At 38.7% G+C, this 57,671-nt stretch carries 48 protein-coding genes and 1 pseudogene (2 of these 49 running past the window's edge); 47 read left to right on the plus strand and 2 right to left on the minus strand.

Annotated features, from left to right (window positions below):
* From BO18_RS09950 to BO18_RS10020, 15 genes and pseudogenes are all read left to right on the plus strand, one after another.
* A protein-coding gene (locus BO18_RS09950) for a Fic family protein (RefSeq protein WP_034445816.1) crosses the window boundary here: on the plus strand, positions 1 to 43 show its 3' portion. The gene continues 1,118 nt to the left of window position 1, outside the view; the window shows 43 of its 1,161 coding nt (coding positions 1,119–1,161); the start codon falls outside the window, past its left edge; it ends in the stop codon at positions 41 to 43.
* A gap of 74 nt (positions 44 to 117) precedes the next feature.
* Positions 118 to 1,380: a GHMP family kinase ATP-binding protein gene (locus BO18_RS09955; protein WP_242856547.1), complete on the plus strand. Its 1,263-nt coding sequence runs from the start codon at positions 118 to 120 to the stop codon at positions 1,378 to 1,380.
* Between the two features lie 2 nt (positions 1,381 to 1,382).
* Positions 1,383 to 2,114: a nucleotidyltransferase family protein gene (locus tag BO18_RS09960; protein ID WP_034445819.1), complete on the plus strand. Its 732-nt coding sequence runs from the start codon at positions 1,383 to 1,385 to the stop codon at positions 2,112 to 2,114.
* Between the two features lie 494 nt (positions 2,115 to 2,608).
* Complete coding sequence (locus tag BO18_RS09965; RefSeq protein ID WP_034445820.1) at positions 2,609 to 3,601, plus strand: type II toxin-antitoxin system antitoxin SocA domain-containing protein; 993 nt, start codon at positions 2,609 to 2,611, stop codon at positions 3,599 to 3,601.
* 42 nt (positions 3,602 to 3,643) lie between these two features.
* Positions 3,644 to 4,054 carry a hypothetical protein gene (locus tag BO18_RS09970; protein WP_034445821.1) on the plus strand — a complete coding sequence of 137 codons (411 nt, stop codon included), beginning with the start codon at positions 3,644 to 3,646 and terminating at the stop codon, positions 4,052 to 4,054.
* 3 nt (positions 4,055 to 4,057) lie between these two features.
* Positions 4,058 to 4,936 carry an FkbM family methyltransferase gene (locus BO18_RS09975; RefSeq protein ID WP_034445830.1) on the plus strand — a complete coding sequence of 293 codons (879 nt, stop codon included), beginning with the start codon at positions 4,058 to 4,060 and terminating at the stop codon, positions 4,934 to 4,936.
* A 31-nt stretch (positions 4,937 to 4,967) separates the two neighbouring features.
* Complete coding sequence (locus BO18_RS09980) at positions 4,968 to 8,021, plus strand: glycosyltransferase (RefSeq protein WP_034445833.1); 3,054 nt, start codon at positions 4,968 to 4,970, stop codon at positions 8,019 to 8,021.
* Between the two features lie 1,004 nt (positions 8,022 to 9,025).
* Positions 9,026 to 9,376, plus strand: coding sequence for a helix-turn-helix domain-containing protein (locus tag BO18_RS09990; RefSeq protein WP_034445835.1), 351 nt, complete (start codon positions 9,026 to 9,028; stop codon positions 9,374 to 9,376).
* A gap of 127 nt (positions 9,377 to 9,503) precedes the next feature.
* Positions 9,504 to 9,812: pseudogene (locus BO18_RS35985) on the plus strand (AlbA family DNA-binding domain-containing protein); the annotation flags it as partial.
* Between the two features lie 414 nt (positions 9,813 to 10,226).
* Positions 10,227 to 10,775 carry an ATP-binding protein gene (locus tag BO18_RS35990; protein WP_255350952.1) on the plus strand — a complete coding sequence of 183 codons (549 nt, stop codon included), beginning with the start codon at positions 10,227 to 10,229 and terminating at the stop codon, positions 10,773 to 10,775.
* Positions 10,776 to 11,184: 409 nt separating this feature from the next.
* Positions 11,185 to 12,414, plus strand: a complete 1,230-nt coding sequence (pseC, locus tag BO18_RS10000; RefSeq protein WP_034445839.1) for a UDP-4-amino-4,6-dideoxy-N-acetyl-beta-L-altrosamine transaminase — start codon at positions 11,185 to 11,187, stop codon at positions 12,412 to 12,414.
* Positions 12,415 to 12,437: 23 nt separating this feature from the next.
* A complete protein-coding gene (locus BO18_RS10005) occupies positions 12,438 to 13,769 on the plus strand; it encodes a sugar phosphate nucleotidyltransferase (protein WP_034445842.1) in 1,332 nt (443 codons plus the stop codon).
* Positions 13,770 to 13,789: 20 nt separating this feature from the next.
* The gene (locus tag BO18_RS10010; protein ID WP_034445844.1) at positions 13,790 to 14,788 is read left to right on the plus strand and encodes a type I phosphomannose isomerase catalytic subunit; all 999 of its coding nucleotides are present in this window, start codon (positions 13,790 to 13,792) and stop codon (positions 14,786 to 14,788) included.
* Between the two features lie 27 nt (positions 14,789 to 14,815).
* The gene (locus BO18_RS10015) at positions 14,816 to 16,825 is read left to right on the plus strand and encodes a glycosyltransferase (RefSeq protein WP_034445846.1); all 2,010 of its coding nucleotides are present in this window, start codon (positions 14,816 to 14,818) and stop codon (positions 16,823 to 16,825) included.
* Positions 16,826 to 16,933: 108 nt separating this feature from the next.
* The gene (locus tag BO18_RS10020; RefSeq protein WP_034445849.1) at positions 16,934 to 18,628 is read left to right on the plus strand and encodes a hypothetical protein; all 1,695 of its coding nucleotides are present in this window, start codon (positions 16,934 to 16,936) and stop codon (positions 18,626 to 18,628) included.
* Positions 18,629 to 18,684: 56 nt separating this feature from the next.
* Here the strand turns inward: BO18_RS10020 and BO18_RS10025 are convergent, their stop codons facing one another.
* Together BO18_RS10025 and BO18_RS10030 are read right to left on the minus strand one after the other, a co-directional pair.
* Positions 18,685 to 19,482: a hypothetical protein gene (locus tag BO18_RS10025; RefSeq protein ID WP_034445851.1), complete on the minus strand. Its 798-nt coding sequence runs from the start codon at positions 19,480 to 19,482 to the stop codon at positions 18,685 to 18,687.
* The gene (locus BO18_RS10030; protein WP_066738222.1) at positions 19,469 to 20,278 is read right to left on the minus strand and encodes a hypothetical protein; all 810 of its coding nucleotides are present in this window, start codon (positions 20,276 to 20,278) and stop codon (positions 19,469 to 19,471) included. The genes BO18_RS10025 and BO18_RS10030 overlap by 14 nt, the downstream gene beginning before the upstream one ends.
* Positions 20,279 to 20,489: 211 nt before the next feature.
* Between BO18_RS10030 and BO18_RS10035 the strand changes: the two genes are divergently transcribed.
* From BO18_RS10035 to BO18_RS10190, 32 genes are all read left to right on the plus strand, one after another.
* Positions 20,490 to 21,122: a flavin reductase gene (locus tag BO18_RS10035; RefSeq protein WP_034447251.1), complete on the plus strand. Its 633-nt coding sequence runs from the start codon at positions 20,490 to 20,492 to the stop codon at positions 21,120 to 21,122.
* Between the two features lie 140 nt (positions 21,123 to 21,262).
* A complete protein-coding gene (locus tag BO18_RS36490) occupies positions 21,263 to 22,420 on the plus strand; it encodes an ATP-binding protein (protein WP_207643569.1) in 1,158 nt (385 codons plus the stop codon).
* Positions 22,421 to 22,519: 99 nt separating this feature from the next.
* On the plus strand, positions 22,520 to 23,695 hold the full coding sequence (locus tag BO18_RS10045) for a hypothetical protein (protein ID WP_034445856.1): 1,176 nt from the start codon (positions 22,520 to 22,522) through the stop codon (positions 23,693 to 23,695).
* Positions 23,696 to 24,093: 398 nt separating this feature from the next.
* Entirely contained in the window at positions 24,094 to 25,323 is a 1,230-nt protein-coding gene (locus BO18_RS10050; RefSeq protein WP_034447252.1) for a nucleotide sugar dehydrogenase, read from the plus strand.
* A 95-nt stretch (positions 25,324 to 25,418) separates the two neighbouring features.
* The gene (locus BO18_RS10055; RefSeq protein ID WP_034445858.1) at positions 25,419 to 26,564 is read left to right on the plus strand and encodes a glycosyltransferase family 4 protein; all 1,146 of its coding nucleotides are present in this window, start codon (positions 25,419 to 25,421) and stop codon (positions 26,562 to 26,564) included.
* A gap of 7 nt (positions 26,565 to 26,571) precedes the next feature.
* Positions 26,572 to 27,522: a glycosyltransferase family 2 protein gene (locus BO18_RS10060; protein ID WP_034445860.1), complete on the plus strand. Its 951-nt coding sequence runs from the start codon at positions 26,572 to 26,574 to the stop codon at positions 27,520 to 27,522.
* Between the two features lie 3 nt (positions 27,523 to 27,525).
* Entirely contained in the window at positions 27,526 to 29,421 is a 1,896-nt protein-coding gene (gene asnB, locus BO18_RS10065) for an asparagine synthase (glutamine-hydrolyzing) (protein WP_034445862.1), read from the plus strand.
* 70 nt (positions 29,422 to 29,491) lie between these two features.
* A complete protein-coding gene (locus BO18_RS10070; RefSeq protein WP_034445865.1) occupies positions 29,492 to 30,586 on the plus strand; it encodes a DegT/DnrJ/EryC1/StrS family aminotransferase in 1,095 nt (364 codons plus the stop codon).
* 48 nt (positions 30,587 to 30,634) lie between these two features.
* Positions 30,635 to 31,846: a glycosyltransferase gene (locus BO18_RS10075; protein ID WP_034445867.1), complete on the plus strand. Its 1,212-nt coding sequence runs from the start codon at positions 30,635 to 30,637 to the stop codon at positions 31,844 to 31,846.
* Between the two features lie 336 nt (positions 31,847 to 32,182).
* Complete coding sequence (locus BO18_RS10080) at positions 32,183 to 32,932, plus strand: ATP-grasp fold amidoligase family protein (RefSeq protein ID WP_255350953.1); 750 nt, start codon at positions 32,183 to 32,185, stop codon at positions 32,930 to 32,932.
* Positions 32,933 to 32,965: 33 nt separating this feature from the next.
* Positions 32,966 to 34,051 (plus strand): glycosyltransferase family 1 protein, encoded by a 1,086-nt coding sequence (locus BO18_RS10085; protein WP_034445869.1) that lies wholly within the window; start codon positions 32,966 to 32,968, stop codon positions 34,049 to 34,051.
* A 19-nt stretch (positions 34,052 to 34,070) separates the two neighbouring features.
* Positions 34,071 to 35,186, plus strand: a complete 1,116-nt coding sequence (locus tag BO18_RS10090) for a glycosyltransferase (RefSeq protein WP_034445872.1) — start codon at positions 34,071 to 34,073, stop codon at positions 35,184 to 35,186.
* Positions 35,187 to 35,208: 22 nt separating this feature from the next.
* Positions 35,209 to 36,276, plus strand: coding sequence for a non-hydrolyzing UDP-N-acetylglucosamine 2-epimerase (gene wecB, locus BO18_RS10095; protein ID WP_034445875.1), 1,068 nt, complete (start codon positions 35,209 to 35,211; stop codon positions 36,274 to 36,276).
* A gap of 16 nt (positions 36,277 to 36,292) precedes the next feature.
* Complete coding sequence (locus BO18_RS10100) at positions 36,293 to 37,375, plus strand: Gfo/Idh/MocA family protein (protein WP_034445878.1); 1,083 nt, start codon at positions 36,293 to 36,295, stop codon at positions 37,373 to 37,375.
* Complete coding sequence (locus tag BO18_RS10105; protein ID WP_034445881.1) at positions 37,368 to 37,874, plus strand: acyltransferase; 507 nt, start codon at positions 37,368 to 37,370, stop codon at positions 37,872 to 37,874. The genes BO18_RS10100 and BO18_RS10105 overlap by 8 nt, the downstream gene beginning before the upstream one ends.
* 29 nt (positions 37,875 to 37,903) lie before the next feature.
* Positions 37,904 to 39,028 carry a DegT/DnrJ/EryC1/StrS family aminotransferase gene (locus tag BO18_RS10110; RefSeq protein ID WP_034445883.1) on the plus strand — a complete coding sequence of 375 codons (1,125 nt, stop codon included), beginning with the start codon at positions 37,904 to 37,906 and terminating at the stop codon, positions 39,026 to 39,028.
* A gap of 33 nt (positions 39,029 to 39,061) precedes the next feature.
* Entirely contained in the window at positions 39,062 to 40,948 is a 1,887-nt protein-coding gene (gene asnB, locus BO18_RS10115) for an asparagine synthase (glutamine-hydrolyzing) (RefSeq protein WP_051688637.1), read from the plus strand.
* Between the two features lie 10 nt (positions 40,949 to 40,958).
* Complete coding sequence (locus BO18_RS10120) at positions 40,959 to 42,293, plus strand: glycosyltransferase (RefSeq protein ID WP_034445885.1); 1,335 nt, start codon at positions 40,959 to 40,961, stop codon at positions 42,291 to 42,293.
* Between the two features lie 35 nt (positions 42,294 to 42,328).
* Positions 42,329 to 43,300, plus strand: coding sequence for a glycosyltransferase family 2 protein (locus BO18_RS10125; RefSeq protein WP_034445888.1), 972 nt, complete (start codon positions 42,329 to 42,331; stop codon positions 43,298 to 43,300).
* A 75-nt stretch (positions 43,301 to 43,375) separates the two neighbouring features.
* On the plus strand, positions 43,376 to 44,464 hold the full coding sequence (locus BO18_RS10130) for a glycosyltransferase family 2 protein (protein ID WP_034445892.1): 1,089 nt from the start codon (positions 43,376 to 43,378) through the stop codon (positions 44,462 to 44,464).
* Positions 44,451 to 46,259 (plus strand): ABC transporter ATP-binding protein, encoded by a 1,809-nt coding sequence (locus BO18_RS10135; protein ID WP_034445896.1) that lies wholly within the window; start codon positions 44,451 to 44,453, stop codon positions 46,257 to 46,259. The genes BO18_RS10130 and BO18_RS10135 overlap by 14 nt, the downstream gene beginning before the upstream one ends.
* A gap of 124 nt (positions 46,260 to 46,383) precedes the next feature.
* Complete coding sequence (locus tag BO18_RS10140; protein ID WP_034445899.1) at positions 46,384 to 47,502, plus strand: hypothetical protein; 1,119 nt, start codon at positions 46,384 to 46,386, stop codon at positions 47,500 to 47,502.
* Positions 47,503 to 47,599: 97 nt separating this feature from the next.
* On the plus strand, positions 47,600 to 48,667 hold the full coding sequence (locus tag BO18_RS10145) for a nucleotidyltransferase family protein (protein ID WP_034445901.1): 1,068 nt from the start codon (positions 47,600 to 47,602) through the stop codon (positions 48,665 to 48,667).
* Positions 48,668 to 48,677: 10 nt separating this feature from the next.
* Positions 48,678 to 49,655, plus strand: a complete 978-nt coding sequence (locus tag BO18_RS10150; protein WP_034445903.1) for a Gfo/Idh/MocA family oxidoreductase — start codon at positions 48,678 to 48,680, stop codon at positions 49,653 to 49,655.
* A complete protein-coding gene (locus BO18_RS10155) occupies positions 49,640 to 50,611 on the plus strand; it encodes a Gfo/Idh/MocA family oxidoreductase (protein WP_051688638.1) in 972 nt (323 codons plus the stop codon). Before BO18_RS10150 ends, BO18_RS10155 begins: the two co-directional genes overlap by 16 nt.
* Positions 50,611 to 51,594, plus strand: a complete 984-nt coding sequence (locus BO18_RS32640; RefSeq protein ID WP_051688639.1) for a radical SAM/SPASM domain-containing protein — start codon at positions 50,611 to 50,613, stop codon at positions 51,592 to 51,594. The genes BO18_RS10155 and BO18_RS32640 overlap by 1 nt, the downstream gene beginning before the upstream one ends.
* A gap of 223 nt (positions 51,595 to 51,817) precedes the next feature.
* On the plus strand, positions 51,818 to 52,927 hold the full coding sequence (gene neuC, locus BO18_RS10165) for a UDP-N-acetylglucosamine 2-epimerase (RefSeq protein WP_034445905.1): 1,110 nt from the start codon (positions 51,818 to 51,820) through the stop codon (positions 52,925 to 52,927).
* Position 52,928: 1 nt separating this feature from the next.
* On the plus strand, positions 52,929 to 53,942 hold the full coding sequence (locus tag BO18_RS10170) for a hypothetical protein (RefSeq protein WP_034445906.1): 1,014 nt from the start codon (positions 52,929 to 52,931) through the stop codon (positions 53,940 to 53,942).
* Positions 53,932 to 54,990: a lipid II:glycine glycyltransferase FemX gene (locus BO18_RS10175; RefSeq protein WP_034445908.1), complete on the plus strand. Its 1,059-nt coding sequence runs from the start codon at positions 53,932 to 53,934 to the stop codon at positions 54,988 to 54,990. Before BO18_RS10170 ends, BO18_RS10175 begins: the two co-directional genes overlap by 11 nt.
* Before the next feature lie 15 nt (positions 54,991 to 55,005).
* Positions 55,006 to 55,665, plus strand: a complete 660-nt coding sequence (locus BO18_RS10180; protein WP_051688640.1) for a class I SAM-dependent methyltransferase — start codon at positions 55,006 to 55,008, stop codon at positions 55,663 to 55,665.
* Between the two features lie 18 nt (positions 55,666 to 55,683).
* On the plus strand, positions 55,684 to 56,688 hold the full coding sequence (neuB, locus tag BO18_RS10185; RefSeq protein ID WP_034445909.1) for an N-acetylneuraminate synthase: 1,005 nt from the start codon (positions 55,684 to 55,686) through the stop codon (positions 56,686 to 56,688).
* Between the two features lie 163 nt (positions 56,689 to 56,851).
* A protein-coding gene (locus tag BO18_RS10190; RefSeq protein WP_034445912.1) for a Gfo/Idh/MocA family oxidoreductase crosses the window boundary here: on the plus strand, positions 56,852 to 57,671 show its 5' portion. The gene runs 176 nt beyond the window's last position; only the first 820 of its 996 coding nucleotides appear in the window; the start codon lies at positions 56,852 to 56,854; its stop codon lies beyond the right edge, outside the window.

Raw genomic sequence — 57,671 nt, forward strand, 5'->3', positions numbered from 1 at the left:
TGATAAGTATCTTAGTATTCTACAAAAAGGGACGGAGATATAGGAAAATGTGCATATGAAAGGTATAATCATGTGGGAGAAAGAGTAAATGAAATCTGTCGCAAAAGATAAAGATTATTGAATGACTATATTTGGAGAGGGAATAGTTATTCAGGTGTTATAACAGTGGTGTCTGTCACCATAAAAGAAGGATTAATTATGAAATGTGAAGAACTATATTTCTCTACATACGGAAGAGATCCGGAAGGGATTTCTTTTTGCCCATACAGGATTTCTCCGCTGGGGGCACACATTGACCATCAGAACGGAGTGATCAATGGACTGGCTATAGACAAGGGGATTCATATTGCTTACAGCATCAAGAACAACGGTGTTGTTGAGGTTCAGTCTGTGAATTTTCCCGGGAAGAGAGCACAGTTTCACGTGGCAGGAGTTCCTGATCACAAGCAGGGAGATTTTGCTGATCATTTGAGAGGTGCGACCAGGGAACTGGCTGAGAAGTATCCTTTGAGATATGGAATAAGTGCTGTGATTGAGGGAGAGTTGCCAATTGGAGGACTCAGCTCTTCTGCGTCTGTTATAATTGCCTTTTTGTCAGCACTGGCGAAAGTTAATTCTATTGTTCTGGAGCAGTGGGAAATCATTATGCTTGCGAAGGCTGCAGAGAACCACTATGTTGGAGTTAACTGCGGAAAGCTTGATCAGTGTTGTGAGGTTCTCAGCAGGAAGGATAATCTTCTTTATCTGGACTGTAGTAATGATGAATATGAACTGATTCCTACTGCAGCAGAAATGAAGCCATATAGTATTGCTGTGTTTTTTAGTGGGCTTACGAGGAGTCTTGCTAGTAGCGCTTATAACCTGCGACAGGATGAATGTAAGGCTGCAGCCTATAATCTAATGGCTTTCTCTGGAATGGAGTATGGGAAATTTAGCGATGCTGTGCTAAGGGATGTGCCTACGAATGTCTTTCAGGAATTTGGTGACAGGCTTCCAGATAACTTCAGGAAGAGGGCAGTACACTTTTTCGGAGAGCTTAACAGGGCGCAGAAAGGTGCTGAGGCCTGGAGAAAGGGAAACCTCGAGGAGTATGGAAAGCTGATCTTTGAAAGTGGCAGAAGCAGCGTTGAGAATTACGAATGCGGATGTCCGGAGCTGATAGCTCTTTTCAATATTATGACTGAAACTGACGGGATTTATGGTGGGCGGTTTAGTGGCGCTGGGTTTAAAGGGTGCTGTATGGCGCTTATAGATCCGGATAAGGCTGAAGATATTCTGGGATTCGTGAAAGAGAGATATCTGGACATGTTTCCGGGACTTGCTGATAAGTATTCATCTGCTTTGTGCTGCTCGGCTGATGGAGTGAAAATTGGAGGTTGATGATGAAAGCTGTTATTCTGGCTGCCGGGTATGCCACGAGGCTTTATCCGCTGACTGAGAACTTTCCTAAGCCGCTTCTTGATGTTGGAGGAAAGCCTATACTGGACTGGCTCATTGAGGATGTGGCTGGTGAGATAGAAGAGTTTATAGTGGTGAGCAATCACAAGTTTTATGAGAACTTTTTATCTTGGATTGGGACTAGGCTGGAGAAAATCAGGGTAATAGATGACGGGACTGTTACTAATGAAACCAGGCTTGGAGCTGTTCGAGATATGCAGATGGCGCTTGAGGCAGGCGAGATCGATGAGGATTGTCTTGTTATGGCAGGGGACAATGTGCTTGATTTCTCACTAGTGCCGTTTATTGAATATGCCAGGAAAGTGGGAAGCAGCTGTGTTATGTGCCACGAGGAGCAGTCTGTGGAGAAACTCAGGCGGACAGCTGTTATTACTGTGGATGATAACTGGAAGATTACCGGATATGCGGAGAAGCCGGAAGAACCTGCTTCTAATCTGGCAGTTCCGCCGTTTTACTATTACAGAGGCGAGGACATAAAGAGAGTTGGGGAGGCTCTTGACGCGGGCTGTAATCCGGATGCTCCGGGTTCTTTCGCTGCATGGCTTAGCGGAAGAGTAGATATGCATGCTTGGAAGATGCCGGGGAAGAGGTATGATATTGGGGATATGAAGAGTTATAAGGCGGTGAAGGATGGGATGAACTTGTTGAAGAAATAGTGAGGAATAGTGCTGGTGATAGCTCTTTAGCTGTAATACGAGGAAAAGTACACATATTGACAAAAATGTACTTTTTAATATAATAACATTATAAACCGTATTATAGATGAGGAGGAGTTTTTTCAAAAATACATTATAAGCGAGAAAGATAGGATAGATATTCTGCTAAAGCTTACAATTGGAGATTACAGGGGATGGGAACCTAGTAATAATCCTAAGTATTGCAAGGATATAGTGTATTTTTTAAACTATAATTGTTCTTTGATTCCACGCGGAATTGAAGATGCTGAGAGTGTAAGTGTTGATATATATATTAAGCTTACTTGGGCTAAGCATCTAAACGGAGTTCTTTGGATTATTTCTTTTCATGACTGATTACGAATATAAGAACACCACCTCACATTATCTGTGGGGTGAGTGTCTGTACATATATTGATACATAATAGTGCTTGGGGTAAAGACTTTTGGATTTTATGGATAGGAGTTTGCTACATATGGATAATTGTCTGGACAAGGTTATTTGTACAGATTGTGGAAGCTTACAGTTATACGAGATTCACACTGAGAGGTGTGATAGGGAATGGAATGGGATAAAGTGTACCTACAATAAGCGGATAGCAGTTTGCTGTAGGTGCGGCAAGCGGGTTACTGTTCCTGGATTGGATGATTTGAATGAAACTGAATTTGAATCTAAATGCCGTGAAGAAAACGATTACATTCAGATTAGCGAAATACAGGACATAATTGAGAAATATGATGTGGATAAGCGCCCTCTTTCAAAGGTTTTAGGGCTTGGAGAGCATACTATTGAAAATTATTTAAAAGGTCAGTTGCCGAGTAAACGTTATTCGGATATGCTCCGGAGAGTGCTTGCTAGTTATACTTTTATGAAAGAGTATTATGAGAAGAATCAGGATAAACTCAATAAGCTTGCAGTACAAAGGATAGGGAAGAAAATCGAGTATTATAGTTATATTAATTCATCAGATACAACTATTGAAGCTGTGGCTTTATACATATTAAATTCCAAATATGAGATTACTAATATGTCCTTGCAGAAGCTTCTTTACTATATCGAGGCATTTGTTCAAGTGCAATTGAATAAAAGGATATTTGATAACAGGTGCGAAGCGTGGATTTATGGACCGGTATTTCCGGAGATTTATGAGAAATACAAATCATTTGGCAAATCGCAGATAATAATTGATAAAGTGGATATGACTGACATGCTGGATGGTGAAGTTAGAGGGGTTATTGACTTTGTTTTGGACCATTTTGCAATATATAATGGTGTGACACTAAAAGATTTAAGCCATGCTGAAGCACCTTGGATAAATGCACACTCTGGATATGGCGAAAAAGAGCATTGCACTGAGCGTATAACACATGAAGCAATCACAGATTATTTTATGTCAGTTAATAAAAAATATGACTTGAGTTCTGGGGATGGTGTTAGGCAGTATATTGATTCATTAGGTGTGATCTAAAATACGAGGATATTAGAGTCTGTTATGAGGGAGATCAGATGTATGGGGTGGATAAAAGGAATTCTTAAGCGTATTGTTCCTCCGAGTTGGAATATGGTTCGTTGGTACTACGATTCCTTGGATGGTAGGATTTCTGGACTAAACTCGCGGATTGATGAATCTATACAAGCTGCAAATGCGGCTGAACAGGCTTCAGAGACTGCAAGGCAAACTTCTGAGACAGCCGAGAGAGCTGCACTGGAGGCGAAGGAGGTTGCGGATGCTGCAAAACGTACCGCTGATGCAACAGAGCGCACTGTAGATGAACTCAAGAATGCTGTGTGGGAATTGAAAAACTCAGTTGAACAACACCGAAAAGCCATTGTTAGAAATCTCCAAGATATAAGAACGGATAATAAGATATATTACTGGGATAATGCATATGAAAAGGTTGCAATCAGCAATAATTATTGAAATTTGGCTGAAAATTCTGAGCTTGAAAAGAAGTATCTTTCCCTTATTCGTGGGCTTGACGGGGAGAGTATTTCGATTGTAAATAGAATTTTGCTAAGGCAAAGTCAGTATTTGTCCAGTGATTTGGAGCGGATAGATCTGTTTACCATAAATGAACAGGATGAACTGCGAAGAATAGATGACCTTTTTTCTAAGGAGATAGTAAGGATTACTGATGAATTATATGCTTATCGTCAGTATCGACTTCCAATAAATCACTTTGAACCGGTAGTTTTTTATCATAAGTATTGCTTGAACGAACTGGCCGATATAGAAAGGCTGAAAGGGAAGACCATTATTGATGCTGGAGGATTCATTGGTGATACCGCGCTTATTTTCTCAGAACTATCACCAGACCGTATTATCTCTTTTGAACCAATGAAAGAGAATATCGAGCTGTTTCATAAGACCATGCAGCTCAACTATTTGACCAATGTGACTCTGGAACAGAAGGCCTTGGGGGCGGAGCCGGGAGTAGTAACAATGTACTATGCCGGAGAAGGATCTACTAGCTATCCTAGGAATGAGGATAGGCGGTTCTATAGTGAACCATACGAGGTTCCTGTAGTAACATTGGATGAGTATGTTCGTGAAAATGAGCTGAAGGTTGGTCTTGTCAAGATGGATATAGAAGGAAGCGAAAGCGACTGCCTGAAAGGCGCCAAGAGATTGATTGCTGAGCAGAGGCCAATTTTGCTGATCTGTATTTATCACAATAAAAACGATTTCTTTGGAATTAAGACGATGCTTGAGGACTGGGGAATAGATTACAACTTTAAGATCAGGAAACCAACCGTTTCTAACGCAACCTATGAAACCATGCTAATAGCTGAACCAAAATGATATTTCATATATTTTGTGAGGGGGGAAGTGTATGTCAGATAGTTTTGTGTCTAACGGACCGTTAGTATCGGTCATAATACCTGCATATAACATTGAGCAGTATATTGGGGAATGTCTGGATAGTATTTTGGTCCAGACATACAGAAATTTGGAAATAATAGTGGTCAACGATGGTTCTACGGATGGTACAGGAAAGATTATCAAGAAGTACAATTCTGAAGATGAGCGCATTGTGCCTGTTAGTCATGAAAAAAATTTGGGTTTGTTTGCCGCCAGAATAACCGGAGTGGAAAAGGCTTCCGGGAAGTACATAATGTTTGTTGATGGAGATGACACGATATCTGTTGACTGGGTCAGGATGCTTCTCAGATGTGCTGAGACTAATGATCTGGATATGGTTGTCGGTGAGTTTGCTGACGATTTTGAATTAGAGCATGGTAAGCATTCTAAAGAGTATATTAATCTGGATCCTTTCAGAATAAATGACTTTGATCTGAAGGGGGATGAGGTATTTACCGCGTTCCTAGAACAGGGATGTTCATTTGCCGGGTGGCAGGTTGTATGGAATAAGCTATATAGGAGGGAGTTGTGGGAAAAGAATCTTTCAGTTCTGAAGGAGTTTTCAGATGAGCATGATCATATGCTTATGTGGGAAGATTTGGTATTTACTTCGGCGATGTGGAAGAGCGCAAACCATGTTATGAATGTGCATGGGGTGTATTATTTTTACAGGCAGAGGATTACTTCTTCAATAAATCAGGCATGCAACAAAGATAAAGTTGACAGGTATGTGGAAAATGTGGCATCTGCTTTAGCATTTTTAGAGTCTTTGGTTCCTTCTTATGATGAAGAGATGCAAAATATGTATAAAAAATTGAAGGCCACGGCTTCTTCAATAGTCTTTCATTTAATTAATGATGATGTGGAAGACAAAGAGCGAATTGTTCGTGAATATTTGAACTTTCATGATGAGTTTATTCCCCAGGAAAACATTGATTTCATACGTATAACTAGGACGAATATGGAGGATATTTTTGATTGTGAAGAGAAGATCAAAAAGACACTCAGTTCTGATGACATTAAAGCTGTCAGCTTTGACGTCTTTGATACACTTGTAATGCGCCCATTTGTGTATCCTCCGGATTTATTTGTTGTTCTGTCCCAAAAATTTAATCAAGAGAGCTCCTCTCTTACAAATTTCCAATATATGAGGATTGCTGCCGAACAGGATTGCAGACAGAAGTGTGTAGAGGGTGAGGATATAACTCTTTCCGATATATATGAACTTCTTGCAAATCGTTACATCATCAGTGCCACAAGGCTAAATAAGTTGATGGAGTATGAGAAACAGTTGGAGATTGATTGCTCACTGGAGAGGAAGTTTGGTAAGGAATTATACGGACTTGCATTGGATTGCAGTAAGGAAATCATATATACCTCTGACATGTATCTTCCGAAAGAAACAATTAGAAGTATTTTGGAGAAGAATGGTTATGACGGTAATAACAGACTTTATGTCTCATCTGAAATAAAGCTCACAAAACACTCTGGAAATCTGTTTAAGTATATTCTCGCTGAAAGTTCTTTTGGAAAAGATGAAATGGTCCATATTGGAGACAATTACTATGCTGATTTTGAGGTGCCTCAAAGGCTTGGTATAAATGCTTTCCAGGTGCCAAATGCCTTTGAGTGTTTTGCCGGTACAACATTAGGACATGAGGGCGGTCTTTATAAAAATGTATTTGGAAACAATGGTACTTTGATAGAGGATGTGGGAAACCAGTTTGCGTGGTCTCAGTCGCTCCGTAATGCGGTAGGAATCTATATCAATAGGATTTTTGATAATCCTTTTGTTAGGTTTAATAGGAGCTCAGATTTTAATCTTGACCCAAGAGTAATAGGCTATTCAGTTCTCGGTCCCCATATGTTGGCTGTTGCAAAGTGGATTGTGGAATCTGCTTGTGAAGACCGTGTTTCTACGATTCATTTTGTTGCCAGAGATGGCTATTTGATAAAAAGAACTTTTGACACGATAAACCATACAGATATTAGAAGTAATTACATAAGAGTTTCGAGAAAAGCGCTTCTTCTAGCAGATGTAAATGGTCCAGAGGATTTGTATTCTCTTAACAAAAAAGTTAATACTCTGAATATTACACCCAAAGACTTAGTTAAGTTTCTGAATCCGATTGTTAAGGATGGAGTTTCTCGAGATAATATAAGCAATAGATTGATCACAGAATCTATTGCTTATGGCAAACGTCTGGAAAAAGAAGCTAATTTTGCCAGATGCATGAAGATTCTCATTGAAGAGTATCTTGATTTCTCTAAGCTGGAGACTTATAAGGAAAAGCTTCGAGAATATTTCCTGGGATTTGTTAAGCCAGGCGATTACATTTTTGATATAGGATATAACGGCCGAGTGGAATCAGCTCTTACAAAGCTTCTTGGCTTTCCTATTGGCGTGTATTACATTCACGTCAACGATGATACAGCAAATGACAGACACACTATGGCTGGATGTAAGTGCAGACTGTTCTACCCGGTTAAGCCATGCATTACCGGAGTTGTTCGAGAAATGCTCTTTATGGAACGTGGACCTTCAACCATAGGCTTTGAAGAAAAAAATGGCACCATGGAGCCGGTATTTGAGGAATATAATGTTGATTATATGCCTGAAATGATACTTCGTATTATTCAGGACAATGCGCTTTCCTATGTGAAAGAGTATGAAGCTATACATGGGAAGATGGGATTCGGATACAGGTTTAATCCTGTTGCTTTAAGCGCACCAATGGAATATCTTATGGAATTTTCTAAGGAGTTTGATAAGCGTATTTTTAAGCTTCATAGATTTGAGGATGATGCCAATGGTAAGCATGATATGAGCGCATATGACTTCTGGATAGAGGAATGCGGATTCTATAACATTGATGTAGAGAAAAAGAGTTTAAATGATCTTGGGGAAACGCCCGAGCAGGAACTTGCCAGAGTGTATGACAGCTTGACGTATAAGATTGGATCTGTATTCATGTTCATTCCTAAACTGGTAAGGAGAGCTAGAAAGAAAGTGATGAAAAGATAAATAATGGATTCCATAAGGCAAATTATTGAGGGAAAATGAGACAGTGGTACCTGTCACCAATGTGGTACACTTTCCGTCAACTTAGTATGAATAGAAATACTGCTTTAAGTTAATGTGTATCATCTACCAATAGATTATATCATATTGAATAGGCATCTATGTTTTCTTCTTAATGTTATCGCATGACAAACAGACCTGAATCATATCAGGTCTAAGAAAAACTCATATATGATGTATCAATTGACAGGTCTAAGGTTTGGAAAGTGTTTTCTGCAAACCAGTTTTCTGGTCTTTCTTCTAAACTTCCTGCCGGGGATTATCTGTGACCGAACTTTGAATGCATCGGATACTATCTGATCTATGTATTCTGTTTGCAGTATGTTACAAAGGATCTTAGGAAATGCTTTCTTTAGACGGCCTATAATATAGGCTCGGTTAGCTTGATACCTATACTTGCCAGTTGTGGTCATGTGTTCATCTATGTCATCGTCGACTTTGTTTTTTATCAGAGAAGTCAGATTTGACATGAGTAGATTTATATAGAATTCTTAAAACACAGCAGTTTTAGTTTTTCCACTATACTCTTCAAGAAGGAATTTTTCTTTTACTCCATGTATTTGCCTTCAACAGGCCAGCGGAGAAAATATAGTTCGCGAAACATATCCACAGACATAGCTGTGTCAAATATGTTGGTTCCAAGGTACTCGCGAGATCCATCACTTAGAATAACCTCTAAGACTCTTATCTTGATATCTTCAGTACCTGTTTTGGATTTTCCTGGCAATATTGCTACAGTATCACCATGGCAGGAACGCAATAATGAACCGTGTACTCCGGTTGATGATGTTGTGAATAACCATATAGGGACGAGTAGAGTTTCTGGGAAGACTACTTTATTGGCTTGCCCAGAAAGTGACATGGGTAATGGCTATATATCTGCTTTGAATAGGCATTTTGGTATTAGAAAATAGGACTTGGAATGGTGTAACGGAACTCATATTATCATGACTATTAGAGACAAGATATTTGACAAACTACAGGAACTGAATATGACCCAGAAAGCTTTTTCTGAGAAGACCGGGATAGCGGAAAGTACAATAAGCGACTGGAAGAAAAAGAAGACCAATCCTACTGCAGACAAGATAATGGTCATTTGCAAGGTACTTGACGTGGATCCTGAATGGCTTCTATCTGATATTGAACCTCAGGGAGATCGAGGAAATCCAAGGGATTGGTATGCAATAAAGGCTGAGACTGATGGAGGGAAGCTGATAACAGCATTCAATTCAATGGATAAGGCGCAGCAGGCAAGGCTTTTGGGATATGCGGAAGCTTTGAAAAATGCCACGGAATGATTTTTTATACCATTAGAATCCGCATTTTAGGACTAATTATAAGAGGGGATATGTGAGTGGAAAGAAAAGTAGTAAATAAAGTAGCAAATAGAGTGGCAAATAAAGTAGCAAAAAAGAAACAGAAAAGGTAGAATTCAAGAAAACAACCGGTGAGCTCCGGGAAGGAATAACTTCATTGGCTTCTATGCTCAATAAGAATGGCTATGGAGTTCTATATTTTGGAGTTAAGGACAATGGGGATGTAGTTGGCCAGCAAATGGGCGACAGAACACTTAGAGAAATATCCCAAGCGATAGCAAATTTCCTTAAGCCACAAGTTATACCGACCATAGAACATGAACTGATCGATGACAAAAACGTAATAAAAATTGAAGTACGCGGTTCAGAAAAACCATATTCAGCATATGGACGTTACTATATGCGATCGGCTGATGAAGATAGAGAATTGAGCCCAACAGCTCTTAAGGAGTTGATGGATAGACAAACTTCATCGGATATTTTGACATTGATTCCCGCACCGGTTCAGGCGCTTACTTTTAACAAACTTAAAATTGCATATGTAACAGCTGGGCTGACAGTTGATCAGACAACCTTTGAAGATAATGCAGGGTTGAAAAACAGCGATGGAAAATATAATATGATGGCTTTTTTGCTTGCTGATGAAAATGACATTTCGATAAAAGTTGTTACATTTGCAGGAAAAGATAAGACGAATCTTATAAAGAGAAATGAGTATGGGGGAACTTGTCTGGTTACTGCTATTGATAAAGTGTTGGATTATATGGAATCCATCAATGAAACTATGGTTACGATGGGAAACCATAGGCGAACGGAAGAAAAATTATTTGATATGGCAAGTTTTAAAGAAGCTTGGCAAAATGCATGTATTCATACGAAATGGGACAAAGGAAATCCACCAGCAGTTTATATTTTTTCTGACAGAATGGAAATTATCTCTACAGGGGGATTACCGGTAGATTTAAACAAGGAAGAGTTCTATAAAGGAATAAGTAAGCCGGTAAACTTCAAACTTCAAAAGATATTCGGTCAATTGGGATATGTAGAACAAACCGGTCATGGCATTCCTCTTATTATAAGCAATTATGGAAAACAGGCTTTTGACATTATGGAAAATTTTGTTAATGTTACGATTCCGTTTAATTATGAGAAAAAGAATAGGTATGGAGCGGACGCTGATAATGAAGTTAGTATTAATGAGGCTGAGAAGCGTGTTATTGATTATATAAGTCAGAATTCCAGTATCACTATAAGGGAATTAGTTGCAGTAAGTGGATACTCTGATGGATATATTAGAAAAATACTTGCTTCATTGAAAGAAAAAAAGGTTATTGAGCGCCAGGGGGGAAATAAAACTGGGAAATGGGTTGTTATAAGTTAATGAAAAGGCAGACCATTTTGCGTATTCTCAATCTGCTTTAAATATCAACGGGAATAAAGATAAGAATTCGTCTAATTGATGCATTATCTGATAAAATACTTGTATGACTAGGAATTTAAAAGAATGGGTACCAGAGCCTATAGAACAGACGCCGGTTTTTGCAGAGATGCAAACACACGAAGCGTCCAAGGCCTGAAGTTTTTTAAAACGTTGATATTTAGTAAAGATAAGTTATCATGCAGTTTATACTAATTCAATAGAAAAGTTATAAAAAATTTATACTTTTGCAATGATTATTTCACGGAAAATGAAATGCATTGAAATATGTATTCATTAGGATTGATGTATTTGTTGACCCTAGGTGCTATAATAAAGGGCGATGATTGAGTAGTAATAGAGGAGGCATATTATGTCTGATAAAGAGAGAATTCCAGCCATTGAAGGCGGAGATCCTGTAAGAAAAGAGAAGATTGATTACGGAAGACAATGGATAAATGATGATGATGTAAAAGAGGTATCGAAGACTCTTTTATCTGATTTTATAACCTGCGGACCTAAGGTTGAGGAGCTGGAGCATAAGCTGGAGAGCTATACCGGGGCGAAGTTTGCGAGCGTATGTTCCAATGGTACAGCGGCACTTCATTTGGCCTGCGCGGCAGCTGGCGTGGGTCCTGGGGATGAGGTTATCACAACACCCCTAACATTCATGGCATCAGCTAACTGTGCTCTTTACTGCGGAGCAACTCCGGTTTTTGCTGATGTTGATATCAATACCTACAATATCGATCCAAAGTCCATCAGGGAGAAGATTACAGACAAGACCAAGGCTGTTGTGGCAGTGGATTATACCGGACAGTGTTGCGATTTTGATGAGATAAGGAAGATCTGTGACGAGCATAAGCTTGTTCTTATAGAAGACGCTGCCCATTCAATCGGATCAGCCTATAACGGTAAGGTTGTAAGTGGTAAGGTTGGCAGCTACGCGGATCTCACCTGCTTCTCTTTTCACCCGGTTAAGACCATTACCGGCGGTGAAGGCGGTGCGGTTCTTACTAATAATGAAGAATATGCTAGAAAAGTTAAATTATTAAGGTCCCATGGCATTGTGCGTAATCACGGCGAATTCATTGACGAATGCGATGAGAACCTTGAGGGTATCTGGTACTACGAGCAGCAGATGCTTGGCTTTAACTACAGAATGACTGATTTCCAGGCTGCTCTACTTTGCAGCCAGATGAACAGACTGGACTTTTTCGTTTCCAGGAGAAAAGAGATTGTTGCCAGATATAATGAGGCGTTCAAGGATCTGGACGGTCTCATTGTTCAGCAGGAGATTCCTGAATCTGATACCAGCAGGCATCTTTATGTGATAAGGCTTGATCTTAAGAAGCTTAAATGCACCAGGAAGCAGTTCTTTGATGCAATGTCTGCTGAGAACGTTCAGTGCCAGGTTCACTATGTGCCTGTTTACTGGATGCCGGTTTACCACAAGATGCGGCATCAGAAGGGCGAGTGCCCTGTGGCTGAGGAGGTTTATTCTGGAATCATGAGTATTCCGCTGTACCCGAAGCTTACAGATTCTGATGTTGAGGACGTTATCAAGGCTGTAACTAAGCTTGTGAACTATTACCACGTATAAATTTAGAAGGAAAAGAAAAATCGATGAATATAATTTTATTATCAGGCGGATCAGGAAAGCGCCTCTGGCCCTTATCAAACGATATCCGCTCAAAGCAGTTTATTAAGATATTCCCTACCACTAATGAGGCAGGAGAAAAAGAGCATATTTCAATGGTTCAGCGAATCTATGGTCAGATAAAAACTGTGGACCCCGATGCGACCGTGACTATTGCAACCTCCAAGTCCCAGGTTTCAGCTATCCACAATCAGCTTGGGATGGATGTTGGCATTTCAGTTGAGCCCTGCAGAAGGGATACTTTTGCAGCTATCGCTCTGGCAACTGCTTATCTTCACGACGTTCAGGGAGTTGGCGAGAATGAGGCTGTAGTTGTATGTCCTGTTGATCCTTACGTCGATGATAGCTATTTTGAATGTGTCAACGAGCTCTACAAAGCAGCTGAAAACGGTGACAAGAATCTGGTCTTGATGGGAATTGCACCAACCTACCCAAGTGAAAAGTATGGCTATATCAAGCCGGTTAAGGCAGCTGATGGTACTCAGGGCTATGCTTTTACAGAAAAGCCCACTAAGGAAAAGGCTCAGGAGTACATAGATCAGGGCGCTCTTTGGAATGGCGGAGTGTTCGCGTATAAGCTCTCCTACGTACTTGATAAGGCAAAAGAGCTGTTGGGTACAAGTTCCTATGATGACCTGTTTTCAGGCTATAGCTCCCTTAAGAAGATCAGCTTTGACTACGCTGTAGTTGAGCAGGAGACTTCTTTGGACGTGCTGACCTATTCTGGCTCCTGGAAGGATCTTGGAACCTGGAATACACTGACAGAGGCCATGGAAGAGCCTGTGATCGGTGACGGACGTCTTAACGAGAATTGTTCTAACGTACATATTGTAAATGAGCTTGGAATCCCTGTTCTTGCAATGGGACTTAAGGATGTTGTCATTTCTGCGTCTCCTGAGGGAATCCTGGTTTCAGATAAAGAACAGAGCTCCTACATCAAGCCTTTTGTGGACGATATTGACCAGCAGGTTATGTTTGCTGAAAAGAGCTGGGGAAGCTATAGGGTTCTTGATGTCAGCGAAGCTTCCATGACAGTAAAGGTAACCTTAAATCCAAGAAATAAGATGAATTACCACAGCCACCAGCATCGTGATGAGGTATGGACTGTAGTGGATGGCTCCGGTAAGACTATAGTTGATGGCATGGAGCAGCCGGTTAAGCCCGGTGATGTTGTGACCATGTCAGCCGGATGCAAGCACACAGTTATTGCAGGAGATGAGGGACTGGTTCTTATTGAGGTCCAGCTAGGCACCGAGATCACTGTCTCAGATAAACAGAAGTTTGAGATGCCTGTATAAAGGTTGAGGAACGACATTTTATGAAGAGAATTCCATTTAAACTGCTTCCCGCAGCCAAAGATTACCTGTGGGGCGGAAGCAGACTTAATGATGACTTCGGACTTAATGTGGATATCAGCCCTTTTGCGGAGGCCTGGGTATGCAGCACTCACTCTGATGGCGAAAGCCAGGTTCCATCACTTTCCTGCACACTCTCAGAGCTTCTTTCCAAAGAGCCTGAGATTCTGGGAACTCATCCGCTGCAGACCACCCAGGGAAGACCGGAGCTTCCGATACTGATCAAGCTCATAGATGCGAAGAGTGATCTGTCGGTTCAGGTTCACCCGGATGATGAGTATGCGAAGGAGCATGAAAACGGATCCCTTGGCAAAACCGAGATGTGGTATGTGCTTGATGCCAAAAAGGACTCCTCTCTGGTATACGGTTTCAGAAGGGACGTGGATTCTGACGAGGTGAAAAGAGCTATAGGAAACGGCTCCATAGGTCCCTTACTCAATCATGTACCGATTCACAAAAACGACCTGTTTTATATCGAGGCCGGAACGGTCCATGCTATTGGCGCTGGGGCACTGGTGGCCGAGATCCAGGAAAGCAGTAATCTGACCTACAGATTATACGATTACGATAGAACGGATAAGAACGGAAACAAGCGAGAACTTCACATAGATAAGGCATTGGATGTTGCAAACCTAAAGAGCAGCGCGGCTCCGAGGCAGCCTATGAGAACACTTAGATATAGCTCTGGCTGCGCCAGTGAGTTGTTGACCAGGTGCAAGTACTTCCAGGTTGAGAGACTTCTTTTGAACACGGAAGTTTGCAGAGAACTGGTGACGTTTCAGACCGGAGTTAACAGCTTTCATGCACTTTTGTGTGTCGACGGCTGTGGCAGCATAAGCTGGGATGGAGAGGGCTCTAGCAGCTCTTTAAACTTCTTTAAAGGCGATTGTATATTTGTACCTGCAGAAAGTGAAGTACTTAAATTACACGGCAGAGCACAGATTCTTAATGTGAGCTGTTAAGTTTATGGGGGATGGTTATACGGGGGTATGAAACTACAGACAATTCTTTATCCGACTGAAAATATATGTAATGAGGAAGCTCTTTATCTCCACCGAGAAGAGGGCTTTCTTTTGTTTGATGGGTATTTCAATCTCTTTTACCTGGATAAGCACCATAAGTACTGTGATCTGAAGGGCCTTAGTCTTGAGCTGACTGTTCGGGGTATAAGGCGCATCGTGCTTATGCATGACAGGCAGGAGATTGGGGAGAAATCCTTTGAGGATATGCCTATCAGTGGAATGGACAGACTCCGTGGCAAGACCAATGTCCTGGATCAGGATACAAGGGTATCGCTGAAACTTCCCTATGAAGAGTATAAAACCGGTGTGTTCTGGTTTAAGGCTGAGCCTGTGGACATGGACGGTGACTGGGAAATTCAGGGGCACTTTGAGGCAGAGGTTGCAGAGGCGACTGTTCTTTATGGGGCAGAAGCTCATGCAGGAAGTTCAACTGGACTGTTGGATGTCAAGAATGGTGATGAAGTGTCGGGAGACAAGAACGTGATGAGCCGGATGATGCAGGAGGCAGGTGGTGGCCAAAATGCCGCACCTTCCGTTGAACTTGCAATTAACATCTGTACTTTCCGTCGAGAGCCTTACGTTAAGAGAAACATGAAGGCCCTTACTTCGTGGCTCTCGACTACGGATATTGATTCCAGGACTCCGGAAGCAGCTGAGCACATGCACGTGTTTATCGTGGATAACGGACAGACCTTGGAAAAAGACGATGAATTCATGGGGATAATCGGAAAGGAAAGCCGAATCCGTGTCATCCCTAACGCCAACACGGGTGGAACCGGTGGCTTTTCCCGAGGAATGCTTGAGGCAATAGATAAGCGTGAGGAGCTGGGGCTTACCCATCTTCTTATGATGGATGACGACGCAGTTTTTGATCCTGATTTGTTTACAAGGCTCTATGGATTTCTTTCGACGCTTCGCCCTGAATATAAGGGTATAACTGTAGGTGGAGCACTGATGCGTGAAGACCACCGATATATTCAGCATGCTGCAGGAGAGTGGTATGAGGGCTTTAAGGTCCGCAATGACCATCCCCTGGTTGACATGCGCTCCTTTGAGACTTGCACTGAGAGTTGGGTGACGGGAGAGAATGGACATGGTGCGTCTAGCCATACACAGCGAAACGGCATTGATGGTGGGGAGCAGTCTCAAGGTGTTGGGACAAGTGCACATCGCAAGACCGGCGCCTCTCATGACCTCTACGGTGCATGGTGGTGCTGCTGTTATAACATGGATGCAATTACCAAGGAGAACATCCCTCTGCCCATTTTTGTGCATCACGATGACATTCAGTTTGGCCTAAAGCAGCGTGATCGGGGAATCGTGTTCCTTAATGGTGTCTGCGTATGGCATCAGGGATTTGAGCTGGTGTTCCCTGGAGTGAAGCAATACTACAATATGAGGAACACACTGATAACCTCGGCTCAGTTTGAACCTGACTTCTTGCGAAGCCATGTAAAGTGGTGGGCTGTAAAACGCTACATTGGTATGCTTGTGAGCTACCGTTATGGTGACTGCGAGTTTGTATACCGTGGCCTTATGGATTTCCTCAAAGGCAGGCAGTGGCTTATGGATAGCGATCCAGAGCTCATCCACAAGCAGCTCATGGCAGATTATGAAAGGATCTGCCCAAGGCTCTTTTATGAGCAGATAAGAGAATATGTAGATGCTGTTCCGCAGGAGCTTTCGCCGGATCAGCTCCGCAGCTATTACACCTGGGAGCGCTTCAGAGGATCATTATGGAAGAAGATTACCTTCAACGGCTGGTTTCTATCTGGTGATGACGAACTGAAGGTACTGACACCTCTTGATTCGCCCTGGGATACTTACAGGCATAAGAGAGTTCTTTTGTATGATCCTGGCTCTAAGCGCGGAACACTGATGAAGCGCAGCAACAAGGAGTTCTTCAAGGGAATTGGAAGGATGATTCGGATGTGCGTCGCTGTGGACGCGTGGAAAGCAAAGGGCGGACAGTGGTAAAACGTCTGTCGGATAGCATAATCCTTGCTAATCCCGTGATACAGAGAAATTACGTATCATTACCCTATACATCATGAAGAAGTTTCATTGATTGGAGTTTTGTTTTTTATGAAGAAATATCTCAAGGAAAACTGGATATACTATGCCTTGGTTTTGGCTAGCGTCATCTGTTTTTTCTATCCATTTTTTATAAAGGGATTTGTGGAGGGAAGCGAGTTTGGCTTCCACTATACAAGGATCCATACCCTGGTAGACAGCCTGAAACTGGGTATTTTCCCGGCAAAGCTAAGGCCCATGCACATGAAGTTATATGGCTATGGCGTTGGATTCTTTTACCCGGATTTCTTTATCTATCCTCCGGCAGTGCTGGTGGCTCTGGGGCTTGACTATGAGATAGTGCTAAAGACCTATCTCTTTATAGTGATCCTGATTGGAACACTTGCAGCTTTCCATTGCTTTTCACACCTTGCAGGCAACAAAGTCGTTGGGCTTTTTTCAGAAATACTTCTGCTCTGCTCTGTGATAAATGATGTAAATCTTTTTGGAGGATCCGGGATTCCGCATCTTTTTGCGTATCTGGCTATCCCTGTGACTTTATGCGGCCTTCTCATGGCTTTGAAGGATGAAAAGAAGGGCTATACTATCTATGTTATTGGCCTTACGTCGGTAGTTCTTTCTCACCATCTGATTTTCCTGACCATGCTTCTTGTAATGGTGATCGTGGTACTGGTTCACATTGGCGACATTATCAAAAAGCCAGCTGCTTTCGGAAAAATCATGGGAATAAGCCTCGCAGCTCTAGTGTTTACTACTGCATACTGGCTCCCTGCCCTGGAACAGGCGACCCGAATTAAACTCATAGCTCTTTATGACAATGGCTATAACCTTACAGATCACATCCTGACCCTGAAGGAGTTGGTCTTCCAGCACATCGGTCTTCACTATGCTCTGCTTTTTGTAGCAGCATTTTTCCTTTTCCTGTTCCTTGTAATAAAGGGCCGGAAGATGGGAAAAGATATATGGAGCTTCTTCATAGTTAATCCCATTCTGATCTTTTTGATCTGTTCAAAGTGGTTTTGGAGTGGAAGCATAGGACAGACGCTGAATTTCTTCCAGTACACAGAGAGATTTGACTTCACATTTACTGTTACAATCATCATATTCATAAATCTGGTGCTTGGGGAAGCTGTCCGGGAATTCAACATTTCTTTGCCTGGGGAAAAGAGATGGAGCAAGCTCGCTACTGCACTGGTGATGCTTGTGGTGATGTTCGCTGCCAGAAACTATGTAAGGCCTGGATTCTTGGATCCTTCGACCTACCCGATCATCAACCCCACTCCTGCGCTGTACGCTGAGGACTATCAGGTTTCCTTTGCTGAGTGGCTGCCAATAGAGTGTGAGCCCTCAGAGTGCAAGACACCGAATACATCCTATGCAGACGACGGCAGCAGCGCTGAAGGAATTAAATCCGAAGGAGCGGTTTATTACGATGCTTGGGTGCTTCTGGACAAGAAGTATTACGACGTTCCCTATGTTTACTATTACGGCTATCATGCATATTTGCTGGATGACAACGGAAATCCCGTGCAGGAACTAGAGGTTGGAGAGGCCTTTGATGACAACGGATATGTCAGGGTGTTCATGCCTGAAGGTGGAAGTGGAGTTGGCATGATCCGCGTCACCTACCGCAAGACCACCCTTCAGAAGGTATCCTACGCTATCAGTGCTCTGGCTACCCTAGTGATTTTGGGATTGGTCGTTATGAGGCGACACCCACGCATTTCCATTCAAGAGCAATGCTGATGTTATTTGACGCGCGTCAATTCAGCGTAAATCGAGATCAAGGTACACCAGCTCTTTTACCACCGCAGTTTTTCGATGTCTTTTTTGGCGTAAAGATTACCCTTCACATTCTCTTTTATAGGATCAAGCTGTCCCTGGCCAACCAGATATGACAGATTTTGCCTGGAACACCCCAGCATACTGCAACTGGAGGTGGTGTCTACGATGCTTCTTTTGACAAAGGAAAGAAAGTCCCGATAATCTAAGGGTATTGGCTTTCCTTTTTTGCGCAGAAGCTGCGCAGAGACGTCGATAGAATCGTTGAAGGTAAGATAGTATCCCCCCACGCCGATAGCACAGGTCTCAAAAAGAGGACGGTTCTTCAGCACGGATTCAATTTTCTCAATTTCCTTCAGTGTTTCCAACGGAACCTTCCTTACCAAGCCGTCAGCAAAGAAGCATAGAATAGAGTTTTCCTCAAGCACTGTAACATCGTTCAGGTTGTGCTTTTGCCGCTGTAGAACATAGTTGGGTAGCGAGTCCAGCTTGTTTATAAAAAGAGAATCTTGAGAACAGCGCCCCTGCGCCAATTCCAGGAGCTTCATTTCGTCATATTCCTTCAATCTGTGAGTGGAAAGGATACTTCCGATGTTCTGCCTTCCGCTTGGAATGACTCTTTCCCTGACCCAGGTTTTACTCAGATCTCTGGGGATTGTCAGTGCGCCCTCCTTTACCTTCTTAGTAAACAAAAGAGGCGCATTCCACTCGTCAAGCCCTTCCGCCAGTTCAATGATGAAATCTTTTTCTTTTTCGTAATATAGAAGTGTGCCTACATTCAGGCGCTCCTCATCATCAATAATCTCAAAGATTCTCATATATTTGGTACCTTTCGTAGATCATGTCCCATATTCGGTCCATAAAAGTCTTGGATAAGACTTCTTCCAACCCTTCAAACAAGACATCTTTGTGCTTCGGAATTAACATTCCATTAAACAGTTTTTCTTTTGACGGCAAAAGAGATAAATTCTCATAACAGGAGCGTCCGCCGATGAAATTATTACACTGCTTGTCAGCTGTGATATCAAACGTCTTAGCGACTTCATCTGAATGGCAGGAGTACAGGAGTGAGATACCATGGTCGAAGAGAGGGGCAAGACGTAGCGTATGGGCTCGGGAGTTCCTCAAAACCTCGATATTAGCGCCGTGACGATCCCTATTTAGAATGATGTAGTCGATGACAAGCATGTTATTGATATAATTCGCCCACCCCTGTCTGACACAGAAGTCATATGGCGATTCTCCCGGGAAGGTGTTTTCGCGGTAATAATCATCTAAAGCTACCTTTGTTTCTTTGTCGGCTTTGAAATCCAAAGACGAACAGAGGTAAGTACTATACGTTCTGCTGTCAATTTCTATATCTGCATTGATCAGTTCATATTCCAGGTGTTCAACATTAAGTAGCGTAAGAAGACGGTCAACGATTATTTCATTTACGCATTCATGTCCTACCACGCCTTTCGAAGGATCGAAATCCGAGAGCTTGTAATATCTCTTTTCTCCACCGATAAAAGAACTGGCCTTTAAAAAGGTACCCGCTGTTCCGCTTGAACTTCTGACATGGGACCATTGAAGGTATGTAAGATCCTGTTTTTCTTTTATTATTCTTGCCACAATAAGGGTACTCCTGTTGATTTTTTACAGATTAGTCACACTATAATGATATCATTTTTATTTGACGCAAGTCAAATGATGTCCGGTAATTATAACAAAAGAAAAGCTGCTTAGACAAACAAAGTATGTGGTAAAATATACCTGTATATAGAGTACAACTTTGCGCATGCACGTCAACGATTCTTGATAAAGGAGGTTTTCTATGGCAGAGATGAACACAAAGGCAATGTACAAACTATCTTATGGCTTGTTCGTATGTACAACAGTTCGAGGCGACAAGAAGAATGGCTGCATCATCAACACGGCTATTCAGGTCGCATCCGAGCCTAACCGTATATCCATCGCAGTAAACAAGGCTAATTATACCCATGACATGATCAAAGACACAGGCGCCTGCAACATTTCTGTCATCAGCAAGGACGCCTCTTTTGACCTGTTCAAGCACTTCGGCTTCCAGTCCGGAAGAGATGTGGACAAGTTTGGTGCTGATTTTGATGAAAAGAACTATTCCATAGCCGAAAACGGAATCCCTTATATTACAGTAGGCACCAACGCCTATTTCTCTTTGAGGGTTGAGCAGGAAGTGGATCTTGGTTCACACACTCTTTTCATCTGTGAGCCTACCTTTATGACGGTTCTGTCCGACACAGGCTCCTGTACTTATGAATATTACCAGAACGAAATCAAGTCAAAGCCCGAAGCTGTTGGCACAACTCCCAAGGGCGAGACAATCTGGCGCTGCAGGATCTGCGGTTACGAATGGGTTGGCGAGGAGCTTCCAGACGACTTTATCTGCCCAATCTGCAAGCACCCCAAGGCTGATTTTGAGAAGATTGTAAGATAAATTTAGATATACAATACGATTTCCAAACACACCAGCTCCTGACAGTTGGTGTGTTTTTTATGGAATGAATATGACTTTTTGATGAACGCAAATGCGAACGCAAAAAAAACGTTTGCTATTGCGTTCGCTTTGAATTACAAGTGAGTGCTTTCGCAAATTATGGCACCGGAGTAATAATGTTTGGCATTGACGATGATGGAAACGTGGTTGGAGTAAATAATGCTAATGAGGAGTGCTTGAGAATTGAGAATCTGATAAATGATAGTCTTGATCCGGTTCCTAATTATTCTATAACTATAAATGAAAAGACCGGTGTAATCAGTTTAAAAGTAATGGAGGGGCAATGTAAGCCCTACTTTTGCAATTCTGTAGCTTATAGAAGAGCCAATGCTTCAACTGTCCCAGTTGATAGAGCAGAATTATCAAGGCTGATACTAGAAGGGGAAAATCGTACATATGAAGAAATGGCCAGTGCTACAGATGATTTGACTTTCAAGGTACTTGAGAACAAAATGAAGGAACTACTGAATATCAGGGAAATGTCTAAGGATGTTCTAAAAACCTTGGATTTGTTTAGCGATGCTGGTGGATATAACAAAGCTGCAGAGCTACTTGCTGATCATAATAGCTGTTGCGGTATTGATGCGGTAAGATTTGGTCAGAATATCAGCATTATCTTGGATCGCGAGACGTTTGATCACATATCAATCTTGGAACAATATGATCTTATGATAAATATGTTTCGAAAGTATTATCAATATGAGGAAGTCCATGGTAGCGTAAGAGAAAAAAGAGAGTTAATTCCTGAAGAGGCTTTCCGTGAAGCTATTGCCAATGCGTTAGTGCATAGAATGTGGGATGTTAATGCGAATATAACTGTGTCGATGTTTGATAATAGGATAGAAATTACTTCTCCAGGCGGTCTTGTAACTGGCATTTCCATTGAGGAATACTTGGAAGGTGGGTTATTATTACCTCGCAATCCGATTATTTGCTACGTGTTCCTACGACTTAATTTGATAGAAAGATTTGGAACAGGCATTAGAAGAATTGGCGAGGCATACTCTGAAAGTCTATCAAAGCCTGTGTACAACGTTATGGAAAATATGATACGTATTACATTGCCAATAGTTTCTGCGGATAATGAGTTTAGTGAAGATGAAGGCAAGATTATGGATTTACTAAATAAATATGGGAATATTAGTATGTCCAGTTCAAAAATAGCTGAACTAACGAATATGGGAAAAACCAAAGTGGTATCAATTTTGAACAAGTTGGTTGATAACGGATATATATAAAACTGGCAATGGAAGAGGAACTGGATACAGAAAAAGTTCAAAGTTCAAAAACTGAGAAGTAGGAAAAACATTGTAAGTGCTCTTCAGGAGGATTATGGCATGAACATAAGAATGTACAATGTTAATTTTGGAGAAGCAATCATCTATGATGATAACGATAACAAGCTTTTGGTTGACTGCGGAGCAAAGTTCGATGGAAAAGGAGAGTTAGCATACAATGCGATAAAGGGCGACTTTTCATTTGGAAAGGACGAGATACTTATAACCCATTTCGACGAGGATCACTATAATGGGTTAATATCAATGGCTGACGATAGCCAAAAGGTAGGGACCATCTATCTGCCTAAGTATATTGTTGCAGGTGGAACCTGTGATTATACTGATAATTACTTTATAGATCAATTAAGAACCATTATGTATCTACATGTATTGGGGCGGAAAACCAAGCTTAACACTCTTCAAAAGTTATTTGTTTCAATAATTCAATTGACCGCACCATCCTACAGTATTAAAACTGTTGCGTATGGGGATCAGATTAATGTAGGAAAAACAAAATTTGATATTCTCTGGCCAGAAGTGGATTCAAAAAAGAAGTTTGCAGTTATGTCAGAGGAAATACGAAGCATCTGCATAGAGCTGATGGACAATGATAATGACATTGGTTCATTGGATGAAGCTGTTAATAATTATAGTAAGGCTTTTGTGGATTTTTATCTTTTAGTAAATGAACAAGATATTCCTGAAGATTCTTTGCAGCAACGTTATTCTGTAATGCGGAATGATTTTACACTTGCACATAGAAGATTGGAAGATTTTGAAGCTGCGATAGGTATTGTTGTCGACGCAGCTACTTCAAAGATTATAAGCTCAAAAGCCAGCAGCTTAGTCAAGACTCAAAATGATTGCAGTGTTGTATTCAGCAAGGGAAAAGAAATATTGGCTTTAGGTGATGCGTCGAATAAAGTTGTAGGATACTTGAAGAAGAAAGGCAGAATTCAGGATAGCTATGTATTCTTAAAGAGCCCACACCACGGAACAAAGGCATATTATAGCTCCCATCTTCCTGATGCAGACTGTGTTTTTATTTCAAATAGCGGTGATAAAAACAAAAAATGGGCTATAGCCGAAGTGTATCCCAAAAGATATACCGATAAAGTTTACTGTACAAATGACACTCCAGGGCGATGTGAATGGATCTGCAAGGGTAATCCAAATTGCCGGAATTGTAATCTTTCTTTACCGAGTCTGGCAAATCCGGTAAGTGTGATTGTATAGGCGAACAAGATCAGAACGGTGACTAATACAGAAATCCTTGTCTGGTTAATCAATGAAATATTTCTAAAAAGTGGCAGCTGCTTGGTGGTGGCAGGATCCAAGATTCTGGGTGGGCAGAGGTGCATGCCTTGCGCTTGGATTATATGCAGCTAAGATGGCGCATTTGAAGAGTATATTAGCAGGCAAACGGATATTATCATTTATGATCAGATGTACTAGTATGTTATACTGTTTATAGATAGCTTTATTCCAATGCTTTATGAGCCTGTATATGGTGGAATTGATGTAATACAATGCAGTGGATTGGGTGTGTTTGATGAAGTGCCGCCATGAGGGATATACCAAATGATTATAAAGAGATTTAATATAATTGTATGACTCGAAAGGATGTGAATAATATGAAGATTGCTGTAGCAGGAACTGGATATGTAGGACTATCATTAGCTGTGTTGCTTTCACAGCACAATGAGGTGACGGCAGTTGACATTGTGCAGGAGAAAGTTGATAAACTAAATAAATGGTTTTCTCCAATTCAAGATGACTATATTGAAAAGTATTTAGCAGAGCACGAAGACAGGAAGTTAAACCTTAAGGCAACCACGGATGGTGCTTCTGCTTACAGAGATGCTGATTATGTTATTATAGCAGCTCCCACTAATTATGATCCAAAGAGAAATTTTTTCGATTGTTCCGCAGTTGAAACTGTGATAAATCTGGTCTTGAAATCTAGCGATAAAGCCACGATGGTAATTAAGTCTACTATTCCTGTTGGCTATACGAAAATGGTCAGAGAAAAGTTCAAAACGGATAGAATCCTTTTTTCGCCTGAATTCCTCCGGGAGTCCAAGGCCCTTTACGACAATCTTTATCCATCTCGTATCATTGTTGGACACAATGGAGAAGAAGAGAAGGCTAAGGCTTTTGCAGAACTGCTTACAGATGCTGCAGAGAAAAAGAATATCGATGTCTTATTTATGGGGACAACAGAAGCTGAAGCTGTAAAGCTGTTTGCCAATACCTATCTCGCGCTGAGAGTATCATATTTTAATGAACTTGACACATACGCAGAATTGAAGGGATTAGATACCAAATCAATCATTCAGGGAGTATGTCTTGATCCTCGAATAGGGGATCATTACAATAATCCTTCATTTGGGTATGGCGGCTATTGCTTGCCTAAGGACACTAAGCAGTTATTGGCTAATTTTCAAGATGTTCCGGAAGATCTTATAAGGGCAATTGTGGAGAGCAATAGAACGAGGAAAGATCATATTGCTGATCGCGTTTTGGAAAAAGCGGGATACTACACAGCAAGTTCAATGTGGAATGTTGAAAATGAGCGCCCTATAACTGTAGGTGTCTATAGACTTACCATGAAATCCAATAGCGACAACTTTAGACAGAGTTCTATCCAAGGAGTTATGAAAAGGATAAAAGCCAAAGGCGCCACCGTAATTGTGTATGAACCTACTCTTGAAGATGGAACTACGTTCTTTGGTAGTCTTGTAGTCAATGATATTGAAAGGTTTAAAGCTGATTCTGATGCAATAATTGCTAACAGGTATGAACCTGTATTGGATGATGTTAAGGAAAAGGTTTATACGAGGGATTTATTTAGAAGGGATTGATAGAAAAATCGAAAGAAAAATGGTAAAATGTGTTCTGTTTGTGATGGGAATGGTTGCCGTAGCATAAGAATTAAGGATGAAAGACGAATAATTTAATGAAAATACTGATGGTTTCTCATGAGTACCCTCCGATTGGCGGCGGCGGTGCTAACGCTTGCATGCATTTGGCTAAAGAGTATGTGGGTGTGGGACACGATGTGACAATAGTTACTGCTTGGTATGTGGGACTACAGGAACATGAGAGTTATGATAATATAGAAATATATAGGGTGCGTTCCAAAAGAAAGCATGCGGAGCATTGCGGATTTGTTGAAATGCTTGATTATCTTATAAAGGCAATACCTCTTGCTGACAGACTTGAGAGGAAAAAGAGGTTTGATGTTTGTCAGGTCTTTTTTGGTATTCCCAGTGGTCCAATTGGGTATATGTTAAAATTGAAATATAAACTACCCTATGTGATAAGATTTGGTGGCGGAGACATACCAGGATTTCAGGATAGGTTTGCGTTTGTTTATAAAGCAGTTGCTCCAGCTATAAAACTAGTATGGAATGAAGCTGCTGCACTGGTTGCGAACAGTGAAGGGCTTAAGAAACTGGCTGAAGGGTTTTATGATAAGAAAGATATCAGAATTATTCCAAATGGTGCAGACCTTAGGGCTTTTTCTCAGGGGGCGAATGTACATGAGAGACGACGAGATGGCGCTATACGCTTACTTTTTGTATCAAGGCTAATCGAGCGAAAAGGCCTTCAGGATATACTCCCTCAGATGAGTGACGTGGTAAAAGAGTGTTCGGTGAAAGGAATAAGTGTAGGACTTGATATAGTTGGTGATGGACCTTACAGAGGAGAACTGGAAACAATAGTGGAAGAGGGTAAACTCGCTAATATTGTTCAATTCCATGGACAAAAGGTCAAGGAGGAACTACCAGCATTTTATTCTGATGCGGACATTTTTCTTTTTCCGTCAAGAAAAGAAGGGATGCCGAATGTCGTTCTAGAGGCTATGTCCTATGGCCTTCCAATACTTATGACACCTTGTCAGGGCAGCGACGAGCTTATTGATGGGAATGGCTATGTGCTGAATGCGGAGGATTTTGGTAAAAGAATAGTGGAATTATGCTTTGATGAGTCTACGCGAAAGCGTATGGGCGCAAGGAGCGGCGAACTGGTGGAAAAGCGTTTCTCGTGGAAGAATACCGCGAAGGCATATATGGAGATTTTTGGAAAAGCAATAATTTGAGGTTTGAATGATGGAAAATATTAGTATTTCGGTAGTTGTTCCTGTTTATAATGAAGAAGGCAATATAGCAAGGTTGCATAAGGAGATTAAGGATGTATGTGAAGAAAATGGGTACACATACGAAATCATTTTTATAAACGATGGCTCTTCAGATGCGACGGATGAGGTGTGCAGGACATTGTCGCCGCTGAAGCTTATTACTATGCGTAAGAACTTTGGACAGACAGCTGCAATGGATGCGGGAATTAAGGAATCTCAATATGATTATATAGTAACAATGGACGGAGACGGACAAAATGATCCGGCAGATATTCCTAACATGCTAAAATACCTTAAGGATAATGATGTAGACGTAGTTTCAGGGTGGAGAAAGAACAGAAAAGATACTTTTATGAAGAGATTTGTGTCAAGGGGAGCTAATTTCCTCAGGTATTTGCTTGTACATGATGGTATTCATGACAGTGGATGTTCTCTCAAGGTTTATAAAAGAGAGTGCTTCAAGGGTATTACGCTTTATGGAGAACAGCATAGATTCATCCCCGCCATTCTTAAGATTAAAGGCTTTACAGTTGGAGAGGTAGTTGTAAATCACAGGGCGAGAACTTCGGGATACACCAAGTACAACTGGAAGCGCACGATAAAAGGCTTTGTTGACATGATTTCAGTTTGGTTCTGGAATAAATTTGCCACAAGGCCTCTCCATCTTCTTGGCGGAATTGGATTTGTTTTTGAAGTACTTGGGTTTGCGTGCGGAATTTGGTCAATAGTTCTTTTTGCTATGGGAAGAAAGATGTCCAATAATATCTTCCCGCCGCTTTTAACTGTATTTTTCGTTATCATAGGTCTTTTGATGATCATATTTGGCCTAATGAGTGAGATTTTGATTAAGACTTACTATGGAGTACATGTTGATACACCCTATAGTGTTAAGTCTGTGGAAGAATTTGAGAAACATTGATGTATGTGTGGGATTTGTGGATATGTAGGTAAAAAAAGAATAGATGATAAAGTGCTTAATAAGATGCGTGATACCATGACGCATCGTGGGCCAAACGATGCTGGTTCGTGGCAGATTGCCAGCAATGAATTATTCATTGGCCTTGCCCATAGGCGGCTTTCGATTTTTGACCTTTCTGAGTTGGGACATCAGCCCATGCATACAGCTGATGGGAGAGTTTCCATCGTATTTAACGGAGAGGTCTATAATTTCAAGGAACTTCGAAAAGAGTTGGAAAAAGATGGCTACACCATTAAGTCCGATTGTGACACTGAAGTAATCCTTTATTCATATGCCAAATGGGGCGAGGAGTGCTTTTCTAAGTTTAATGGCATGTTTGCGATTGCTATTTGGGACTCTCGGGAAGAAAAGCTTGTGATTGCAAGGGACAGGATGGGAGTAAAACCGTTCTTTTACTATTTTAATCCTGAAGAACACGACTTTGTTTTTGGGTCCGAACTTAAGCCTATCATGCTTTATCCATCATTCCATAAAGAAATTGATTATACGTCTCTGGCTAATTATCTTTGTTACAAATTTGTGGCTGCGCCCAGAACTATTTTTAAGAATACGTACAAGCTGGAATCCGGCACTTATGCGGTGTTAAAAGGTAATCAGCTCACAATCTGCAAGTACTGGGATATCGCGAAGCAAAAAGAATCCATGTCTAGTCGGATTATTACCAATTTTGATAGTGCAAAACGCGAGCTTAATGAGGTCCTGACAGACGCAGTAATGAAGCGTATGGTGGCTGACGTGCCAGTTGGAACGTTCCTAAGCAGCGGAATAGATTCTGCGCTGATTACTGCGATTGCGCAAAAGAATCTTTCAACTCCCGTCAGGACTTTCACCATTGGTTTTAATGAAAAAGAGCGAAACGAGGCCGATAAGGCGGCTGAAATAGCAAAATATCTCGGTACCGATCATACAGAGCTTTATATCGGTGATAAGGAAATCTTTGACATGCTGGAAGGAATTGTAACTTATTACGATGAACCTTTTTCTGATGCGTCACAGCTTCCAACCATGCTGGTTTCCAAACTGGCAGCGGATAACGTGACTGTTGCTCTGTCCGGAGACGGCGGGGACGAGCTCTTTTGCGGTTATAAGATGTACGACCTGGTGGATATAGCCCAGAAAGTGGACTGGGTGGGAAATCTCCTTTACCATATTCCCGGGATGAATGCCATCAAGGGAAGTATACGCCCGGAAGTAAGGGCACTTATAAATAACCGAAGCGATGATTTCAGGACGCAGCTCTTTATCGATGTTACGGCAGAGCAGGTCAGCAACATTCTGGGTGGAGTGGCAGTTAATCCCAAGCATCCGGATGAAGCCAGATTTAAGTATAAAAACTGGCAGGAGCGCCGCATGCTCCTTGATATGGTCACATACCTTCCGGACGAGATCATGTGCAAGACGGACAGGGCATCTATGAAGTATTCTCTGGAGGTCAGAAGCCCTCTTTTGGACTACCGCGTAGTCGAGAAATCCTTCCGGATTCCCCACGAGTACAAATTTACCAGGGATATCAAGGCTGGCTCTTTCCCGAAGAATGTACTTCTGGGAGATAAGAAGCATATCCTAAAGGCCCTCGCCTACGATTACATTCCGAAGGAATACCTTTCAGGCCCCAAACGTGGCTTTGGTGTACCTCTCGCCAAGTGGCTTCGCGGACCATTGAAAAAAGAGATCATGCGATATGCAGATGAGAGTTACTTAAGACAACAGGGCCTCTTCGATTCTGAAGGCGTAAGAAAGCTCATCCAGATTCAGGAACACAACAACACAATCATTTACAGTTCGGTATTGTGGTCTTTTTATATGTTCCAGAGATGGTGGGAAGAGTATATGGAATAAATACTATATGTTATAGACTAAAGTGAGCTTTTTTAGTGATGCATATTTTTTGAGATGGAAGAATTGTGCGATGGAAAAGATAATGCCAAACCGCCTCGACAGAGGCTTTTATATGTATCAGGAGGAATTCGAGAATAAGGCTCTCGAAGTATTGCGTTCCGGATGGTATATACTTGGTAATGAAGTTAAGAGTTTTGAAGAAGAATTTGCAAGCTACGTTGGTGCAAAGCATTGTGTGGGCCTGGCTAGTGGTCTTGATGCACTTTGGATTGCGTTCCGGATACTTGGGATTGGACGGGGCGACGAAGTTATTGTTCAGGGAAATACATATATAGCAAGCGTTATGGGAATTACCATGAACGGTGCAACTCCAGTATTTGTTGAGCCTGACGAGTTCTTTAATATTGATGCAGACAAAATTGAAGAAAAGATTACTGAAAAGACGAAGGCTGTTCTCATAGTACATTTGTATGGACAGGCGTCAAATATGGCTCCTATTGTCGATATTTGCCATAAGCATAACCTGCGTCTTGTAGAAGATTGTGCCCAGGCTCATGGTGCTAAGTTTAACGGGCAGCAGATTGGAACATTCGGTGACATCGGCTGTTTTTCTTTTTATCCATCAAAGAACCTTGGGGCTTTTGGAGACGCAGGTGCCATCACGACCAATGATGATAAAATAGCAGAAGATACAAGAGTTTTTCGCAATTATGGCTCTGAGAAACGATACTACAACAAGGTTGTAGGGGCAAATTCCAGACTCGATGAGATTCAAGCTGGATTCTTGCGTGTCCGTCTCGCACATCTTGATGAACTCGCCATGGAAAAGAAAAATATATGCGAGCGCTACCTAAATGAGCTTAATAACATTAAAATCGAACTTCCAAAGATTCGTGAGAGAGCCACTCACATCTGGCATCAGTTTGTCATAAAAAGTGACTATCGCGATGAATTGATGAAGTACCTTGATGACAATGGTATCGGGAGTATTATTCACTATCCGATACCGCCACATCTTTCCGAAGCCTACAGTTATCTTGGGTTAAAAGAAGGTGATCTCCCAATGACAGAGAAATATTCCAAAACAGTGCTTTCGATTCCGCTATACAACGGAATGACCAAAGATGAGCAGGATTATGTTATTGAGAAGATAAACAGCTTTTAAATTCTCAAAAGTGACGAAGGACAAGGGGTGAATACCTGTAAAGCGTATATGAAAAAGAAATTACTATTCGTAATCCCATATCTTTACGAAGGTGGCGCACAACGAGCGTTATCCAATATACAAATGAACTTTCCGGATGATTGGGAAATAGAGACTTTAGTAAATAGTGAATATAAAAAAGCTTTTCCGTTTCGAGGGAAAATACATTCGCTGGGTATAACAGAGAAACCCAAAACAGGTTCTGTATTGTTCCAGTTCCGGGTATTTGTTCTTAGAATACTTAAACTGCGTAAGCTTAAGAAAAGTGGCAATTACGCTGCTTGCATCAGTTTTAGTGATAGTGCTAGCGTAGCCAATATTCTTTCAGGTAATAAATATTGCAAAACAATTGTATCAGTAAGAGTGTCTTTGTCAGGAAGCAGGGACTTACCTCAATATAGGTATATAGTTAACCCTTTGGCGCGGCTTATGTATGGGCGTGCAGATAAAGTAGTTGCTGTATCAAAAGAACTTGAAAAAGAGCTTGTTACAGATTTCAAACTCGATAAGAAAAAAGTGGTAGCAATTCCAAATGGCTATGACTTAGAAAAGATAAAAAAGCTTGCGGATGAGGCGATAGAACCTGAAGTTCTAAATCGAATCACCGGAAAAAAAATAATTTGTAATGTTGGAAGATTATCTCCTCAAAAAGGGCAGGGGCATCTTATAAGGGCATTTCAAAAAGTACATGACAATATTCCGGATTCCGTTTTGCTGATCGCAGGCGAAGGCCCTCAGGAGCAATACTTAAACGACCTAATAAAACAGCTAGATTTGAACGACTGTGTTATTATGTTGGGGCATACAGAAAATGTTTACAAATACCTGAATAAATCAGATCTTTTTGTTTTCCCTTCTTTGTTTGAAGGCTTCCCTAATGCACTTGCTGAAGCTATGTGTGTAGGTTTACCGTGTATTGCTTCTGACTTTAGGACTGGAGCAAGAGAGATTATTGCGCCAGATATTATGGATAAGACTGAGCCGGTTACCAAGGCGATTGATTGCGAATACGGAATCTTAACACCTGTTTGTTCCGGCACAGAACATAGTAGTTATATACCGCTTGAATCAACCGAATCGGAATTATCAGATGCTATGATTCGAGTCTTGACTGATAAAGAATTATCTAATCAACTTGAAGGAAAGAGTGTTGAACGGAGCAAAATACTTGATATCAGGAATGCAATCCATAAATGGATTCAAGTAATTTACGGAGAATAATCAAGGAATTGTAATTGGAAATTATCATTACTAATCTTCATAAGAGGTATTGGCATTGCCAGCATTCTAAGCGGGAAGTATAATTGTAGAATAATGCTTGTTCCACAGTGACAAGTATTATCACTTTATTGAAAGAAGGACAGCGTTTTTGTGAGTAGTTTAATATATAAACTTCAAATGATTCGAGCAACAAATTTGAGTTATTGTTTTTGCCAATTCTTAGGAGCAAAAGGTTTTTATAATAACAATTCAGACGAAGAGTATTTACAGCGCTTGTATAAGTGCTTTTACGGTAAGAAGATCAATTTTGATAATCCTACTACATTTTCAGAGAAAATGCAGTGGTTAAAATGTTATTACCACAATCCACGGTTGACGCAGATGGTTGACAAATATGAGGTCAAGCAATATGTAATTGATAAGCTTGGCGCGGAGCATATAATACCATGCATTGGAGTATGGGACAGACCTGAAGATATAGAATATGATAAGCTTCCAGATGCCTTTGTACTTAAGGCAACTCATGATAGTGGTGGATTAAGAGTTGTCAAGAATAAAGCAGAATGTGAATTTGACGCTATAAATAGCTATTTTGACGCAAGGCTGAAGAGAAATTACTTTTATGGTAGTCGTGAGTGGCAATATAAAAATGTTAATCCGAGAATAATAGCTGAGCCATACGTAGATGGGCTGGGAAACGCTGATTCCATAGAGTACAAATTGACTTGTATTCACGGAAAAGTTGAGTTTATAACTGTTTGCGGTGGAATAGCCCATAATAGACTTGATTACCGGACAAACGATTTTTATGATCGAGATCTTAACAAACTTAACATGGTCACAACGTATTATGATAATTCCGGCAAGGATCATGTTTTTCCAAAATGTATCGATGGTATGATTGAGGCTGCAGAATTGTTGTCTGCTGAATTTCCTACCGCAAGAGTAGATTTTTACGTTATTAATGATGATTTCATTTTTGGTGAGATTACTTTCTATACATGGGGCGGATTCTTTAAGTTTGTTCCTGAAAACTGGAATGTGATTCTAGGAGAGAAATTACAGTTACCCCAAGCAATTGAGTGATATTTTTATTGTGAGCATAAATGAGATGAAAGAATGATCAGAGTATTACACATTGTGGGTTCATTAGAAAGGGCTGGAATAGAGACTTTTTTAATGAATATCTATCGCAATATAGATAGAAGCAAGATTCAATTTGATTTTGCAATATATAATGAGCCAACTGAAGGGGGATATGCCTCTGAAGTAAAGAAACTTGGGGGTAAGATTTATTTTATTCCTACCAAAAGTGAGAGCTTGTTTAAGTGTTTCTCAACTATAAAAAGAATTGTCAAAGAGAATAATTATAGTATTGTATGGAGACATACAGATACATGCGTGGGCGGAATAGATTTACTTCCGGCATATTGGGGAGGAGCAAAAAAACGAATTCTGCATTCACATTGTGCAGAGCAATTAGGGATTATTAGATATTTGCATTTCCTTCTTAGACCACTTTGCAATATCATCAGTACTCACAAAGTGGCTTGTGGAGAAAAAGCAGCTTTGTGGATGTTTGGAAACAAAGAATATAGAATCATTCCGAATGGAATTGATACTGAAATATTTAAATATAATGAAAGCATACGAAACGAGTATAGGAAAAAACTAGGCCTAGAAGATAAAATTATCTTAGGTGATATAGGAAGATTTGAAAAGCAGAAAAACTTTGCTTTTTTAATTGAGATTTTCTATAGCTATTTAAAGCAACATGAAAATGCTGTTCTGATTCTGGTAGGAAAAGGCAGCTTGGAAACAGAGTGCAAGGAAATTGTAGAAAAGTACGGCATTTCTGATAAGGTTCTGTTCTTAGGTGAGAGGAATGATGTGCCGCAATTATTACAGGCAATGGATGTATTTGTGATGCCATCATTGTTTGAAGGTTTCCCTGTGGTTTTAGTGGAAGCGCAAACAGCAGGATTGCCATGTGTTATTTCAGACACCATATCCAATGAAACAGATATTATCGGAGAAACTAAGTATGTTTCTCTTGATTGCGGTGTGGATAAATGGTGTGATGCAATCAATGATAAAATCGGTATCAGAAAGAAGGATGGTTATTTGCAGGTGGCAGAGAAGGGGTACGATGTAATCCAAAATGCAAAAATAATAGAGTCTTTCTTGATAGATGGTTTTGAATAAGTGTCCAGAGGATATCAGGATGAAAAAGGGGATATATATAACTACCTATAGCGACTCAGAATCGGTAGGGGTTAAAAAGAAGGTTGATAGTCAGATAAAGGTGCTTAGCAATTATTTCGATGTTAAGCATGTTCATATTCCAAAGAGAAGAAATAAAATAAAAAAAATACTATCCATTCTTCCAGGTGGTTCAATAAGTCGTGAATATGAAAGTGGCCTTGACGAAATAAAAAGATTTGGCTGCGATTTTGCTTATATAAGGAAAGGCGATTTTGACAGAGGGTACCTGAAGTTTTTGAAAACAATAAGGAACAACTACTCAGGCTGTAAGATCATTATGGAATTTCCTACTTATCCATATGATAACGAGTATTTATCAAGTAAAACAATGATACCTTGGTTTTTTAAGGATAAAATATATAGAAAGAGAATTCTTAATCTGGTTGATAGAATAGTTACATATTCATCAGATGATTACATTCTTAACGTAAAGACCCTTAAAACGAAAAATGGATTCCTGGTAGATGATATAGATGTTGATTATGACTATAAATATGGTGACAGTATTGTTTTAATTGCTGTAGCTTCAATGCAAAAGCATCATGGATATGAACGTATAATTAAGGGAATCAGTGAATATAAAAAGTCAGGATACAATAAGAGGGTAGTATTAGAACTAGTTGGCGAAGGTGGTAGCTTACAAACATATAAAGAATTAGTTAAACAGTATAAACTTGAAGATGAAGTTATTTTTTGTGGTAAGAAAACTGGAAAAGAATTGACTGAGTTATATCAAAACGCAGATATAGGACTTGGAAGTTTTGGTTTTCACATAATTGGAGCTGAGAAGACAGTTTCCAGTACGTTAAAGACAAGAGAATATCTTGCATATGGTATGCCTTTTATATCAGCATGTGTAGAAGATGTGTTTATTGGCAATCCGGATTGTGAGTTCTACTTAAAATATCCCGATGATGAAACTTCCGTGCCAATAGACGAGATTGTGGCTTTTTATGAAAGGTTAAAGAATAAGTATTCAAAAATTGAACTTAGGAAAATGATTCATGATTTTGCAAAGAATACTATTGATATGAGCGTTGTTATGCAACCGATTGTGGATTATTTAGAGGAATGAATCAGGAGAAATCAAGTATTTTATGAGAATAATGACGGTTGTTGGAGCGCGTCCGCAGTTTATAAAAGAGGCTGTTGTCTCCAGGGAATTAAGAAAAAAGCATAATGAAATACTTGTCCACACAGGCCAGCATTATGATTATAATATGTCTGAAAGCTTTTTTGAAGAACTCAGCATTCCTGATCCGGACTATAATTTGGGAATATCTGGTGGTAGCCATGCAGAAATGACAGCAAAGATGCTGATATCCCTCGAAGAAGTTATGAATAAAGAAAAACCTGACTGGGTTTGCCTTTATGGGGATACTAATTCGACTTTGGCTGCTGCGCTTGCTGCAGCAAAACTACATATTCCGATTTGCCATATTGAGGCCGGCGTTAGAACTCATTCTATGACTAATCCGGAGGAAATCAATAGAATTTGCACAGATCATGTATCTTCTCTGCTTCTTGCTGCTACGCAGGAATCGTTGACAGAACTGGAGAAGGAAGGCCTTTCTGATAGGGGAATCTTTGTAGGGGATCCTATGTACGACGCTTTTGAAACTTACAAAGATAAAGTGCAGTTGGATAGTATTACGCTTAGAAAATTGGATGGCGGAGAAATAAGTGTTCCAAGGGAGTATTATTATCTGACATGTCATAGAGAAGAAAACACAGATGATGAAAAACTCACTCAGATATTAGATGCTATGGAGGAATTGCGGGAAAAAACAGTTTATCCGGTGCACCCAAGAAATACTAAAAGAGCTTTAAAAGTTTTTGATGAGAGGAAATACAACAATATTATATTGACAGAACCTGTTGGGTATCTTGAGAGTATTTGCCTTGTAAACAATGCCATGAAAATTGTTACGGATTCTGGCGGATTGCAGAGAGAAGCTTTTTTTGCCAGAAAGCAATGCGTGACAATTTTGGATTTTGTATGTTGGCAAGAGACGATGGTTGGAAATAGAAATCAGCTTGCTAAGCCGGATAAAAATGATATTTTGGAAAAGCTTGGCGCAAAGCAGATTATTGAAGGAGAGTATAAACCATTTGGCGATGGGCATTCTTCTGAAAAAATTGTTTTAGCTATTGAGAATTATTAGTGAATGGAGCGCTTATATGAAGTATGCATTAATTGGTTGCGGGCGTATTTCGCCCAATCATATTGTTGCTGCACAGAACAACAACCTTGATATAGTAGCAATCTGTGACATAGAAGAACAGAACATGCACGATAAAATCGTAAAGTTTAAATTATCTGAAGATGTGCATTGTTATACTGATTATTTGGAAATGCTGGAGAAAGAAAAACCTGAGTTGGTAGCAATCGCTACTGAATCAGGTAAGCATGCTGAGATTGCAGTCAATTGCCTAAAGAAGGGGCATGCAAACGTTATTATAGAAAAGCCTATTGCGCTTTCCCTTGCGGATGCAGACAGAATTATTGAAACTGCCAAGGAAGAGGGCTTGAAAGTCTGTGCCTGTCACCAGAATCGTTTTAATAAATCGATTCAGAAAATTCGTGAAGCTGTTGAGATGGAGAGATTTGGCAGGCTGCTTCACGGAACTGCGCATATCAGATGGGCTAGAGATTATGAATACTATTCTCGTGCAAAATGGCGTGGTACATGGGCTCAGGATGGTGGAGCTCTAATGAATCAGTGTATTCATAATATTGATCTTTTGAGATGGATGATGGGCGATGAGATTGACTGTGTTGTGGGTATGACAGATCGCCTTAAGCATGATTATATTGAGGCAGAGGATTTAGGAATAGCACTCATAAAATTCAAGAATGGTTCTTATGGAATAGTTGAGGGAACTACCAACATTTATCCCAAGAATCTCGAAGAAACATTATATATCTTTGGAGAAAAAGGTACAGTAAAGGCCGGTGGAGCATCTGTTAACGTAATCGAAGAGTGGAGATTTTCGGATATGCTTGATGACCCGGAAGATGTTAAAGCTCGTTTCCATGAGAATCCCCCTAATGTCTATGGCTTTGGTCATACACCTCTTTATGCAGATGTTATTGATGCAATAAATAAAGACAGAAAACCATATGTAGATGGCGAGGCAGGCAAGAGAGCCTTGGAGTTAGTACTTGCTATATATAAGTCTGCTGCAACAGGAGAGATGATAAAATTCCCATTAGAGAATTGTTCAACTGTGGAATTTGAAGGAAGATTTGATAATGAGTAAAGATTTTTTTGTACATGAGTCGAGTTATGTTGACGATAATGTTACAATTGGCAAAGGAACAAAAATATGGCACTTTTGTCATATTCAATCCGAAGCATCGATTGGAGAGAACTGTTCTCTTGGCCAAAATGTTAATGTTTCAAACAATGTGAAGATTGGCAATGGGGTTAAAATTCAGAATAATGTAGCAGTTTATGAAGGTGTAGAACTTGAAGATTACGTGTTTTGCGGACCATCAATGGTCTTTACAAATGACCTCACACCAAGATCTCAATATCCTAAGGGACATGAGAACTATAAAAAAACATTGGTAAAAAAAGGTGCTACTATAGGTGCAAATGCAACTGTCGTGTGTGGTAATACTATTGGTGAATATGCCATGGTGGCAGCGGGATCGGTTGTTACTAAGGATGTTCCACCATATACGATAGTTAAAGGTATTCCTGCTGTACCATACGGAAAAGTGGATGAACAGGGGAATATTGTTGAAAGATTCTGAGTGTTGTTAATGAATTTGGAGCTTGAAAAATGCAATTTAGAGATTTGAGAAAGCAATATGAACTTCATAAATCTGACTTTGATGCTGCAATAGAATCAGTTCTGCAAGGAACTGATTTTATTCATGGTAAGAAGGTTGTCGAACTTGAAAAAAAACTGGCAGAATATGTTGGAGTAAAGCATTGCATAACATGTGCAAATGGTACGGATGCACTTCAGTTGGCGCTGATGACGTGGAATATTGGTGCAGGCGATGCTGTATTTGTTCCTGATTTTACTTTCTTTTCAAGTGGAGAAGTGGTATCAACTGTGGGGGCTATTCCTGTTTTTGTTGATATAAGCGAAGAGACCTTTAATATCAATCCAAAGAAATTGGAACAGGCAATAAAAAAGGTTAAGACTGATGGAAAACTTGTTCCTAAAGTAGTAGTGGCGGTCGATTTATTTGGGCAACCTGCAGATTATCAGGAAATCAAACGCATATGTAAAGAGTATGGATTGCTGCTATTGGAAGATGGTGCCCAGGGCTTTGGTGGCAGAATTGGAACAAAGAAAGTTTGTAGCTTTGGAGATATAAGTACTACATCATTTTTTCCGGCTAAGCCACTTGGTTGTTATGGCGATGGTGGTGCCGTTTTTACGGATAATGACGAATGGGCTGCACTCCTTCGATCATTATGTGTGCATGGAAAAGGCGAGGATAAGTACGATAATGTCAGAATCGGAATGAATTCAAGATTAGATACTATCCAGGCAGCGGTACTAGATGTTAAGCTGGGATTCTTGGATGAAGATTTGGAGGCTTGTGATAAGGTTGCTAAGTCATATTCTGAAAAACTTAATGGTAGTGTTGGTGTACCGGAAATAAGAAATTCATATTTTTCAGCCTGGGCTCAGTACACGATTCTTCTAAAGGATAGTGACGAGCGCGATAAAGTGATGAAAGCATTGAAGGACGAGGGAATTCCTTCAAATATCTATTATGTTAAACCTATGCATAAGCAGTGCGCTTTTGTGGATACTTTATATACAGTTGATGATTATAATGTGACTACGGATATATGTAGAAGATGCCTGTCACTTCCTATGCATCCATACTTGGAGGAAGATGATATCAGAAGAATTACGGATGTAATCAACGAAGCAGTAAAGTAATTGGCCTTTTTTAGATTGGAATAAACGATAACTATGTGCGGAATAGCGGCTTGCATACAACAAAAAGGTAAGATTGATAAAGATAAATTTGATCGAATGACTGATATTATCAGCTACAGAGGTCCTGATGACAGAGGCGTGTATTATGATGGCAATTTAGCATTGGGACATAGACGCTTGTCAATAATTGATCTTTCATCTGATGGGCATCAGCCTTTTGAAAAGATAGAAGGATATGTTCTTGTCTACAACGGAGAAATATATAATTATATTGAGCTTAGAGATGAACTAGAAGCTAAAGGTTATGTTTTCAAGACAAAAACTGATACAGAAGTAATAATACATGCGTATAGAGAGTGGGGGGGCAAGTGTGTCTGCCATTTCAATGGTATGTGGGCTTTTGTGTTGTATGATAAGAAAAAACAGCAGCTTTTTTGCTCAAGAGACAGGTTTGGTGTAAAACCATTTTATTATACGGAGCAGGAAGGCATGTTTTTGGTAGCTTCTGAGATCAAGCAGTTTTTTCAAATACTAAAAGAAAGACCTAAAGCTAATAGAGATATGTTATTGCAATACATCATTCGCGGAACAAATGATGTTGCACCATATACTATGTTTAAGGATATATATCAGTTAAATCCGGGACACAACATGGTATATGATTTAGCTACTAATCGCATTGCCAAAGAAAGGTATTATAGTATAGCCAATAGTAAGGAAATAAAAATAAGATATGAAGATGCTTGTAGCATTTTTACTGAGGCATTTTCAAATGCAGTGATGCTCAGGCTCAGATCAGATGTGCCGGTAGGATACTTTTTATCTGGTGGGCTAGACAGTTCTGCTATTGTCTGTACGGCGGATAAGAATATTAGAGAATCTGGCAATTGCTTAGCATATCAGGAACAGCATACAATTTCAGCATGCTTTAAAGAAAAAAACTATGATGAGCAAGAATACATAGATGAGGTTATTAAGGTTACCAATATTATTCCGCATAAGATTTTTCCAAGTACAGAAACGTTGTGGGATGACCTTGATAATGTCATTTGGCATATGGATGAACCATTGGGGTCTACTTCGACATTTGCGCAATGGTCTGTATGTAAGGCTGCAAAAGAGCATGGTCTGACTGTAATGCTTGATGGTCAGGGAGCGGATGAACAATTAGCTGGATATACTGCCTTTTATACTGTCCTATTTGTGGATGCTCTAAAGAAGTTTAAATTCAGATATTTGAAGAAAGAAGTTGATGCATATCTTCGACTTCGTGCGCAATCAGAAAAACATATATCATCTACCGATATAATTCTGTCTGCGATACGAGAATGCTTGATGCCAAAAGTATTGCATAAGTTTATAAAGCGTGTTTATCTGGAGAGGGTGCAAAAGATTCCTTTTGACAAAAAGATTATTAGGAAAACTTTAGAAAACGAATATATATATCCTCAAGGAAAACCAAGGGAGTTTATAAAGGCATATGTTGAGAATGAACTATTGCAACTACTGCATAGAGGTGATAGGAATTCAATGGCTTTTTCGATAGAAACTCGCGAGCCTTTTTTGGATTATCAATTGGCTGATGCATTATTTGAAATGCCTTATGAATATAAAATCAGAGAAGGCTATAGTAAGGCTGTGCTTCGGGATGGATTAAAAGGGACTCTTCCCGAAAAAGTAAGAATGCGTGTAAGTAAATTTGGCTTTGTTACGCCAGAAGAAAAATGGATTAAAGATAATAGTGAGATTTTTCGGAATGAGTTAGTACAAGCACTAGCGGTATTTGAGGAATTATTTGATACTGATAGAGTATTAGAATGGTATGACCAGAATAATTCAAATATTCAAAGAGGAAACTCTATGATATGGAGAATTATTGATTCTGCGAGATGGGCAAGAATATTTAACGTTTCTATTTAGATGGTAAATTATGATTACATACAAATTTATGGGACAGGTTCCCAATAATCAGATTCTGAAGTTCTATGGTGAACATGATGTGAATTGTTTTGTTATGCCTTCAGAAATGGAAGGACTTCCGGTTTCTATTATGGAGGCCGAAAGTGCGGGAATTCCAATTATCGCTACAGATGTTGGCGGGATAAGGGAGATGATAGATGGGAATGGGATTCTATTGCCTTCTAATCCTTCTGCTGAAGAAATTGCCTATGCTCTAATTAAAGTATTGGGAGTATCGGATACTCAAAAAAGCTTGATGAGAGCTAAATCTAATGAAATATGGAAGAATCTTTTCGATGCTAAGAACAACAGTATTGCTTTTGTGAAATTTATAGAAGAGCAGTTGGAGTACAAAGGGGAAAAAATATTTTTTTTTACTGAAGGTTATCCATATACTGATAATGAAAAGAGCTTTTTGGAAGAAGAATTAAAAGAACTATTAAGACATTATGATGTTACTATTATTGCGAGAATAAATGGAAGAATGACAGATGAGAATGCATCTGTTGCTCGGAGTAATATAGATAGTGTTCTAAAATGCGTATCTTCTGATTATAAGATTGAATCATTTGCATATGAGGATTCGTGGTCTATTCCTCGGAATATATTTAGAATAATCGGTTATTTTTTTGATGGTAGAACAAGATTGGAAAGAAAAGATATTTTTCAATCCGGAGAAAAGTTTGGAATCAGGATTTGGGAGTCAATAAAGTATTATTGCAGAGCCCAGATGTTTTATAGGTGGATGGTAAAAAACAATGTTTATCATATTATTCCAAATGAACAAATACTAATCTATTCATATTGGAATCTACAACCTGTTTTGGGAACTTGTTTTAATCGTAGAGTCCTTGGTAATCCTAAAATTATTACCAGAGCACACGGATATGATTATCAGGATGAACAATGGCCCAATAGTAGAAGAAAGCCATTTATGAAAACTATTGATAAAATGATAGATGCGATAGTTTTTGTAAGTGAATCAGGGAAAAAATACCATGTTCATAAACATGGCGGAGATTTAGACAGTAAAAAGTATTATGTGAGTTATATTGGATCTAATAGTTTGGAGAGGGCATTTTCGAATAATCAGCAACCTGTGATTTCAGATTTACAACATGGGAAAGAACGTTTCTTAGTAGCTAGTTGCTCATCTTTGATTCCGCTAAAACGAGTGTATCTCATAATTGATGCTTTACAAATAGTTGCTCAGAATATGGAAGATATAGAAATAGAATGGGTGCATTTTGGTGATGGACCACTTAGAGCAGATTTAGAGGAAAAGGCACGGACATTGTTGAAATAATCGCAATGTCCGCTATTTATAAAAGGAATAGAAGCATGCTGATTAGTATTGTTACACCAATTTATAACAGCAGAGAGTTTTTGAATGAGTGTATTGAATCTGTTTTAAAACAGACAAATCCAAACTGGGAACTAATACTAGTTGATGATGGTTCTACAGATGGTAGTGGGGAAATATGCAATGTATACGCTAGAAAAGATGCCCGAATAAAAGTAATTCACAAGGAGAATAGCGGACAGTTTGATAGCAGATTATGTGGGATAAAGGCATCATCAGGTGAATATTGCACTGGATTGGATTCTGATGATTATTTGGAATGTGATTGTGTCGAGAAGTTATTGGAGATACTTCAAGAAAAACAATATGATGTAGTTTCATGGGATTTAAGGATTGTAGAGAATAAAAAAGAAATAGGCGTTAATAAGAAGAGGCGATATGGAGAGTATTCTAATATAGATTTTTTGGAATATATTATTTCTTCAACAGATCATTCATTCTGCAATAAGCTTATAAAAACCGAATTATTAAAAAAGGCGTATTATGGAGTGGTTCCTCAAAATGTTAGACATTCCGAAGACTATATTATGATTTGTCCAGCTATTTGTTGCTCAGAGAATATAATCGCAGTGGATGAGACACTATATAATTACAGGCAAGTAAGCGAGAGCGTGACACACGCGTATTATGGGAAGAGGATTATTGATTATTTGGATTCATCATTATGTATAAGAAATATATTGGAACACTATTCGCTTATGTTACCGCATTTGATCGAAGAAGAGAATAAAGCGTTGGTGTCTCCGGTAGGTGATTGTTTAAAACAATCATATAAACGTGAGACTTTAAAAAAAGAGGATGTTGAGACTATTAGGAACCATCCTATATATAAACAGCTGGCACATTATGAAAAAAAGCAGTATTCGACTTATGATATAATTGTTTTCATGAGAATGTTTAGATATAGATTGGATTGGCTTATTGCGCTTTTGTATAAGAAAAAAGTTTAATGAAAAGGTATGACAAGTAATAGAGGCAGCTTATGTGTATTTAAGGCATTATTAGTTATTATCTAGGTGTTTGAAATGGAAGATTTGGTTTCTGTATTAATGTGCGTTTACGATACGCCAATAAGCTTTTTGAAAGAAGCTATAGAAAGTATATTAGATCAAACGTATGAGAATATAGAATTTATCATAGTGGATGATTGTTCAAAAAGTTTGGAAGTAATTGACTGTTTGAGGAAATATAGTGACTTGTATGATAGGATATTAGTTGTTCGAAATCCCTGTAATATTGGTCTGACCAAGTCGCTGAATGTAGGATTAGAATATTGCAAAGGCAATTTTATAGCAAGGATGGATTCAGATGATATTGCCTTACCAGATAGAATTGAGAAACAGATTCGATATTTGAAAGATAATAGAGATGTAGCTATGGTAGGGAGCGATATTATATGTTTCGGGGATAATATGAATGACATTGATACGTCAATGGAAACAGATTCATGTTGTGACTATGAGTTTTATAAGGTTAGCTCTCTACTTAGACATTCCGGACCGCCACATCCTACTTTTGTATTCAGAACTAGTTTTTTGAACGAGCATGGTATAAAATATCGTGAGAATATCCTTAAAGCACAAGACTACGGGATAATGGTGGATATACTTAAAAATGGTGGTGTGATTAGGAAGATTCATGAGCCATTGCTTAGATATAGAATCCATGAAAAACAGATTACTGCTAGTTCTGAGATAGAACAAAAAGTATATCAGCTAAAGGTTTCATACGATTATATAAAGTTTTTGATTAAAGATATTGCTGATGCTGAGGCACTATCTATATCTATGTTAGGGTGCATGTTTCAGTTGGATGAGGTAGTAAATGCAATAAAAGAAAATGATTTATTAGCCCAAAATTGTGATTTTTCTCAAGAACTATTAAATAAATTGGAAAATGCGAATGTTTATTTGGATGGGCAAAGAAAATTGCTTAGTATTAATAAAAAGGAAAAACTTTTTGATGAAAAGCTTTTGCGAGAAGAGCTTTGCTATTATTGGTGGAAAATGGCTCTTCATAACACGATAAGAAAGCATAGATTATGGGGATTTGGTTTATATACTTTGAATTGCTATAAGTGTGTTTTAAAGAGAAAGATATATGGAAAATATTAAAGCTTTATTTGGAATAATTTATCAATTAAACTATATTCTTACACGAAAACAAAAGAAAGATGCTATTTTTGTGTTTGCTACGATGATTTTATGCTCTGTCATGGAATTATTAGGAGTTTCAGTTATTTATCCGTTGCTTCAACTTATGATGAATGAGAATTCATTGAAGATGCAATGGTATACTAGATGGATTTATCAGATATTTCCTGAAGCAACATTTTCATTCACGCTTGTAATTATATGTGCTTTTGTAGTGCTTATTTATTTAATAAAGAATGCCTTGACTTTGTTTTGTAGATACACCCAATTCAAGTACGCGGCTGCTTTTCAGCGTGAATTGTCTACTACAATGTTGAATTCATTTTTGAAACGTCCGTATGAGTATTTTTTGAATACCAATAGTGCTATGCTTTTACAACATATTCATGGAGATACTTCTGCTACTTATAATGTGCTACTCAGCCTTTTTGAATTTATAGCGGAAGCATTGACTGTTATTCTGATTGGGGCCTATTTGTTGTATACTGACTTGGGGGTTGCTATTGCTGCACTAATGCTGGCAGCCCTGTGCTTTTTGGGAATAGTCATTTCGTTTAAAAAGAGGCTTAAGAAGGCAGGAAGAGATATGGTGACTGCTGCTGCTGAACAATCTCAGACTAGTTTTCAAGCAATTTATGGAATAAAAGAAATAACAGTTATGGACAGGAGAGAGAGCTTTGTAAAGCAGTATGATGCTGCTTCTAAAGAAGTTGAGAAAATCACAGTGCTCTACAATTTTCTGTCAGTATGCCCTGATCGAATCTTGGAAGGAGTTTGCGTAGGGGGATTCATAGGTATAGCGTGTTTAAGACTTCTAACGGGAGCTAATCCTGTCTCTTTTGTACCAGTATTAGGTGCTTTTGCTATGGGTGCTTTTAAAATACTGCCATCTATATCCAAAATGTCTTCACGTATAAATAGTATTGTTTTTGGTCAAACTAGATTGAGCAAGACATATAACAATTTGAAGGAAGTAAAAGATAGTGAAAACGAGCTAAATAAGCTACTGTTGGAAAATGGGCATGATTATTCAGAGAACAATTTTTCAGTGTTCATGAATGAAATAGAATTAAAAGATGTCACATGGAAATACAGTGACACTGATTCGCCTGTATTAGAGAATGTTTGTATGCGCATACAAAAGGGTGAAGCCGTTGCGCTTATTGGTGCATCTGGTGCTGGAAAAACCACTTTGGCAGATATTATTTTGGGACTTTTTAAACCGCAAAATGGAGGCGTATATATGGATGGAATCAATATCGTTAGGATTCCTCATATTTGGTGTAAAACGGTTGGCTATGTACCCCAAACAGTATTTTTGATTGATGATACTGTGCGAGCTAATATTGCTTTTGGACTCCCAAAGAGCAGTATAGATGATGACAAAATATGGAATGCCTTAGAACAGGCACAACTAGCAGAGTTTATCAGGGGGTTGCCTAATGGTTTGAATACCGTGGTTGGAGAAAGAGGGATTAAGTTTTCTGGAGGACAGAGGCAACGAGTTGCAATAGCAAGAGCATTGTATGAGAATCCAGAAGTGTTAGTTCTTGATGAGGCTACATCAGCGCTAGATACGGAAACAGAGACAGCTGTTATGGAGTCAATTGACGCTCTTTTAGGTAGTAAAACTATTATAATTATTGCGCATAGGCTTTCAACAATTCGCAGTTGCGATAAGGTATTTGAAGTGAAGAATGGTGGTATTATAGAGCGCGATAAGAACGGAATAATTGCGTCAGAGCAGATGGGGTAAGAAACACCATATATCTGTTAAAGGGAAACAAGTTTTCTTTTATTGCTTTTGTAGATGAATTATACTGATTGTTTTGTGGTATTTGTGGATTACTAGTTGAGCGATGCTTAGGAGTGGATTGTAAGTGAAAAAGAGGATTTTAGCAATTGTAGTTGGGGGAAATCAGTTACTATTTGCTATACAGATAAAAAAAACAATTCATAAAAGTGATGCAATGGATATTGCATACAGGAAAATTACTATAGATGAAGAAGCTGCTCTTGAGATATTTGATGGAGTATATAAATGCAATGATGACATTCCACCTAAGAAAAGAGATGCTTTAAAGTGTTATTGTAATCCTAAGTATGCAATTCGAAAATATTATTCAAATATAGATATCGATAAGTATACTGACATTTTTTATTGGCATCCTGATTATATGCATTATTTTATTTACAAGTATTCTTGTTATAGTGGTACGAAATATTGTTGGCATTTATTGCCAGAGGGGCTAGGGTTATACCTTCTTGACAAATATGAATTACTAATTACTAAGAAATATGGACGGGGTTTTTGGGCTAGAGTAATACAGAATAGAGATTCAATCAAGTGGGAATATCCGCAGAAAGCATCAACTATAGTGCAAGATGCATATTTTATTCAAGCAGACTATGCTGTTATGGGGGAACCAATAAAATGTGTAGATGTGCCGCCTTTTGAAAAAGAAGATAAAGATTTTTTAAAATTGATTAACAGGGTATTTAAATATGAAAATAGCATTATTGCTAACAAAATTATCATATTGGATGGGGGGATAGATGAGTCAAGACATAGAAACTACTATGATGTTGACACGATGGACAGAATTATTCTTACTGTGATAGATAAAGTTGGCAGGAATAATGTATTATTAAAATGTAAGCATGGTGTTGGGCCTGAACAATACTCTGATGAGATAAGAGATAAAGTTATTTTTTATTCTGATAACAGAATGCCGTGGGAATTAGTATGTTTAAACGATGATTTGAGAAATTGTATTATTATTAGTGTGGTATCATCTGCTATAATTTTGCCATATCTTTTCAATGAATATAAACAGATGACATATATTCTTTGTGACGAACTTTTGAGTTACGGTTATAATACAGATGATGTAGAAAGGGTTTATAGGAAGATAGCAGAAAAAGAGCCTTGCTACGGATATATAAAGTCATGGGACGATATAGAAAAGGTAATAGATGGGTTTGCAAAAACAATTTGAACAAATAAAACTGACTTGCGTAAAACATTTAAATTTCAATACTAATGTTAAGGAAGGGTGAGTAATTGCTCATTTGACAACCAGTGTGAGGGATAATATGGATGATTGGGAAAAGTGTTTGATTGATTATGATGCAACTATAATGGATGTCACAAAAAAAATAGATGAATCTGGCCGACAGGTGGCGATTATTGTGGATGACAGCCGACATCTTATTGGTATTATTACTGATGGGGATATTAGAAGGGCTATAATAAAGGGTGTAGATTTTAATAACAAGGCTAGGGATATTATGACTCCTAATCCAATTTGTATTCGTCCTGGAGCATCATATAAAGAGGCAAAGCGTCTGATAAAAAATAATATCATACATCAGTTGCCAATAGTAGATGAAAATGGTGTTTTGGTTGGAGTGACTTCGTTTGCCGAAGTAATTAGCAGTGCCCCTATAAAGACCAATGAAGTTGTAATAATGGCAGGGGGATTAGGAACTCGCTTAAAGGAATATACCACTAATTGTCCTAAACCGTTGCTCACTGTAGGCGATAAGCCTATTTTAGAAACGATAATTGAGAACTTTAAAGAATTTGGTTTTAACAACTTTAGTATCTCGGTTAATTACAAGTCGAGCATGATTGAAGAATACTTTGGAGATGGAACTAAGTATGATGTTAATGTGAGGTATCTTCATGAGGACAAAAGGCTTGGTACTGCTGGGGCCCTTTCTTTATTGGAAGAGGATCAAATTAAGGAACCAGTTATAGTTATTAACGGGGATATTCTCACACAGATAGATATAGATGCAATGATACGTTATCATGAAAAAGAAAAATCAGTTGCGACCATGGCATCACGAAGAATAATAAATACGATACCTTATGGAGTGATCAGGACTGCCGGTAATGAAATAACGGAAATAGCCGAGAAGCCTCAAAAAGAATATATGGTCAATGCTGGTATTTATATATTGAGTGCTGAAGCTATTAAGGAAATACCTACTGATACCTATTATGATATGACGAGTTTGTTTCAGACTTTGATAAAAGCGGGGAAAAAGACGGTTATGTTTCCGACACATGAGTATTGGATAGATATTGGGCACATAGAGGACTTTAAGCAGGCGCAAGAAGATTACGAAAAGGTTTTTGCGGATAAACAGAATTAAAGGAACGTATATGATTAGAGTAATAATAGTTGGAGCTGGTAATATTGGGAGTAGGCATCTACAAGCGTTAGCGAATGTTAATGCAACATTACAGATATTTGTTGTGGATCCGAGCGCCCAGGCGATTAGTATTTCAGAGGATAGATTTAGAGAGGTTCCTAATAGTATAAATCATAAATTCATCGGTTGTGGTAGTATTGAAGATGCACCTAAAGAGGTGGACTTGGCAATTATATCAACTTCATCTGGACCTCGATTAGATGTAATAAAAGAATTGGTTTCTACAGTTAAGTTTAATAAGCTTGTTTTGGAAAAATTCCTTTTCACAAATGAGGAAAGCTTTCATATTGCTAAAGAAATCTTTTCAAAAAATGGAATTATGGTTTGGGTTAATACTACTAGAAGAGCATGGGATTTCTATAAGAAACTAAAGGATTATCTTATGGATGCTAAGTATATTAGCATGTTTGAAAATGGTGGCGAATGGGGGATGGCATGTAATGCGATCCATGAATTTGATGTTTTGAGTATGCTTCAAGGAGACCATTTTGAATATACAGTTGACACTAGTGGGATTGAGAATAGACTATTTGAATCCAAGCGTAAAGGTTATATAGAGTTTAATGGAACAATAATATTTAAAAGCCAGAAAGGAACTGCTACCATAACAAGTATTCCTGAAAGTGATGCCCCATTTATAAATTGTATTTATTCAGATAAGGGGTTCTTTTGTATAGAAGAAAGCATAGATACATGCACATACAGAATTCCCAAGTATGGTTATGAGGAACGTTCTTGCAAGATGGGAATAAAACCTACTAGTACTATGATGACTGAAGTATATCAGGAGATAATATATACAGGAAGATGTGATCTTCCTGATTATGATTCGAGTATGAAATTGCACTTAATTTATTTAAGAGCATTACTACAAAAGGAAAATGAGATTACAGGAAATAAGGAGAACAAGATTTGTCAAATAACATAGAACATAAAAAAGTGCTTCTCATTGGCACAGGCTATATGGCAAGAGAGTACTCAAAAGTATTGAAGAATATGGATGTTGACTTTTATGTGATAGGCAACAGTAAGGCGAATTCAGTTGTTTTTCAAAACGAAACAGGTATACCTGTGTATAGTGGTGGAATAGAAAAGTATCTTTATAATTATGAGATTCCTGCAGATATATATGTTATTAATGCTGCCAATGTATCAAAACTAGGAGAGATAAATAAGCAGCTAATAAAAAAAGGGTGCAAGCATATTCTCTCGGAGAAGCCTGGAATAACACGAAGGAGCGAAGGACTAGAATTACTTCAATTATCAGAAGATGTTAGTTTCTTTATCGCATATAATAGGAGATTCTATTCATCGTCAATTGAGGCGCAAAAAATAATACAACAAGATGGGGGAGTGACCTCGTTTAGTATAGAATTCACTGAATGGACAAACGTTTTTGAAACGCTTGCTAATCCAGATTATTTGGACATACTTGTATTAGCAAACTCTTCTCACGTTATTGATTTGGCGTTTTTTTTAAGCGGTGGTAACATTGAAAACATGACGACGATAGTAAAAGGCCAGAATCGAGTGGATTGGCATAAATGTGGGTCTGTTTTTGCTGGAGTAGGTACAACAAACAAGAATCAGGTGTTTACATATTCTGCCAATTGGAATGCTCCAGGAAGATGGGGCGTAGAATTAAACACTGAAAAGCATAGGCTTATTTTCAGGCCTCTTGAAAGACTACAAATTCAGGATAAGGGAAGCGTAAAAATATATGAGCCTGATATTGATTATGATTTAGATAACGCGTATAAGCCTGGATTGTATAGAGAAGTTGAGGAGTTTTTTAAAGATAATGATAGTGGAAGATTATGTACTTTAGAGGAACAGGTACATAATTTGGACAATTATTCAAGAATATCAGGAGAAGTATACTAATGTCAAAGCAAACTATGCGAGAGCATATGAATGAAAGGTTTGGGAAGAAGAATAATGTATTATCATATTATCCCCCACTTCCTAATTCGTTAAATATAGAGCTTAACAATACTTGTAATCAGAAGTGTGAGTTTTGTGGCTTCCATGGCAAATACAAGTCATGGGATTTTGTTCCGTCAAGATTATCTTTTGATTTTGTTAAGCGAATATTAGAGGAAGCTAAACGTTTAGGTATAGGGGAGAAGGAAGTTGGATTTTATTTAAGTGGAGAAGTTTTTTTATATCCGGATTTTCCTGAAGTTATACGATATGCCAAAAACTTGGGCTTCAAGTATACATTTATTACCACTAATGGTGCATTTGCGACTCCAGACAAGGCTAAGGCAGTTCTCGACGCTGGATTAGATAGCATAAGATTTTCTGTAAATGCGGCAGATAGAGAAATGTATAGAACTATACATGGGACGGATGACTTTGATGAGGTTGTTAAGAATATAACTTTTATACATGATTATATACAAGATCACAACTTAAATGTTGCGACATCTATTTCGTGTGTGGTGACGAAAAAGCAAGGACCTAACTTGAAGGACGAAATTAAAAAAATATTCATTGATAAAGTGGATGATATCTTGTTTATTCCTGTTATTCTTTCAAAGCTTAGTGATATGAAAAATGCTAAAGAAGAATTTGGGATAAATAATGATGAGAATATGATTATTAACAAGGATTACAAATGCCCAATACTGTTTAATACAATGTACATAAATAGTGATGGGTACGTTATACCATGTTGTGATGCCCCATATTCGCAGTATTATGTATATGATTTGAATAAGAAATTGGATCTTGAAGAGGCGTGGTATAGTGAAGGGTATCAACGGTTAAGAGAGATTTTTGTTGATAATGCAGATGATACAGGGACTATATGTGCCGATTGTATTTTAAGATACAAGGGAGTTGAAGGATTGTCAATCGATTAAAACGATAAATATGTATATTCAATTGGTATTCTAATATTTGGATAATGAACAAGCCGCATCAAATTGACGCAGTTCATTTTATGGTTCTTTTGAATACAAACAAGGGATATATAAAGCATACAAGGCTGAATCCGACCTTATATACTCGATCAAATAAGTAGAATATGATAAGCTGCACGGAAAGTTGGCTGTGTGAGTTGGATTAAGTACTGAATGGTAGAAAATGAAAAGAATAGCTGTGGTAACTGCGACAAGAGCTGAATACGGATTATTAAAATGGTTAATGCGAGAAATTGAAAACTCGCATTATTTTGAATTACAACTAGTAGTGACTGGAGCACATCTTCTTGAAAGTCAAGGACATACTATCGACCAAATTCTTGCTGATGGATTTGTGCCTAGCGAAGTTGTTGATGTGGCACTTGATAATGATTCACTGGAAACAATAGCAACTACGCTAGGAAGAATGACGGAGCAATTTGCTCATACTTGGGCAAGGTTAAAACCAGATTATGTTGTAGTATTAGGAGATAGGTATGAGTTGTTTCCGATAGTTAATACAGCATTTTTGATGAGAATACCTATTATTCATATTTCAGGTGGAGATGTAACTGAAGGGGCAATTGATGATGGTGTGCGTAATGCTGTTACAATGATTGCGGATTATCATTTTCCGGGGACAAAAGATAGTGCGGTTAACATTTCAAGGATGCGGGGCTCAGATAGGTATGTTTGGGCAGTAGGCGAGCCTGGACTTGACAACTTTATAAAAGAAAAACTAATGACTAGAGAAGAGCTGGCAAACGACTTGGGAATAAATATGGAAAAAAAATGGGTTCTATTGACGTATCATCCTGAGACCAAACAAAGTCTAGAATATAATATTACTACTGTAGAAAACATTGTAGATTCATTACAATCTCTAGACAATATTCAGGTTGTTGCTACGTATTCTAATGCTGATTATGGTGGAGTATCTATCAATAAATTCTTGGAAGAAAAAGCTATAGAAAAACCGTGCGTATTTAAAGTAATCCCTTCATTGGGGAGAAGATATTTAAGTTTTATGAGACAGGCAAAGCTTGTCATTGGGAATTCAAGCAGCGGAATAGTTGAAGCACCATTCATGGGAATTCCAGTGGTCAATGTAGGAGAAAGGCAAAGAGGAAGACATATTTGTTCTAATGTGATTCAGGCTGGAGCTGATAGAAGTAGCATAAATGAGGCTTTAGATAAGGCATTCTCTATGCAGAATGTGGAGAAGGATTATTATTGGGGAGATGGACATACAGCGGAAAAAATAATAAATATATTGAATGAGGAACTAGCATAGAATGACCGACCAGAAAGTAATTGGGGGAGAGTATTGTATAGAACATAACGTAACAAATGAGATTAGTGTGGGTGAGCAATATCCCCGCTATTCGCTTGGCCGAACATGTCTTGACATAATTCTAGAGAATATTTACTTTGAATCTTTGGGTGCTATTCTTCTTCCTGATTACATATGTATTTCTGTAAGTGCGACGGTATTAAAGAAGGGCATAAAGATATATCATTATCACGTTGACGGATTTTTTCAACCGGATTATGACAGCATTAAGCTGAATATCGGTTTGTGTGATTCAATTCTATTGGTATCATATTTTGGAATGGTTGATATTGATGGTATGGCCTTTTCAATCAGAAGGGATTATCCAGAAATAAAGATAATTATAGATGATGTACAAGGCTTCTATGAAACTGAAAAGCATACTACTTATGATTATTGTTTTAATAGTTATAGGAAGTGGTTTCCGGTTCCTGATGGGGCAGAAATTATAACGGATAATGATAGGCTTATTAGTGGAAGACTAAGTAAAAATCCCCAATATGCGTACTATAAAGCAGCTGGTAATATTCTAAAAAACTACCGGGATTATATTGGTGATGACGTGGCTTTGGAATTGTTGGACAAGGGCGAAGCAATAATGGATGATGAGTATTCATATGAATGTTCAGATATCAGCAAAGCGTTGATTGGCGATATTGATTTTCAGATGGTTGCCCAGGTAAGGAAAAACAATGCTGAAGTGTTACATAAGGGATTGGAAAAGCTGAAAATACCTCATTTATACTGCGGCGATAAAGTACCTATGTTTATACCAATTCAAATTAGTAATCGAGATGCGGTTAGAAAAAAGATGTTTGAGAATAGTATTTATACACCAATACATTGGCCGTGCTTAGACGAAATTGCGCAGGGTAAAAATGCTTTGTATAACACGGAATTATCGCTAATTTGTGATCAGCGATATGACGAAGAGGATATGGAAAAAGAGTTGGAAGTACTGAAAAATGCAATTTGAAATAATGGAAGATTGGGATAAGGTTTTAGAGACCTTTCCTACAAAAATGCAAGACATATATTTTTCAAAGAAATATGTACACTTATATGAGGAGAGTGAAAAGAAAGCATTATGTGCTGTTTGTGAGGATGGCAGTCAGAAATTGCTTTTTCCTTATTTGCGTGATACATGGGGGAGATTTTATGATTTTGAAACAGCTTATGGTTATGGTGGCCCTATAGCCAATGTTGATGATGAAGAATGGATTCGAAAAGCATTTGCTTGTATGTATTTAGGTATGAAAAATGAAGGGTATTTATGTGGGCTCGTCAGATTTCATACGCTGCTGAGAAATGAAAAAGCATTAAATGTTCAAGATTTATTACGTGAGTATCCCAATGTGTTTACAGAGAACAGTTTTGAACTGATATATGATAGGCATACTATCACGATAGATACATCTGGCAATGAGGATTATATATGGTCTAGTCAAATATCATCAAAGAATAGGAATATGATTAGAAAAGCAGAGAAAAATGGCTTGGTTTATCTTGCAGAGTTTGACTTTGCTTCAATGGAAGAGTTCATGTCGCTTTATGAAGAAACAATGAACAGGTTGGATGCTGAGAGTTTCTATTATTTTAAAAAAGAATATTTCAAAATTATAGAAAACGAATTTATAGGCAATGCATTTCTTGGAACTGTAAGAAAAAATGGTGAGTTAGTCTGTGGAGCTATTTTTATGCACCATGGAACTTATGGACATTATCATCTAGAAGGTAGCAACAGGCAGTTTTCATCACTTGGAGCCAATAATTATTTGCTATGGCGTGCAGCTTGCACCATGCATGATTTAGGCGTTAAGCAGTTCCATCTTGGTGGAGGTACTTCATCCTCCGAAGAAGACACTCTTTTTAAGTTTAAGAAGGCATTTAGCAAAGATACGAAAGATTTTTATATTGGGAAAATAATCTATAACCAAGATGCATATGATGCCATATGCAATGAGTGGGAGAAAAATAATAAAGATAGTATATATGGTAACAGATTGCTAAAATATAGATATTAGTGGGAGATTGATTAAATGAAATCATTTGATGAAGTATGGGAACAGATTCATTCAACACAAGAATGGGGGAAGTATCCATCAGAGATAGTTATAAGATTTATTGCTAGGAATTATTACAAAAAAGATCGAGCTAATACTAGAATTCTTGATTTTGGCTGTGGCGGAGGTGCTCATACTTGGTATCTGGCCCGAGAGGGATTTGATGTCTATGCTTTTGACGGATCAAAGAGTGCGGTAGAAAAGGTTAAAAAGAGACTAGAAGTAGAATCTCTTCATGCTGATTTAAGAGTTTTAGATGGAGCAGAAATAGATTATGAAGAAAATTTCTTTGATGCTGTAGTGGATAACGTAACTATTTATGCAAACGAATTGGCATATATAAATGAGATGTATAGAAAAGTTTACAGGAGTCTGAAAGAGGGAGGCAAGCTGTTGACAGTGGTTTTTTCAACAGATATGACTGGCTTTGGCACTGGTGAAGAATTGGAATACCATACCTACAGAGATATAACAGAAGGTAATTTATCAGGTAGAGCGGTTGCGCATTTTTTTGATAGAGATGAGATAGAGAATTTATTGCTTGATGTGGGTTTTAAGAATTTGAAGGTTGATTCAATGAATTACACAGATAACGGAAACAAAGTGAAACAATGGATTATCTGCTGTGAAAAATGATTGGGGATTACACATAATATGAATGATAAATGTTTAATTATTGCTGAAGCGGGTGTTAACCATAATGGCGATATCGATTTAGCATTCAAACTTTGCGATGCTGCTAAATCAGCCGGAGCAGATGTGGTAAAGTTTCAAACATGGATTACAGAAGAAATCATTACCAGGGATGTTGGCCAAGCCGACTATCAAGCTCAAAATACAGGAATTGCAGAATCTCAGTATGATATGTTAAAGAAATTGGAATTGTCCCAAGATGATTTTATAAAGATAAAAAGGCATTGTGATGATATCGGCATAACGTTTGCGTCCACTGCAGATGACGAGTGCAGTTTGAATTTCCTTGTGAATTTAGGGATTCCTTTTATAAAGGTTGGATCTGGAGATATTGGAAATGTTCATTATTTACGACAGATTGGTGCGAAAGGGTTACCTATTATATTAAGTACAGGAATGAGTTCACTTCAAGATGTGGAGCTTTCATTGGATGCCATTAAAGAAGGGGGCGCAGAGGAAATAACATTGCTTCACTGTACTACAAATTATCCTTGCCCATATGATCAAGTTAATCTTATGGCTATGCAAACATTATGCCGAGAGTTTGGATTAACTATAGGGTATTCTGATCATACATTGGGAATCGAAGTTGCAGTAGCAGCAGTTTCCATGGGCGCAAAGGTAATAGAAAAACACTTTACCTTAGACAGAAATATGGAAGGACCAGATCATCTTGCTAGTACTGAACCAGATGAATTTCGAAGAATGGTTGATGCTATTAGGAATGTTGAGAAATCATTTGGAGATGGGATAAAGCAGCCTACAGACTCAGAAATAACTGTTAAAAAGGTGGTGACAAAGAGGATTGTTGCAAAAAAAGATATAAAAACTGGCGAAGTGTTCTCAGAAGCTAATATCTGCGCAAAACGAAGTAATACAGGCGCTTTGGCCAAAGAGTGGGATGATGTTGTTGGAAAAAGAGCTGGAAAAGACTATATTGTGGATGAAGGAATTGTTATTCTGTAATTAAGGATACAATTATTGGTAAATCGCCATATATGACTTGAATGCATTTGCCCGAGGGTAACATGGGGAAATGAAATGCTAATGAACACATGTGGTGATTGAGATATTCTCATTACTGGATTTGCCGTAAATGGAATGGTGGCAGAATGGAGACAAGATTTATATGAGGTTTGTGATTATTGGACTAGGATCTATGGGAAAAAGGCGCATGAGAATTTTATATAAGTTGGATTCAAATGTTTCTTTTATATGCGTGGATTCTAAGAGCGATAGGCGTGAGGAGATAATTAAATATACAGCTAATTGGAATGTTGAGTGTTTTGTAAAAGAGAGTATTGACAGTTTGGATGATAAAGAAACAATTGATGCCGCCTTCGTTTGTACATCACCATTGTCACATAATTTGATTATAAAAAGTTGTCTTGAGCGTGGATGGAATGTATTTACTGAGATTAATTTGGTTTCAGATGGATATGAGCACAATATTCACCTTGCTAAGGAAAAAGGGGTATTGCTTTATTTATCGTCAACGCCTTTGTTTAGAAAGGATATTGGCTATATTATTACAACAACTAATAAAGCTAAGGAAAAACTGAGTTATAATTACCATGTTGGACAGTATTTACCAGATTGGCATCCCTGGGAGAGTTACACGGATTTTTTCATCGGTAATAAGCGTACAAATGGATGTAGAGAAATACTTGCAATAGAGTTGCCTTGGATAATCAAGGCTTTTGGGGAGATTGATAGTATTAGTGCAGTATCTCTTCGACAGACATCATTAAACATAGATTATGATGATTGCTATATAGTAACGATTACTCATAAGAGTGGGACAAAAGGAGTGTTTGTTGTCGATGTTGTATGCCGGACACCTATACGTCGATTAGAAATAGTGGGAGAGAACACTTATATAACTTGGGATGGGACATCAGACGGATTAAAGGAATATGATAGTGCCGAGTTAAAAAGCATAAAGCTTT

The sequence above is a fragment of the Butyrivibrio sp. AE2032 genome, from assembly GCF_000702965.1.

Excerpts from the sequence above, each read along its gene's own strand:
- BO18_RS10100 (WP_034445878.1), top strand. The coding sequence starts at position 36,293 with ATGAAGTATGCATTAATTGGTTGCGGGCGTATTTCGCCCAATCATATT.
- BO18_RS10055 (WP_034445858.1), top strand. The coding sequence starts at position 25,419 with ATGAAAATACTGATGGTTTCTCATGAGTACCCTCCGATTGGCGGCGGC.
- BO18_RS10180 (WP_051688640.1), top strand. The coding sequence starts at position 55,006 with ATGAAATCATTTGATGAAGTATGGGAACAGATTCATTCAACACAAGAA.
- BO18_RS10070 (WP_034445865.1), top strand. The coding sequence starts at position 29,492 with ATGGAAAAGATAATGCCAAACCGCCTCGACAGAGGCTTTTATATGTAT.
- neuC (WP_034445905.1), top strand. The coding sequence starts at position 51,818 with ATGAAAAGAATAGCTGTGGTAACTGCGACAAGAGCTGAATACGGATTA.
- asnB (WP_034445862.1), top strand. The coding sequence starts at position 27,526 with ATGTGTGGGATTTGTGGATATGTAGGTAAAAAAAGAATAGATGATAAA.
- BO18_RS09980 (WP_034445833.1), top strand. The coding sequence starts at position 4,968 with ATGTCAGATAGTTTTGTGTCTAACGGACCGTTAGTATCGGTCATAATA.
- BO18_RS10105 (WP_034445881.1), top strand. The coding sequence starts at position 37,368 with ATGAGTAAAGATTTTTTTGTACATGAGTCGAGTTATGTTGACGATAAT.
- BO18_RS09990 (WP_034445835.1), top strand. The coding sequence starts at position 9,026 with ATGACTATTAGAGACAAGATATTTGACAAACTACAGGAACTGAATATG.
- BO18_RS10050 (WP_034447252.1), top strand. The coding sequence starts at position 24,094 with ATGAAGATTGCTGTAGCAGGAACTGGATATGTAGGACTATCATTAGCT.
- BO18_RS10075 (WP_034445867.1), top strand. The coding sequence starts at position 30,635 with ATGAAAAAGAAATTACTATTCGTAATCCCATATCTTTACGAAGGTGGC.
- BO18_RS10035 (WP_034447251.1), top strand. The coding sequence starts at position 20,490 with ATGAACACAAAGGCAATGTACAAACTATCTTATGGCTTGTTCGTATGT.
- BO18_RS10080 (WP_255350953.1), top strand. The coding sequence starts at position 32,183 with ATGCAGTGGTTAAAATGTTATTACCACAATCCACGGTTGACGCAGATG.
- BO18_RS10005 (WP_034445842.1), top strand. The coding sequence starts at position 12,438 with ATGAATATAATTTTATTATCAGGCGGATCAGGAAAGCGCCTCTGGCCC.
- BO18_RS10085 (WP_034445869.1), top strand. The coding sequence starts at position 32,966 with ATGATCAGAGTATTACACATTGTGGGTTCATTAGAAAGGGCTGGAATA.
- BO18_RS10135 (WP_034445896.1), top strand. The coding sequence starts at position 44,451 with ATGGAAAATATTAAAGCTTTATTTGGAATAATTTATCAATTAAACTAT.
- BO18_RS10110 (WP_034445883.1), top strand. The coding sequence starts at position 37,904 with ATGCAATTTAGAGATTTGAGAAAGCAATATGAACTTCATAAATCTGAC.
- BO18_RS10020 (WP_034445849.1), top strand. The coding sequence starts at position 16,934 with ATGAAGAAATATCTCAAGGAAAACTGGATATACTATGCCTTGGTTTTG.
- neuB (WP_034445909.1), top strand. The coding sequence starts at position 55,684 with ATGAATGATAAATGTTTAATTATTGCTGAAGCGGGTGTTAACCATAAT.
- BO18_RS10120 (WP_034445885.1), top strand. The coding sequence starts at position 40,959 with ATGATTACATACAAATTTATGGGACAGGTTCCCAATAATCAGATTCTG.
- BO18_RS10125 (WP_034445888.1), top strand. The coding sequence starts at position 42,329 with ATGCTGATTAGTATTGTTACACCAATTTATAACAGCAGAGAGTTTTTG.
- BO18_RS10145 (WP_034445901.1), top strand. The coding sequence starts at position 47,600 with ATGGATGATTGGGAAAAGTGTTTGATTGATTATGATGCAACTATAATG.
- BO18_RS35990 (WP_255350952.1), top strand. The coding sequence starts at position 10,227 with ATGGCAAGTTTTAAAGAAGCTTGGCAAAATGCATGTATTCATACGAAA.
- BO18_RS10130 (WP_034445892.1), top strand. The coding sequence starts at position 43,376 with ATGGAAGATTTGGTTTCTGTATTAATGTGCGTTTACGATACGCCAATA.
- BO18_RS09965 (WP_034445820.1), top strand. The coding sequence starts at position 2,609 with ATGGATAATTGTCTGGACAAGGTTATTTGTACAGATTGTGGAAGCTTA.
- BO18_RS10150 (WP_034445903.1), top strand. The coding sequence starts at position 48,678 with ATGATTAGAGTAATAATAGTTGGAGCTGGTAATATTGGGAGTAGGCAT.
- BO18_RS10060 (WP_034445860.1), top strand. The coding sequence starts at position 26,572 with ATGATGGAAAATATTAGTATTTCGGTAGTTGTTCCTGTTTATAATGAA.
- BO18_RS32640 (WP_051688639.1), top strand. The coding sequence starts at position 50,611 with ATGTCAAAGCAAACTATGCGAGAGCATATGAATGAAAGGTTTGGGAAG.
- asnB (WP_051688637.1), top strand. The coding sequence starts at position 39,062 with ATGTGCGGAATAGCGGCTTGCATACAACAAAAAGGTAAGATTGATAAA.
- BO18_RS10090 (WP_034445872.1), top strand. The coding sequence starts at position 34,071 with ATGAAAAAGGGGATATATATAACTACCTATAGCGACTCAGAATCGGTA.
- BO18_RS10015 (WP_034445846.1), top strand. The coding sequence starts at position 14,816 with ATGAAACTACAGACAATTCTTTATCCGACTGAAAATATATGTAATGAG.
- BO18_RS10010 (WP_034445844.1), top strand. The coding sequence starts at position 13,790 with ATGAAGAGAATTCCATTTAAACTGCTTCCCGCAGCCAAAGATTACCTG.
- BO18_RS10045 (WP_034445856.1), top strand. The coding sequence starts at position 22,520 with ATGAACATAAGAATGTACAATGTTAATTTTGGAGAAGCAATCATCTAT.
- BO18_RS09970 (WP_034445821.1), top strand. The coding sequence starts at position 3,644 with ATGGGGTGGATAAAAGGAATTCTTAAGCGTATTGTTCCTCCGAGTTGG.
- BO18_RS10175 (WP_034445908.1), top strand. The coding sequence starts at position 53,932 with ATGCAATTTGAAATAATGGAAGATTGGGATAAGGTTTTAGAGACCTTT.
- BO18_RS10170 (WP_034445906.1), top strand. The coding sequence starts at position 52,929 with ATGACCGACCAGAAAGTAATTGGGGGAGAGTATTGTATAGAACATAAC.
- BO18_RS10025 (WP_034445851.1), bottom strand. The coding sequence starts at position 19,482 with ATGAGAATCTTTGAGATTATTGATGATGAGGAGCGCCTGAATGTAGGC.
- pseC (WP_034445839.1), top strand. The coding sequence starts at position 11,185 with ATGTCTGATAAAGAGAGAATTCCAGCCATTGAAGGCGGAGATCCTGTA.
- wecB (WP_034445875.1), top strand. The coding sequence starts at position 35,209 with ATGAGAATAATGACGGTTGTTGGAGCGCGTCCGCAGTTTATAAAAGAG.
- BO18_RS09960 (WP_034445819.1), top strand. The coding sequence starts at position 1,383 with ATGAAAGCTGTTATTCTGGCTGCCGGGTATGCCACGAGGCTTTATCCG.